Below are 56,531 nucleotides of genomic sequence, written 5' to 3' on the forward strand. Positions count from 1 at the left end.
GGTGTGCGGACCACCGTCGCCCCCGCCGTCGTGTGCGTCGTGCGGGGCAGGCGGGGGCAGGTGTTTCAGGTGAGGTCCTGGGCGACCTCCCACACGTGACCCGCCGGGTCGGCGAAGGCCGCCGTCCGCCGGCCCCACGGGCGGTCCACCGGACCGTTGAGCAACGCGACTCCGCACTCGGCCAGTTGGGCGCAGACCGCGTCCACGTCCGGGACCCGGATGGTCAGCAGCGCCCGCACCCCCACGGCGGGCGCTGCCACCGGGGCGGGCTCCACCAACTCGGGCGCCTGGTCCGCCGCCAGCAGGTTGAGCAGCAGGTTCCGCAGCCGGAGGACGGCCGAGGCCTCGTCCTCGTGGACCACTGGCAGGCCGAAGACCTCCTGGTAGAAGGCCTTCGCGGCGGGGACGTCCGCCACGAAGAGGGTGAGGACTTCCAGTTCGTCCAGATCGGTGTGCACGGGTGCCTCCGGGTGTCGTGGGTGCACGAGGAGGATGGCACGCGGGACCGACGGCGAGGCTTGCGCGGACGGACCGTCAGTTGTCGTTCTGTCCGTACCTCTCCTGGGCGGCGAGGACGGCGTCCGCGTGGGTTTCGGCCCAGACGCCGAGGGCGCGGATCGGGTCGAGCAGGGCGGTGCCCGCACCGGTCAGCGCGTAGTCGACCCGCGGCGGGGCCTCGGCGTAACGGTGGCGCTCCACCGGGCCGTTGTACTCCAGCCGGCGCAGCGTCCCGTTGAGCACCTTCGGGCTGAGTCCGCCGATCCGGTCCAGCAGCGTAGTCGGTGGCGAGGCCCGGCACGTCTTCCCGTCGCCCGCGCTGGCGCCGGGGGCGGTGGACGGCTGACGGGGCCGGCCGGCCGGTGGCGGCTGAGGGGTAACAGCGAACAGACGACAGATAACAGATGACAGCTTTCAACATCTGTTATCTGTTCGCTGTTACCTGTCAGTCGTCAGCCGTGAACTGTCAGCCCCCACCCGCCGGCCGTCACGCCAGGTCCTTGCGGATCTGGTCCAGGATCAGCCCGGCCCCGGTGTAGCCGATGCCGAGCATCCAGAGGCTGTCGTCCACCTGGTACACCCGGCCGTTGCGGACGGCGTCGATGTTCTTCCACAGCGCTCCCTCGGTGATCCGGGCCCGGTCGGACTTCGCCGGGTCCCCGTACACCGAGTAGAAGATGACGTCGGCCGCCGCCTGGTCCACCTGCTCGGGGCTGATCTCCAGTGAGAACCCCGGCTTGCCCTGGTTGGCCGGGCGGCCGAGCCCGAGGTCCTTGAACAGCGAGCCGACGAAGGTGTCGTCGAGGTAGAGCCGGGTGGGCGCGCCGGCCAGGAAGCGGGCCATCTCGACCCGGGTGGCCGCTGCCTTGGCCGGCCCGCCCAGTGCGGTCACGAGGTCCCGCACCTTGGTCCGGTACGCCGCGTCCGCCGCCTCGGCCTCGGCCGCGCGCCCCATCGCCTCGGCGTGCAGCCGGACGTTCTCCTTCCAGGTCGGGCCGGTGGTTCTGGACAGTACGGTCGGAGCGATCCTGGAGAGCTGGTCGTACCGCTTGTCGTCGCGGACCTGGTTGCTGAGGATGAGGTCCGGCCGCAGCGCCGCGATCGCCTCCAGGTTGGGCTGGCCTATCGCGCCGACCGCCTTCGTCCCGGCCAGCCGCTCGGCGGGGAGGTACCCGGGGAAGGGCGCGCCCTCGCTGACGGTGGTGGCGCCGACCGGGCTCAGTCCGAGGGTGACCACCGAGTCGAGGGCGTCGGTGTCCAGGGCCACCACCCGCGCGGCCCGGTCCGGTACGGTGCTCGTGCCGCGCGCGTGCTGGACGGTACGGGTGCCGCCGGAGCCGGTCGGACCGCCGCCCGGCGTGGGGGAGTCGGCCCCGCAGGCGGCGAGCACGAGGCCCGGGGCGAGCCCGGCGGCGAGGCCGAGTGCCGCGCGGCGGCTGAGAGTTCGGCGGTCGGGGGTTCGACGGCCGAGGGTGCGGGGCATCGGCGGCTCCTCAACGGACTGACGGGGCGCGGAAATCCCTGCCCGCCCAGTCGCCCCGCTACGCCTCGGAGCCGTACTCCCGTCGCTGGCGCAGCAGTTCGGCGTACTCGGCACGCACCCGGCGGTCCATCGCGAGGGTGAACTGCGCGTCGGCGACGGTGCGGGCGAGCGGCCGTACCCGCAGGATGCGTTCGGTGAGCCGGGCCGCCTCGCCCGGTGCCAGCGGGTTGTCGGCGGAGAGCACGCTGAGCAGGTGGTCGCTGACCACGTCGATGAAGATCTCGGCGATGGCGTCGACGTGCTCCCGGGTGCGCCGGCTGGCGTCCAGGACGGCCGAGAGCGGTACGCCCTCGGCGACCAGCTCGGTGGTGGCGTCCATCAGCCGGCGGCTGACGTGGGTGATCCCGTCCTCCTCGACCGTGATGTAGCCCTGGGCGATCGATTCGGCGGTGTTCTCCTCGGTGAGCTGGTCCCCGAAAGCGGCCTTGAGCTCCTCCCACTCCAGGCGCACCGGGGTCTCGTCCGACCAGGGGGCGACGATCGCGGCTTCGAGCCCGATCAGCTCGGCGACGTCCCGCCCGCTCTCGCCGGCGCCGATCAGTTCGGCGATCCCGCCCAGGGTGTGGCCGCGGTCGAGCAGTTCGCCGATCATCCGCAGCCGGGTCAGGTGCTCCTCGCCGTACCAGGCGATCCGGCCCTCCTTGCGGGGCGGCGGGAGGAGTTTGCGCTCACGGTAGAAGCGCAGGGTGCGGGTGGTGATCCCGGCCGCTTCGGCCAGTTCCTCCACCCGGTACTCGCGTTTTCTGTCGTCCGCAGCAGCTCTGACCTTGTCCACGGCGATCAGCATAGGTCCGTCACGTCGGCGGTGGGCCCTGCGGGAAGTCCGGGGAATTCCGGTGGATCCGGGCTGTCGTGCTTCTTCCATCCGGTGTCAGCAAGGACTACCCTGCCAACCATGCCAGTGATTACTGGCGCGATTGGCAGGGTTCCGGGGCACGGCCCCGGAGGTTTCCGGGGGCGCCGCCCCCGGAAGAGCGTGAAGACCACCGCCCCACCCTCAGGAGGAGGCCGCATGGCATCCAGCAGCAAGCGCCCCCGCCCCGGCGCGACCCCGGCGCCCGACCCCGGCGCCGCGACGGAGGCCGTACCGCACGTGCGGGTGGCGGTGATCGGCTCCGGCTTCGGCGGCCTCGGCGCGGCCGTCCGACTGCGCCGCGCCGGCATCACCGACTTCGTCGTCCTGGAGCGCGCGGACTCGGTCGGCGGCACCTGGCGCGACAACAGCTACCCCGGCTGCGCCTGCGACGTGCCCTCGCACCTCTACTCCTTCTCCTTCGCGCCCAACCCCGCCTGGCCGCGCAGCTTCTCCGGCCAGCCCGACATCCGCGCCTACCTGGAGAAGGTCGCCACCGTCTTCGGGATCCGCCCCCACCTGCGCTTCAACGCCGAGGTACTGGAGGCCCGTTGGGAGGCCGAGCAGACCCGCTGGCGGATCACCACCGCGGCCGGCCAGTGGACCGCCGACGCCGTCGTCTCCGCCGCCGGACCGCTCGCCGACCCGCAGATCCCCGACCTGCCCGGCCTGAGCACCTTCCCCGGCAAGGTCTTCCACTCCTCCCGCTGGGACCACGACTTCGACCTGACCGGCAAGCGGGTGGCGATGGTCGGCACCGGCGCCTCCGCCGCCCAGATCATCCCGTCGATCCAGCCGAAGGTCGGCAAGCTGACCGTCTTCCAGCGCACCCCCGCCTGGGTCCTGCCGCGCCGCGACCGCGAGATCAGCCAGCTGGAGAAGTGGCTGCACGGTCGGCTGCCGGTCACCGCCAAGATCCGCCGCGGCACCCTGTTCGCGCTCCGCGAGATGCAGGTCGACGCCTTCGTGCGCCGCCCCGGGCTGCTGCGCGTCGTCCAGCAGCTCGCCGAACGCCACATCGCCCAGGGCGTCGCCGACCCGGCGCTGCGCGCCAGGCTCACCCCGGACTACCGGATCGGCTGCAAGCGCATCCTGCTCAGCAACACCTACTACCCGGCGCTCGCCGCGGCCAACACCGAGGTCGTCTCCTCCGGCCTGCGCGAACTGCGCGGCTCCACCCTGGTGGCCGCCGACGGCAGCGAGCACGAGGTCGACGCCATCGTCTTCGGCACCGGCTTCCACGTCACCGACATGCCCGTCGGAGCCCGGGTGTTCGGCGCCAACGGGACCAGCCTGGCCGAGGAGTGGAAGGACGGCATGGAGGCGCTGCGCGGCTCGGCCGTGCACGGCTTCCCGAACCTCTTCTTCGTGATCGGCCCCAACACCGGCCTCGGCAACAGCTCGATGATCCTCATGATCGAGTCCCAACTGAACTACATGATCGACGCGTTGACCACGCTCGACACGGTGGGCGCCGCCGCCATGCAGCCCACCGTCCGGGCCCAGCGGCAGTGGAACCTGGAACTCCAGCACCGGATGGACCGCACCGTCTGGACCACCGGCGGCTGCCGCAGCTGGTACCTGGACCCGAGCGGCAAGAACACCGTGCTCTGGCCCGGTTCCACGACCTCCTTCCGCCGCGCCACCCGCAAGGTCGACCTGGGCGAGTACGAGCTGATCATGCGCACCGGGCCGAGCACCGCCCGTCCCGTCGCTTCCACCGCCGCCCAGGAGGCCACCGCGTGAGCACCGTCCAGCTGCCCGCCGAGTACGTCCCGCCCACGCCCGTCGAGGAGTTGAGCATCCGATCGGCGGACGGCATCCGACTGCACGTCGAGGTGCACGGCCAACCCGGCGCTCCCACCGTGGTGCTGTCCCACGGCTGGACCTGCTCGACCGCATTCTGGGCCCCGGTGATCCGCGAACTCTCCGACCGCTACCGGCTGGTGGCCTACGACCAGCGCGGCCACGGGCAGAGCGAGATCCCGCCCAGTCGGGCCCGCTACTCCACCCGGGCACTCGCCGAGGACCTGGCCGCCGTCCTCGCGCGGACCGTCCCGGCGGGGGAGCGGGCCGTGCTGGCCGGGCACAGCATGGGGGGCATGACCATCATGGCCGCCGGCGGCCGCCCCGAGGTCGCCGAGCGCACCGCCGCGAACGTCCTGATCTCCACCGGCCCGGCCGACCTGGTCGCCGAACTCACCGTCCTGCCGGACGGCCTGCGCGCCCCGCGTCTACGGCGATTCCTGCACCGGCAGCTGCTGCGCTCCCGGATGCCGCTCGGGCCGGTCTCGGGAGTGAGTCGGGCCGCGCTCAAGTACGCGACCATGGGGCCGAGTTCACCCGCCGGGCAGGTCGAGGCGACGGCCCGGATCGTGCACGCCTGCCCGGCCGCGGTCCGCTACCACTGGGCCGGAGTGCTCGACCGGCTGGACGTACGGGCCGGGCTCGGCCGGATCACCGCCCCCACCGCCGTGGTGGCGGGCACCGCGGACCGGCTCACCCCACCGGTGCACGCCCACCGGATGGTCGCCGAACTCGCCGACCCACAGGGGCTGTTGCTGCTTCCCGGAGTCGGTCACATGGCGCCGCTGGAGCGCCCGGTGGAGGTCGCGGCCGAGATCCACCGGATGGCCTCCGCTCACCTGGCGGGTGCACCCACCGAGACCGCTTCCGTCCCCGCCCCCGCTCCTGCCGTTGACCCCGCTCCTGCCGTCGACCCCGCCGTCGATCCCGCCGTTGAGAGGACCACCGTCGCATGAATGCCATCCCGCCGCTGTCCGCGCAGGTCGTGGTGGTCACCGGGGCCGCCCGTGGAGTCGGTGCGTCGCTGGCCCGGAAGCTGGCCCGGCGCGGGGCCAAGGTCGCGCTACTGGGCCTGGAGCCCGAGGAGTTGAAGGCGGTCGCGGCGCAGTGCGGCGCCGCCGCCACGGCGTGGGAGGTGGACGTCACCGATCTGGAGGCGCTCGCTGACACCGCCGAGCGGATCAAGGAGCACTACGGGCGGATCGACACCGTGGTCGCCAACGCCGGGATCGCGATCGGCGGACCGCTCGCCGACAGCGACCACCGGGCGTTCAGCCGGGTGATCGAGGTCAATCTGCTCGGCAGCGTCGCCACCGCGCGGGCCTTCCTGCCGGCTCTCACCGAGAGCCGCGGCTACCTGCTGCAGATCGCCTCGCTCGCCGCACTCACGCCCGCACCGCTGATGAGCGCCTACTGCGCCAGCAAGTCCGGGGTGGAGGCCTTCGCCCACTCGATCCGCGCCGAGGTCGCCTACCAGGGAGTCAAGGTCGGTGTGGGGTACCTGAGTTGGACCGACACCGACATGGTGCGCGGTGCCGACGAGGACGCCGTGCTCAAGCAGATGCGCAGCCGGCTGCCGTGGCCGGCCAACAAGACGTACCCGCTGGAGCCGGCCGTGGACCGGATCGTCGCCGGGATCGCCCGGCGCTCCGCCCATGTGTACGCCCAGGCGTGGTTGCGCGGGATGCAGCCGGTGCGCTGGCTGCTGCCGAGCCTGATCGCCGTGGTCGGCTCCCGCGACGTCGCCAAGCTCGCCCCGCAGCTCGCGGCCACCGCCGCCTCCCGCCTGCGCGCGGTCGGGGCCGGCGGCGCGGCCGACACCGCGGTGCGGAGGGATCGGACGGGGGCGGGGGACTGACAGCAGGTGACGGCTGGCAGCGAACAGCTGACAACTAACAGATGACGGATAACAGATGACGGATAACAACTTTCGAAATCTGTCATCTGTTAGTTGTTGCCCGTCACCCGTCACCCGTCACCCGCCACCCGCGATCCCCGCCAGCACCCCCAGCGCCCACCCCAGCACCGGCAACGGCGGCGAGGCCAGCCCCACCCGCACCGCGGACGGCGTGCTCCGCGGGTCCACCGCGAAGGCGGCGGCGGGCGTGACCGAGATGCCCGCCCGGGCGGCCGCGGCGACGAAGGTCTCCGCCCGCCAGGCCCCCGGCAGCTCCCACCACAGGTAGTACGAGCACGGGTCCGCCCGCAGCCGCTGTCCGGCGAGTACCTCCCGGGCCAGCGTCTGCCGGGCGGTCGCGTCCGCCCGCTTCGCCGCCGCCACTGCGGTCGGCGTCCCGTCCCCGATCCAGCGCACCGCCGCCTCCAGCGCGAAGCCGTTCGGCGTCCACCCGCCGGCCCGCAGCGCCCCCACGACCCGCTCCCGTAGCGCGTCCGGGACGACCGCGACCCCGGTGGTCAGTCCGGGGGCGAGCCGCTTGGAGAGGCTGTCGACCAGCACCGTCCGCTCGGGTGCCAGCGCGGCGAGCGGAGCAGACCCGGGCCGTAGGAAGGACCAGATCGCGTCCTCGACCACCGGCAGGTCCAGTCGGCGCAGCTCCCCGGCCAGGGCCGCCGCCCGCTCGGGCGGCAGGCTGGTGCCGAGCGGGTTGTGCAGCCGGGGCTGGACGTACACCGCGCTGAGCGGCGCCGCGCGGTGGGCCGCCGCCAGGGCGTCGGGCCGCAGCCCGTGCTCGTCGACCGCGAGCGGCACCAGCCGGATGCCCAACTGCCGGGCCACGGCCTTGACCACCGGGTAGGTCAGCGCCTCGACCCCCAGTCGCCGCCCGGGCGGCACCAGTGCGGCGAGCGCCCCCGCGACCGCCTGCCGCCCGTTGCCCGCGAACAGCAGCTCCCCGGGGTCGGCGCCCCAGCCGCCCGCATCCGTCGACAGCAGTTCCGCGAAGGCCCGCCGGGCGGCCGCTGTCCCCGCCGCGCCGACCGGCCGCAGCGCCTCGCCGAGCGCGTCCGCCCGCAGCAGCGGTGCCAGCGCGGCGGCGAGCAGTTCGGACTGTCCGGGTGTGGTGGGGTAGTTGAGCTCCAGGTCGATGGGCGTGTCGGCCGGTTCGGCGAGCGGGATCCGCCCGTCGTCGGCCGCCGTGCCGCGCCCGGCCCGGACGAAGGTGCCCCGCCCGACCTCGCCGACGGTCAGGCCGCGCCGGGCGAGTTCGCGGTAGACCCGGCCGGCGGTCGAGGCGGCGATGCCCCGGCGGCGGGCGAAGGCCCGCTGGGTGGGCAGCTGCCCGCCGGGCCGTAGCCGTCCGGTCATGATGTCGGCGGCGACCTCGTCCGCGATCAGCCGGTAGTCGTCCATCGGTTCCCCACTCCTTCGTGCCCGGGAGGCCTGAGGCTCATTGCACCGAGTGCAAAGCCATCATTGCATCGAGCGGGTTGCGCGCCCTAGCCTCCTCGCATGGACGAGCTGGATGCGTGGGACACGTTGACATCCGCCGTGGACGGCCACGCCGTGCTCGGCATCGCCGCCGTGGCGCTGGGCATGGTGCTGTCGCCGGGGCCGAACATGATCTACCTGGTGTCCCGCTCGATATCCCAGGGCCGCCGGGCCGGACTGGTCTCGCTGACGGGCGTCGCGACCGGCTTCCTGGTCTACCTGGTCGCGGTGACGGCCGGAGTGGCCGCGGTCTTCTCGGTCGTCCCCGCCCTCTACACCGGGATCAAGCTGGCCGGTGCCGGCTATCTGCTCTGGCTGGCCTGGAAGGCGGTCAAGCCCGGCGGCCCGGCGGTCTTCGCCCCGCAGCAGCTGCCGCCGGACCCGCCGCGCCGCCTGTTCGCGATGGGCTTCCTGACCTGCCTGCTCAATCCCAAGATCGCCATCATGTACATCTCGCTGCTGCCCCAGTTCGTGGCGCCCGAGCGCGGCCACGTCGCCCTGCAGAGCCTGGTGCTGGGCCTGGTCCAGATCGTGATCGCGGTCACCGTGAACGGCCTGATCGCACTGACCGCGGGCGGCATCGCGAGCTTCCTGGGCCGCCGCCCGGCCTGGCTGCGCGTCCAGCGGTACGTGATGGGCACGGTGCTCGCCGGTCTGGCGGTGCACATCGCCGCCGACCGGGCCAAGGCGGTGGCCGTCTGACCGGCGCGGCCGTCAAGCCGACTCGGTCGTCAAGCCGACTCGGTCGTCAAGCCGACTCGGTCGTCAAGCCGACTCGGCCGTCCAATCGCCCCGGGCGGCGGCCCGCAGCAGCTCGTAACCCGCCTGTACGAAACGCCCGTTCAGCGCGGGCGCGGTGTTGGCCAGCGCGGCGACGGCGGCCGGTCCCTCCGGCGCGAAGCCGACGAAGGCGGTGAACCCCCGGGTGCCGCCGGAGTGGAAGTACAGGTCCCGCCCGCCCGACTGCCGGTGCATCCAGACCAGGCCGAGCCGGTCGGTCGAGTGCGGCAGCCGCAGCCTCAAGCGCTGGACGTCCCGCGCCGCTGCCCCCAACTCGCCGTCCGCCCCGTCGAGATGGAGCCTCAGATAGCGCATCAGGTCGGCCCCGCTCGCCCGTACCGCGCCCGCGCCCGGGAGGCCGGGGATCCGCCAGGGCGACAGCGCCCGCCCGCGCCGGTGTCCGACCGCCTGCCCCGGTGCGTCCGGTGCGCAGCCCGTGGAGCGCAGCCCCAACGGTCGGCAGATCCGTTCGGCGAGCAGTTCCCCGTACGGCATCGCGGCGGTTTCGGCGAGGGCCCGGCCGAGGAGCGCGACCCCGTAGTTGGAGTACCCGTACCGGCTGCCCGGCCTCCGGCGTACGGTGGTTCGGGCCAGTCCGTCCCTCAACTGCTCGTCGCCGTACGCGGCGTAGGGGTTGCTGGACCAGGCCGGCGCGGCGCTCGCGAGCAGCCCCGGTGGTAGGCGGGGCAGGCCGGAGGTGTGGGTGGCCAGGTGCAGCAGGCGGATCGGCTCGGTGGAACGGACGCGCGCCGGGCGCCAGTGTGGCGGCAGTCGGTTCTCCACCGGGTCGTCCAGGGCGAGTTCACCGCGTACGGCCAGGTCGGCCAGCAGCAGCGCGGTGAAGGTCTTGGTCACCGAGCCGAGTTCGAAGACGGTGTCCGGGGTGCACGGCGGCGCGGTCGGCCGGTGCCCGAGCCGTCCGTGGCACCGGATCTCCTCGTCGCCCCCTCGTGCGACGGCGACGGTGACGGCGGTGGCGTGCGGCCCGGCCGCCCGCACCGCCCGGGCGACCAGTGGGTCGAGTCCGGGGGCCGGGTTCACCCGGCCGCCGTGGTCGCGCCGAGCGCCCGGGCGAGCGTGATGTCCCCGGCGACCACCGCGACGACGGCGGTGTGCTCGTGGTCGCGGAACGCCTGCTCGGGGTCCTCGTCGACGGGGTCGGTGTCGCGGGGGAGCAGTCCGTCCTCGCGTTGGATGGTGGCCAGCGCCTCCCAGCCCTGCCGCCCGGTGGCCGGTTCGCCGATGCACGCGTCGACGACGAGGAGTTCGGCCACCAGGTCCCACTGCCCGATCTCCGCCCAGATGTCGAGCCAGACCGGCAGCCAGTCGCGCAGGTAGTCGCGCATCGGTGCGGGCAGGCCGTCCGGGCGGGCGCCCCAGTCGGTGAGGTGGAACACGGTGTGGGTGACCTGGTAGCCGGTCATCCAGTTGACGGTCCAGGGCTCGGGGGTCGCACCGAGCCAGGTGCCGGCGGCCAGGGCGGACCAGTCCGGCCGGTGGCCGAGTCCGACGATCCGTCGGGCGTTGGCCACGGCGAGCCGTCGGTTGGGCTGGACCTCGGCGGCGTGCACGGACCGCAACCGGCTGAGCGAGTCGAGGAGTTCCTCCAGCGCGGGGTGGCGGTACCCGGCCCGGGCGAAGTGGGCGTAGGTCTCCAGCGGATCGGTCATGGTCAGGTGGCGCAGCTGCCGCTCGTAGAGCAGGTCGCCCTCGCGCAACTGCGCCCAGGCGTGGTCGAGCAGTTCCTGCGCGGCACGGCTGTCGGCGGGCCCGGTGACGCCGTCGCGCAGTACGAGCGAGGCAGCCAGGGCGACTTCGCCCAGCGGCTTGTAGACGTCGTTGGGGTCGGCGAGGTCGATGACGACGTCGTCGGGGATCCGGCCCAGGCCGTTGCGGTGGGAGGTGTGCAGCCAGCCCAGCGCGCGGGAGGCGAGCCGCTGGGCGGTGGCGAGGACGAGGGTGTCGGTCACGGTGCCCGGTTCCCTTCGGCGGTCGGCGGCCGGGAGCGCGGGAGCAGTCGGCGGGCGGCTTCCAGCTCCAGTCCGGTGCGGGCGCTGCCGTCGCCGGCCAGCCGGATCCGCTCCAGGACGGGTTCGAGTTCCAGTCGCGACGGGCGGCCGTCGGCGGTGGCCCGGGCGAGCCAGCGGGTGAGTCGGGCGGCGGTGGTGAGGTCGCGGCGCAGCATGGCGCGGACGGTGCCGCGGGCGAGCGCCGACGTGTTCGTCCGGGCCGCCTCGTGCACCGGACCGTCGAGGCCCGGCAGCGCGAGCGCGGACAGCTGTGCCATCCGCACCGACCAGGCCTGCCAGCCCATGGCGGACGGGTCGGGGAGCGGGGCCGGTTGCGCTCCGGCGGTCCCGTACGGCGTGCGGGCGAGCAGTTGGCCGGCCGCCCAGTCCTGCCACCCGATCACCAGTTCCGCCTCGGGCGAGGTCGGCGCGGGTGCCGGGAAGGCGCGTCGGCCTTCGGACAGGAGGGCCGCGGTGGGGCCGTCCGGTTCGGCTCCGGTGAACAGTTGCGGGGCGAACAGGTCTGCGCCGAGCACGCGTACCGCGGCCAGCAGCGGGCGCGTGGCGGCGGTGTCCGGGTCCACGATCGCGGCAGCGCCGTCGCCGTTGCGGAGGGCGTCGAGGGTCCGGCCCGCCACCTGTTCCACGGCGGCGGCGTAGGTGTCGCGCAGCGGCGTCTCGGCGAACGGCATCGGTGGTGCCTCCCTTGCGGGCGCTGGGTCCCGGTACGGAGTGGGCCGGTCCGCCGTTGCGAACCGGCCCGGCGGTCGGGCCGCCCGGGGCTCACCGGGTCGGCTTCTCCTTGGGCTGCTTCGGCGACAGCAGGATCAGCGCCAGCAGGACACCGGCGGCCTCGGGCGAGTACGTGGGCGCGTCGGACACGACGGCCTCGTCCTCCACCATCAGGCTCGCGAGTGTTTCGGCCTCGGCGAGCGTCGCGCTGCGTGACGCCGAAGCGGTTTCGGTCCGGAACTGAGTAAGCATCAGATGTGCCTCCTCGTCTGGTTTTCATCACCCGGTCGGGCGATGCCCCTGTCCGACACTACGAGCACGATCCGGTGCCTGCATCCGCAGCCCGCTGAGCTGGGACGTTGCCCTGGGTGTGGGCGCGGCTGCGGTGAGTCGGTACGGTCTGGGCATGACCACAGCCTTGATCACCGGCGCGACCGCCGGCATCGGAGCCGCGTTCGCGCGCCGGCTCGCCCGCAGCGGCTACCGCCTCGTCCTGGTGGCCCGCGACACCGAGCGCCTGGAGCGCGCGAGCGCGAACCTGCAGCTCAAGTACGGCGCGGAGACGGAGGTGCTGACCGCCGACCTCGCCACCGACGAGGGCATCGCCGCCGTCGAGGCCCGGCTCGCGGACGCCGCCCGCCCGGTGGACCTCCTGGTCAACAACGCCGGCTTCGGCAACAAGGGCGCCTTCGGGACCGTCCCGCTCCAGGACGAGCTGGACATGCTCAAGGTGCACGTCGAGGCGATCCTGCGGCTGACCACGGCCGCCCTGCCGGGGATGCGCGAGCGCGGCCGGGGCGCGATCGTGAACGTCGCCTCGGTGGCGGCCTTCCTGCCGCGCGGCACGTACGGGGCGAGCAAGGCCTGGGTGGTCAGCTTCACCCAGGGCGTGCTGCGCGACCTCGGCGGGACGGGCGTGCGGATGATGGCGCTCTGCCCGGGCTTCACCCGGACCGAGTTCCACCAGCGGGCGGGCATGGGCACGGGCAACATCCCCGCCTGGTCCTGGCTCTCGGCCGAGCGGGTGGTGGACGAGGCGATGCGTGACCTCGCCCGCGGTCGCTCGGTGTCCGTGCCGGGCAAGCGCTACAAGCTGGCCGTGGCGCTCGCCCGGGTGCTGCCGTCCGGCAAGCTCGGCGGGCTGTCCTCGAAGGCGGCGCGCACGTACCGGACGAACTGACGCGCGCGGCGGCCGGTCGGCCGGACGGGGACAGCTCCAGCGGGAGGGGATCCAGCGCGAGGGAATCCAGCGGGAGGGAATCCAGCGCGAGGGGATCCAGCGCGAGGGAATAGAGCCACCCTCACTATTAGCTTGCCTAACTATGAGCTACTCTCGCTATGCTGGTGTCCGTCCGGCCGCCGCACCCCCGTCCGCGCCCCCACCCCGGCGCGCCCGACCCAGGGAGGCCCGTACTTGAGGCCCGCCATCAACTGGACCCCGCCCGAACGCGCCGAGGGCGACCCCCGCCCGCCGGCCCAGTGGCGCCGCATCATCGCGCTCTTCCGCCCCTACCGGGGCCGGCTCACCACGGTGGGGCTGCTGGTCGCCGCCTCCGCCGTGGTGTCCGTCGTCTCGCCGTTCCTGCTCAAGGCCGTGCTGGACACCGCCATCCCGCAGGGCCGCACCGGGCTGCTCAGCCTGCTCGCGCTCGGGATGATCCTCACCGCCGTGGTGAACAGCGTCTTCAACGTGCTGCAGACGCTGATCTCCACCACCGTCGGCCAGCGCGTCATGCACGACCTGCGCACCTCCGTCTACGGCCACCTGCAACGGCAGTCGCTGGCCTTCTTCACCCGCACCCGCACCGGCGAGGTGCAGTCCCGGATCGCCAACGACATCGGCGGCATGCAGTCCACGGTGACCTCCACCGCGACCAGCCTGGTCTCCAACCTCACCGCCGTGATCGCCTCGATCGTCGCCATGGTCGCCCTCGACTGGCGGCTGACCGTCGTCTCGCTGGTGCTGCTCCCGCTGTTCGTCTGGATCAGCCGCCGGGTCGGCCAGGAGCGCAAGAAGATCACCACCGAGCGGCAGAAGCAGCTGGCCGCGATGAGCTCGGCGGTCCAGGAGTCGCTGTCGGTCAGCGGCATCCTGCTCGGCCGCACCATGGGCCGCTCCGACTCGCTGGCCCGGGAGTTCACCGAGCAGTCCGACCAGCTCGCCGACCTGGAGGTGCGCTCCAGCATGGCCGGGCGCTGGCGGATGAACACCATCATGATCGTGATGGCCGCGATGCCCGCGCTGATCTACTGGGCGGCCGGACTGACCTCCGCCGCCGGTGCGCCGATCGTCTCGGTCGGCACCCTGGTCGCCTTCGTCACCCTCCAGCAGGGCCTGTTCCGCCCGACCGTCAGCCTGCTCTCCACCGGCGTGGACGTGCAGACCTCGCTCGCGCTCTTCCAGCGCATCTTCGAGTACCTCGACCTGCCGGTGGAGATCGCCGAACCGCCGCACCCGGTCACCCTGGCCGACATCCGCGGCGAGGTCCGCTTCGAGGCCGTCGACTTCCGGTACGACCCCGAGCAGGAGCGCCCCACCCTGGACGGCGTCGAGCTCAAGGTCCCGGCCGGGACGTCCCTGGCCGTCGTCGGCGAGACCGGCTCGGGCAAGACCACCCTCAGCTACCTGGTGCCGCGGCTGTACGACGTCACCGGCGGCCGGGTCACCCTGGACGGCGTGGACGTGCGCGAGCTGTCCTTCGACACCCTGGCCCGCGCGGTCGGCGTGGTCTCCCAGGAGACCTACCTCTTCCACGCCTCGGTCGCCGAGAACCTGCGCTTCGCCAAGCCGGGCGCCAGCGACGCCGAACTGGTCGAGGCCGCCCGGGCCGCGCAGATCCACGACACCATCGCCGCCCTCCCGGACGGCTACGACACCCTGGTCGGCGAACGCGGCTACCGCTTCTCCGGCGGCGAGAAGCAGCGCCTCGCGCTCGCCCGCACCATCCTGCGCAACCCGCCCGTGCTGATCCTGGACGAGGCCACCAGCGCGCTCGACAACCGCACCGAACACGCCGTCCAGCAGGCCGTGGACACCCTGGCCGCCGGCCGGACCACCATCACCATCGCGCACCGGCTCTCCACCGTCCGCTCCGCCGACCAGATCGCCGTCCTGGACCGCGGCCGGGTGGTCGAACTCGGCACCCACGAGGAGCTGGTGGAACGGGACGGACGGTACGCGGCGCTGCTGCGCCGGGAGACGCCGGAGGCGGCGTCCCTGTCGGACGCCGCCCTCGGTCACGCGTAGTCGTACCGGCCGCGCGGATCACTGGCCGCGCGCAGTCGTTCCGGTCGCGCGGATCGCCGGCCGCGCCCGGTCGTTCCGGTCGCGCGGATCGCCGGTCACGTGTTCGTACCGGCCGCGCGGATCGTCAGGAGGCCGGAGACGCGGCGCTCAGGCCGCCTTCGGCACCTCGTTGTAGCCGTCCGCGACCTCCTGGCCGGAGAGCCGCTGGATCGCCGCCATCACCTCGTCGGTCACCTGGCGACGGGCCTTCAGCGAACGGGCCTGCCCGTGCAGCTCGTCGAAGTGCAGCGGTTCGCCGAAGCGGACGGTCACCTTCTTGATCCGCGGCAGCCGCTTGCCCACCGGAAGGATCTGCTCCGGGCCCTCCAGGGCCACCGGGACGACCGGGACGCCCGCGGTCAGCGCGAGCCAGGCGACCCCCGTCTTGCCCCGGTAGAGCCGGCCGTCCAGCGACCGGGTGCCCTCCGGGTAGATGCCGAAGGCCTTGCCGTCCTCCAGGATCTCCAGCGCCGACTCCAGCGAGGCCTGGGCGGAGCGGTAGGTGCCGCGCTCGACCGGAACCGCGCCGATCGACTCGAAGAAGCCCTTGGAGAGCCGGCCCTTGAGCCCGGTGCCGGTGAAGTACTCGGCCTTGGCGAGGAAGTGGACCCGGCGCGGGGCGGTGAGCGGGATCACCACGCTGTCGATGAACGACAGGTGGTTGCTGGCCAGGATCACCCCGCCCTTGCGCGGCACGTTCTCGATGCCCTCGATGGCCGGACGCCAGATCCCGCGTGAAACGGGTTTCAGCACCAGCCTGGTGGCGAGGTCGAGCACGGGTTCCCTCCCTGGACGAACGACCGCCCCGGAGGAGTCCGGGTCAGCAATCAGACCCGCAGACTACGACACCCACCCGGGAGCCCGTCCACTCCCGCCGACCGTGGCGAACACCACGGCCGGGTAGGGTACGGCCGTCCGAACCGAGCAAGAGTTTGCAGTACCCAGGAGGAACGATGGAGAGCGTCGCGGCCATCAAGGAGATGTTCGACCGTTTCGACAAGAACGGCGACGGCAAGATCACCCCGGCCGAGTACGCGCTGGCCGCCAACGAGATGGGCGACCACAGCGTCACCATCTCGATGGCCGAGGCGCTGATCCACGCGATGGACACCCGTCACCAGGGCTACCTGGACTTCGAGGAGTTCCTGGCCGCCCGCCAGCGCTGAGCCCGCACGGACGGGGCCGGTCGCCGTACCGGCGGCACCGGCCCCGTCCGCAGGCCCCGTCGTTCGCCCTACCGCGCGTCCTGCTACTCGCCCTACGGCCCGTCCGCCGGAGCCGCCGGAGCCGCCGGGAACACCCGGCGCACCACCCGCTCCGCCGCCCCGCCGTCGTCCCAGACGCAGAACCTCTCCCGGAACCGCTTGCGCGCCCCCGGCTCCGGGTCGCCCGCGCGCAGCGCCCGTGCCAGCCCCGCCGCGTCGACCGTGACCGCGCCCGGCGGCTGCGCGAACAGGTCGAAGTACACGCCGCGTTCGCGCTGGTACTCCTCCCAGTCCGGAGCGAATATGACGACCGGTCGGTCCAGCACCGCGTAGTCGAACATCATCGACGAGTAGTCCGTCACCAGCGCGTCCGCCGCCAGGTAGAGGTCCTCGACCACCGGGTGCGCCGACACGTCCACGATCTCCGCCGCGTCCTCACCGGCCGTCAGGTCGCCCGGTCCGTCGGCGTGGAAGTAGTGGGTGCGCACCAGCAGCGTGAACCGCGGGCCCAGCGCCCGCGCCAGCTCCGCCACGTCCAGCAGCGGCACGTAGCCGCCCTTGCCGCCGCGGTGGGTCGGCGCGTACAGCACCGACGTGGTGCCGGGCCGCAGCCCCAGCCGCTCGCGCATGGCCAGGACCTCCCCCGGGGTGGAGTTGGCCAGCCGGTCGTTGCGCGGGTAGCCGGTGTCCAGCATCTCGTAGCGGCCCGGGAAGGCCCGGGCGAAGTGCTCGCTGGTGTGCGGGTTGGAGGAGACCAGGAAGTCCCAGCGGTCGACGGCCTCCTGGAGCCGGTCGAAGTCCATCCCCTCGGCGGCGGCCTCGGGGCGGCCCCGCAGGTCCATCCCCATCGCCTTGAGCGGGGTGCCGTGCTGGGTCTGGACGTGCACCGTGCCCGGCCGCTTCGCCATCGTGCGCGGGAAGTTGACGTTGTTCACGAAGTACTTCGCGGTCGCCATCGCCTTGAGGTACGCCGGGGTGTTGACGATCACGTACGGGACGCCGGGCGGCATCGCGTCGGCCTGCCGGCGGTTCTCCACCACCCACACGCCGCGGATCTGCGGGGCGAGTTCCTTCGCCTTCTCGTAGATCGCCGCCGGGCTGCACGCGTAACCCCGGTGCCAGTACGCGGCGTAGACCGCCAGGTGCTCGTCCAGCGGCAGGCGGCGGAACGCGTTGTACGCCGTGAACCGGGCGCCGCTGCGCACGCCCTTCTTCACCGCGGGGGCCACCGCCCGTGCCCCGCGCTTGAGTTCGCGCGGCAGCCGGCCGGTACGGCGCAGCTCGGCGTACGCGATCCGGGCGCCGCGCGAGGCCAGCCGGTACTGCACGCCGCGCACCCCGCCGGGGAAGCGGTAGTCGGCCGGGCGGTGGCGCTCGAAGTGCGCGGCGACCCGGTGGAAGTAGTCCCGGCGCCGGTCGACCGGGACCAGCCCGGGGGTGTCGTAGACGTTCAGCGCCTGGCGGACGGTCCGGTCGAAGACCAGGGTGCGCAGCGCCGGCGGGACGGGCCGTCCGGGGCCGTCCGGGCGCTCGCACCGGTCCAGGAAGGCGAAGATGGCGTCGTACTGGGCGAACACGTCGGCGTGCTTGGGGGAGGCGGTGGCGGTGATCGCGCCGTCCCGGCCGCGCCGGTAGTTGTAGCAGGGGCGGTCGAGGTAGCGCAGCCGCCCGGCGGCCAGCAGCGCGGGGTAGGTGACCGAGATGTCCTCGTAGTAGCCGCGGCCGAAGGAGACCCCGAGGCCCTCCAGGAACGCACGGCGGAACACCTTGTTCCACACCGACATCACGGTCTGGAACAGCGCCGGGTGCTCGGCCACCGTGCAGCCCTCGACCAGCGGGGAGCCGACCAGCACGTGCCGCCAGGGGTTGGGCTCGCTCCCGCCGTCCGGGTAGACGTGGGTGAAGTCGGTGAGCAGGACGTCGGCGGGCGCCTCGCGGCGGCGCTCCTGCGTCAGCTCGTCCAGGATCACGCCGACCGTCCGCTCGGGCAGCCAGTCGTCGCTGTCCACGAACCAGACGTACTCGCCGCGCACCTGCGGCAGGGCGGCGGCCCGGGCGCCGCCGAGGCCCTGGTTCTCGGTGAGGTGCATCACGCGCAGCCGGGGGTCGCAGGCGGCGTAGGCGTCCAGGACCGCGCCGGAGCCGTCGGGGGAGAGGTCGTCGACCGCGATGACCTCGAAGCGGGTCTCGGCGGCGGGGGTCTCGCCGAGGATCGAGTCGAGGCAGCGCGGCAGGTACCGCTCCACGCCGTGGACCGGGAGCACGATGCTGAGGAGGAGGGACACGCTGGCCGAGTCTACCGATCCACGCGGTGCGACCTGCGGGGACGTCCGGCCGGGACGGGACGGGGGCGGTGGTCGTGCGGGGCCAGGTGGAGCGGAGGCCGGCGCCGGGGGTCGGAGGGGGGTCGGAGCGGGGGTGATCACCGGTCCGGGACCGCCGGTGCCTGGCCCCGGAACGGGGTGGCACCGGCAGTCTGGTGGCGGCCGGGCCGACCCTCTACGGCCGGCCGCCGGTCCGGGCACCGTACGGGCCTGGTCACCGCAGCGTCGAGGTGACCGGGCAGTGGCCCGCAGGAGCCGGAGTTCGATCGAGTCGCTTCACGACTCGAACACGCACCTGCGTGCGGTGCGGGCACCGGTGCGTGCCTCAGATACTGCTTGGAGGATCGACGCGAGTCAATCCCTCGTATGTGTTCACTTCATGAATCGGCTGGCGTGCGGTCGACCACCCGCCGGTGATCGTTTTGTCGACCTCGCGACTGTCCCCTATATGGGGGCGATTCGTCGACACCGCAGTCGAGGCCGCAGGAGTGCCTGTCGTACGCCACCTCGCACCCGCCTGCGCGCGGCGTGCACCGCGCAGACGGACGCCGGGGCCGTGCCTCCTGGCCCTGGTGACGAATGGCGGGTCGTGCACCATCATTGATGCCTAGTCGTGACCGCCCGAGCTGCCCCTGGTGCATCGTCAGTTGACGCCGCACGGTACGGTGGCACAACACCGAGGACGGTTGCGCGAAGGCCGTCCCTCACGGATAGTCTTCGCCTCACGGCCCTGGCGCCTCGTAGGGGTGGGAAAACTGATGGAACACATGCAAGTGCGGACTCGGCCCCGTGTGCCGGCGGTCCAGTGCGGTGTCGGCGCGACCGGCCGCCGGATCGAGCGACACCTGGCCGTGCTCGGCGCGCCCGCGCTCCCGGCGGTGGACACCGCCGAGGCGCTCGGGTTGATAAGGGAGCTGACGCCGCGCGGCGCCGACACCCCGGCGGCGGCCCGCCGTCGCCACACCCGGGTCTCGCTGCTGGCGCCACTGCGCCGGCTGCGCCGCAGCCTCTTCGGCGGGCGCGGCTGAGATCCTCGAGCAGGCCCGGGGCCTCGGCCCGGGACCGGCTCACGAACGACCCGACGGACCACCGGCCCGTCGGGTCGTCGGCGTATCCGGAGACGGGGCCGCCAGATTGGTCTGAACCTCTCACCCTACGCGAGGCCGCCGCCCCCGCGTGGGCAGTCGGCGAGGCAGTACGCCCGACCGGTCGACCTGGGCCAGGATGGCGCCATGGCGGACAACAACCACTCCACGTCAGCCGGGGCGACCGGGTCCTTCCAGACCACCACCCTGGAGATCACCACCGGCAACCGCGAGGTCGCGCTGGACATCACCGACCGCTGCGCCGCGTTCCTCGACGAGCGGGCCGCCGGGCGGGACGGGCTGCTCAACGTCTTCGTCCCGCACGCCACCGCCGGGATCGCCGTCCTGGAGACCGGCTCGGGCAGCGACGACGACTTCCTCGCCACCCTGCGCGAGCTGCTACCGGCGGACGACCGCTGGCGCCACCGGCACGGCAGCCCCGGCCACGGACGGGACCACGTGGTGCCCGGCCTGGTCGCCCCGCACGCCACCCTCCCGGTGCTCGGCGGCCAACTGGCCCTCGGTGTCTGGCAGTCCGTGGTGCTGATCGACACCAACGGCGACAACCCGCGCCGCACCGTGCGGCTGTCCTTCCTCGGCTGAGTGCCGGGCCGGGCTACGGGCCGGACTACGCGCCGAGCTACGGGCCGGACTACGCGCTGAGCTACGGGCCGGACTACGCGCTGAGCTACGAGTCGAGCCTCGCGACGTGGCCGGCCACGGCCGCGAGGTAGCGCTCGATCGCCAGGTACTGGCAGAGCAGCGCGACCGGCCGGCCCAGCCGGGCGTACCAGGCGGACAGCCGGGAGAACGCGGCCACCTCGAACCACACCTCGCCGTCGGCGTCCATCGACACCAGGAACGACTCCTCCCCGCACTCCGGATGCCCCGGCAGCGTCCCGTACGCGAACCCGATCCGGTCCGGTCCGGTCACCGTCCACACCACCCGGCAGGGGATCACCAGCCTCGGCCACCGGCTGCCCGGCAGGCTCAGCCGCAGCAGCACGGTGGCCCCGTCCCGGACCGGCCCGCCCGGGTACACCGCGAACCCGGTCCCCAACTGGCTGCCCCACCCGAGCACGTACCGCCCGGCCCGCTCCAGTACCTCCGGCCCCCGCCCCAGGTGCACCCGCCGGCGCAGGTGCGCGTACCCCTCCGGCAACGGCCCACCCCGGGTCGCCCCCACCTCCGCGTACGTCGGCCCGCCCGCCCGGGCCTCCCGCAACCGCCGCCGGAGACCCCCGGACCCACGAACCGTGCCGACTGTGCCGCTTGTGCCAACCATGCCGGTCACGCTAGCCCCGGGCCGCGGGCCCGCCTTGCGGCGGGGTGGGGGCGGGGAGTAGGAAGGCGGCATGAGTGAGAGCAGGACGGACGGCGCCGTGGTGGGCGGGGACGCGGCGGTCTGCGGGCCGGTGCCGGTGGGGGCGACGGAGGCGGCGCTGCGGGAGGACCCGGGGGCGGTGGGACCGCGGGCCGACTGCGTGCTGTGCGGTGAGCCGACGGTGCTGCCCGCCGACCAGCCGGGCAGCACCCTGTGCCCGACCTGTGCCTGGCAGCAGGCCCAGCGGATCGCCTGTTCGGGCTGAGCGGCCTGCGCGGGCCGGGTCGGCCGCTCGGGCCGAGCGTGTTGCGCGGGGTGGGCGGGCTGGGGGCGTTGGGCGGGGTGGGCGTCAGGCGTCCTCCCGGCCGGCCAGGGCGAGGGTGGAGCCGTGGCGGCCCTTGCGGACCAGGAGCTGGGCCGGGATGCGGCTGCGCAGGTCGGCGACGTGGCTGACGATGCCGACGGCGCGGTCCCGCTCGCGCAGGCCGTCGAGGACGTCCATCACCTCCTCCAGGGACTGTTCGTCCAAGGTGCCGAAGCCCTCGTCGATGAAGAGGGTGTCCAGCGGCATCCCGCCGGCCTCGTCGGTGACCACGTCGGCCAGGCCGAGGGCGAGGGAGAGCGAGGCGAAGAAGCTCTCGCCGCCGGAAAGGGTTGCGGTGTCCCGCTCGGTGCCCGTCCAGGCGTCGACGACGCGCAGGGCCAGTCCGGAGCGCTTGTTGCCGGTGCCGCGGTCGTCGCTGTGGACCAGGGTGTAGCGGCCGCCGGACATCCGGACCAGCCGGTCGCTGGCCGCCGCCGCGACCTGCTCCAGCCGGGCCGCGAGCACGTACGACTCCAGCCGCATCCGCAGCCGGTTCTCGGTGGAGGTGCCGGCGGCCAGCGCGGCCAGCCGGTTGATCCGCCCGTACCGCTCCAGGGTCGGGGCCAGCTCGGCGGCCAGTTCGCCCAGTCGGTGCCCGATCTCGGCGAGTGCCGCGCAGCGGTCCCGGGCGGCCGACCGGGCGGCGTGCGCCCGGCCGAGGCGGTCGGTGGCGGCGCTCAGCGCGGTCGCGGCGGCGGGCAGGTCGACCGGCGGACGGGCGGCGGCCTCGGCCAGTTCGGGCAGCGCCAACTCGTGCCGGACGGCGGCGGACTCCGCGCGGTGCCGCTCCAGCCGGGCCTCCAGCCGGTCCCGCTCCTCCCGGGGCAGCAGGACGGCGAGCGCGGCCCCGGCATCCGGGAAGCCCGCCGCCGCGGCGGCCTTGCCGAGTTCCTCCTCGGCCGCGTCGAGCCGCTCCCGCGCCTCCGACGCCGCCCGCGCGGACCCGGCCACCGCGGCGACCGCCTCGGCGAGCCGGCCCAGCGTCGCGGCCCGGTCGGCGACCGAGGCGGCCGCGCCGCGCGCGGCCGACACCCTGGCACTCAGCACCCGCTGCTCGTCCGCCAGGGCCTGCAGCCGGTCGGTGAGGACGGCGGCGCGCTCCTTGGCCTCGTTCAGCTCGTCCAGCCGACGGGTGCGGTCCTGCGACAGCCGGGCGATCTCCCGGCCGACCCGGCCGAGCGCCTCCGCCTCGTGCAGCGCGGCGCGGTGCTCCCGCTCCAGTTCGGCGAGCGAGCGCGCGAGCACCTCTGCGGCCTCGGGGCCGGCCGCACCGGTGGCCGTCGCCTCGCGCACCCGCAGCGCGGTCAGCGCCTGGTCGGCCTCGCCCCAGACCCGCTCGGCGGCGGCCTGCGCCCGACCGGCCCGCTCCTCGTCCTCGGCGCTCACCCGGCCGCCGTCGGCGGCCTCGGCGGGCGCCGGGTGCTCGGCCGAGCCGCAGACCCGGCAGGCCTCGCCCGAGCGGAGCTGCTCGGCCAACTCGGCGGCCATGCCGGCCAGTCGGCGGTCCCGCAGGTCCAGGCCGAACTCACGGGCGTCCAGCGCGGCCGTGCGCAGCTCGGCGACCCTCGGCTCGGCCGCCGCGATCTCGACCCGCAGGCCGTCCCGCTCCCGGGCCGCGGCCAGGCGGGTGGTCGACTCGGCGCGCCGGCCGTCCAGTTGCTCGACCCGGGCGCCCGCCGTCCGGGCCCGTTCCTGCTGCTCCTCCAGGCGGCCCAGCTCGCCGTCGAACTCGGCCAGCCAGTCCTCGGCCTCCTCGGCCCGCTCCTCGGCGCCGCGCCGCTCCGCGGCCAGGGCGAGCTGCTCGCGGGCGAACTCGGCGCAACGCTGCTCCTCCGCCCGGGCCGTCTCCAGCCGGACCACCTCGGCGCGCAGCCCCAGCTCCGCGTCGGCCAGCTCGGCGGCACCGGCCCCGGCCCCGGCCGGGACGTGCTCCGCGATCCCGGTACGGGCCAGCGCCTCCCGGCGCCGCTGCTCCGTCTCCCGGGCCCGGCCGAGCGCCTCGGCCGCGCTCTCCCGCAGGCGCAGCGCGGATTCCACGCCGACCGCCTCCTGGGCGGCCGCGAGCCGCTGCCGGTCCCGCGCCGCGGCCGGTTCGAAGGCGGCCAGCCGGTCGGCCTCGGTCAGTGCCTCCCGGTGCCGGCGCTGGCGGGCGGCGAGCTCCTCGGCGCCTTCGCGCCCGTGCTGGGCGGCCCGGTGCGCGGCCTCGGCGCCCGCGAGCGCGGCCTCGGCGACGGTGAGCTGCTCGGCCGCGCCGCCGCGCAGGATCGCGGCCCAGCCGAGCAGCCCGGGGGCGAGGTCGGCGTCGCCGTCCTCGGCCGGCACCCACGCCCCGGCGGGTTCGGCCCCGGGGCCGGCGGCCTGCTCGGCCTTGCTGGCGAGGTCCCGCAGGCGTCGGCGTCCGGCCTGGACGGCCGTCTCCTGGGTGCGGCGCCGGTCGGCGAGCCAGGCCTCGACGTGCCCGTAGCGTTCGGTGTCGAAGAGGCGGCGCAGCAGTTTTCCGCGCTCCTCGGAGTCCCCCTTGAGGAAGCGGGCGAAGTCGCCCTGCGGCAGCAGCACCACCTGGCAGAACTGCTCCCGGCTCATGCCGATCAGCCGGTGGATCTCCTCCCCGGCCTCCTGGTGCGACTTGCTGACCGGCTGCCAGCCGGGGGCGCCGTCGCCCGCGTCGGCGGCCCACGCGCGCAGCAGGGTCTGCGGTCGCTCGACGGTGGTGCCGGTGCCGACCTTCTTCGGCCGGCGCTGCTCGGGCAGCCGGGTGATCCGCAGCCGACGCCCGCCCAGCGTCAGCTCCAGCTCGACCTGGGTCAGCCGTTTGGGGTCGGCGTGGTCGCTGCGCAGCCGGTTGGCCCGGCGGGCGTTGGGCGTCTCGCCGTACAGCGCGAAGCAGACCGCGTCCAGCACGCTGCTCTTGCCCGCGCCCGTCGCCCCGCGCAGCAGGAACAGCCCGCCGGCGGCGAGCGCGTCGAAGTCCACCGTCTCGCTGCCCGCGAACGGGCCGAAGGCGGTGACGGTGAGCCGGTGCAGCCTCATCGGGGCAGGTCCGCCTTCCGGTCGGCGTCCGTGCGGACGTGCTCGAAGCCCTCGCGCAGCCAGCCGAGCTCGTCCGGCTCCGGCTCGGCCCCGGGGCGGACGTGCCGCAGGAAGCCCTCGGCGATCTCCAGGTCCTCCCGGCCGCTGACCCGGGAGGCGTACGACCGGGACGGCTCGGTGCCGCCGTCCTCGGGGTCGAACAGCAGCTGGAGGGTGTGCGGGAAGCGGCGGCGCAGCTGCTCCATCGGCTCGCCCGGGCGGGCGGCGTCGGTGAGCGTGGCCTGCACCCAGGACTGCTCGTCCTCGGTGTACCTCTCGTCCGTGAGCAGCTCGGCGAGGGTGCCGCGCAGGGTGGCGAGGGCGCGCGGCCGGGGGCAGTCGACCCGCTCGGCCGCCACCGCGCCGTCGGCGGCGAGGTCGACCAGCCACATGGTCTTGCGCTGGCGCGCCTCGGAGAAGGAGTAGGCGAGCGGGGAGCCGCTGTACCGCAGGTGGGGGGCGAGGGTCTGGCAGCCGTGGAGGTGGCCGAGCGCGGCGTAGTGCACCCCGTCGAACACCGAGGCGGGGACGGCGGCGACCCCGCCGACGGCGATGTCCCGCTCGCTGTCGCTCGGTGCTCCGCCGGTGACGAAGGCGTGCGCGAGCACCACCGCCCGCGTCCCCTCCGGGCGGGCCGCCAGGTCGGCCCGGACCTGCTCCATCGCCGCGCCGAGCACCGCCGCGTGCCCGCCCTTGGCCAGGCCGAAGCGCTCGCGGACCAGCGTCGGCTCCAGGTAGGGCAGCCCGTACACCGCCACCGGGCCGTGCTCGTCCGCCAGCAGGACGGGCTCGGCGCACGCGCCCGGGTCCGTCCGCAGGTGGATCCCGGCGCGCCCGATCAGGCCGGCGCCGACCCCGAGGCGGCGGGCCGAGTCGTGGTTGCCGCTGATGAAGACCGTCGGGACCCCGAGCTCCGCCAGCCGGTGCAGCACGTCGTCGAACAGCGCGACCGCGTCCAGGCTGGGCAGCGCCCGGTCGTACACGTCCCCGGCGACCAGCACGGCGTCCACGCCCTCGGACCGGACCACCTCCACGAGGTGGTCCAGGAAGGCGCGCTGGGCGTCGTGCAGGCTCTCCCGGTGGAACGAGCGCCCGAGATGCCAGTCGGAGGTATGCAGGAGTCTCACTACAGCGCTCCTACCTGCACGTTTGCCACTTTGATGTCCTCCGGGTCAGCACCGAGTCAGCACGGGTCACGCGGCCAGTGCCTGGTCAGTACCGAGTATCACAGGACCCACCGACAGAGCCTCGTCCATCACGGCCCTCAGCCTCTCACCCGCATCAGGGGAGAGGTGGCCGTAGATGTCGGCGGTGATCCGGATCGTGGAGTGCCCGAGCCAACGGGGGACCTCCAGGAGGGACACCCCACCGGCGACGCACGGTCGGCTCTTCGTTCTCCATGTGCAGGGCCGCATGGGCGACTGCATTTCGATCTCCATCGAGTTCCGCCGATGTCTGGTCCCGTCATGTACACACTGCGTACGCTCGAACCCGACTGCTCGTTGGCACGAGAGCCCGGGGGACACGATGGCTCACGAGGCAAGCCCTGGCCAGCTCATCGGGGGGAAGTACCGGCTGGTCTCCAGCCTGGGGTCAGGTGGCTTCGGACGGGTTTGGAAGGCTCACGACGAGCACCTTGACGTAGACATAGCGATCAAGGAGATCTGGCTCCCACCCGCGCAGTTCGAGGAGGAGTACAACGAGCGCCTCAAGCGCGCCGCGCGTGAGGCCCGAAGTGCCGCCAAGCTCCGCGATCACCCCAACATCGTGACCGTTCACGAAGTCGTCGTGGATGCCGGCCGTCCGTGGATCGTGATGCAACTGGTCAACGGCTGCTCGTTGGACGAATACGTCAGGCAGCGTGGCCCGTTGCCCCGTGACCTGGCGCTCAAGGTTGCCAGGGCACTCCTGGAAGCCCTTGACGCCGCTCACCGCGCCGGTATCTTCCACCGCGACGTCAAGCCTGCCAACGTCATGATGGCCTCCGACGGAAGAATCCTTCTCACCGACTTCGGGATCGCCCGGCACGAGAACGACACGGTGCTGACTGCGTCGGGGACAGTCATTGGCTCCCCGGAGTACATGGCGCCCGAGCGAATCCGGGGACGGGCCGACATGCCGGTCAGCGACCTCTTCTCCCTCGGAGCCACGCTCTTCCAAGCCGTTGAAGGAATCTCCCCGTTCAGGAGGGAGACGTCAATGGCATCCATGTCCGCAGTGCTGATGGATGAGCCTCCACCGCTCGTGAAGGCCCGTGACCCGCTCAGAACGGTCGTCCGTCTGCTACTTGAGAAGAAGCCCGAACAGCGGCTCGGCATTTCAACGGCATTGGTCTTCCTTGCCGAACCTTCTCGCTCGGAGAACCCCGGTGGGCCGCAGACTGAGCACAAGGTCTTGCTGCCGAAGAAGGATAACCAAGCCTACTTGAGAGCAGCCATAGAGCTTGAGCGGAAACAGCAGGTTGAGAGATTACTGCTCAATAGACCGTCACCTGCCACGCCGGTGCCCGCGGTCAACACACGCGAACCACTGGAACAGCGGCATAGCAATTCCGAAGGCCAAGATGGCGCAAGCAATGCAACCGAGCGATTGGGCGGTCTCACAGCAAAGAAGGCCCGCGATGTAGTAGTCGTAGCAATAGGGGCTGCGATTATGGTTGGCGCAATATCCTGGGGCCTTCCGAAATTAGTGAACAACACGGCCTGCGGGTGGATGAAGAGCGCGCTTGTCAAGTATGAGCCGAATGGCTATACTACATATCAAAATCGACAACAGATCATCAATCAGGCGAAAGATGCTCTAGATCTCCCAGATCTTGACTACGACATAAAATCCCGCCTTGAGACATATGAAGACAGCCTATTGAGAAATTGGTATGCCCAAGACGCTGGGGATGGTCAGGCGAGCCGGGCACGGTCGGAGGTTTTGAAGGCATGCGGAGATGAGGGGAACTAGCACGCCGAGAAGGTCCGGGCCCGCATCGAGATGCACGGGGGCAAGGCGAAGTCCTCCGAACTGCTGCCGTATGTCGGCGCCTCGGCCGATGAGGTCAAGGCGCTGCCCAGGGTGAAGGTCACCCTCGACCGTTCCGGCCTGGGCCGCCCTGCCACGGCCTACACCCTGACCGAGGACGAGACCGGTCACTCTCCGCACAGCGGGCCTCGAACCCAGCGGGCCTCGAACCCAGCGTGACGAACGCCCGGCCACGGTCGTCCGCATGGACTCCTAACCGACCGGCCAAGGCCACGCCACCGGCTCCAGTGCCCGATCCCCGGCCTGAGCCGGTTGCCTCTGGGAACCCGTTCCTCGCGCTCCTCTGAACGCTCGAAGCAAAGCCAACCGCCCCGGCCTACTCGGCCGGGGCGGTTCTTTCATTTGCTGGTCCCGGGCATGCGTGATCGTCCGACCGGACGCCTCAAGCACCTTCGCCGTGAGCCCCGCGTTCTTGTCGGGCGCGGTCGACAGCGGGTCGGGGACCATGGCGGCGAAGTGAGCCGGGTGCCAGGTGACTGCCAGCATGGTTCGGGTCTTCCCTCGGCCTGCGATGTACTCCCGCCGGACAAGCTGGTCACCGGGGTCCAGGTTGAAGATGTCCTGGACGTACAGCGGGGGAACCACCAGTTCGGCCGCAGTGACACGACTGGTCTCGCCTTCCATCAGGCCCGACCTCAGTCGCTGCACCATGGTCAGCCGGTCCTCGACGAGTTCGCCAGGAAGGTCGAGAAGGCCGGCGGGTTCGGGTGGGAGGTTCCTCGGACAGGAGGCTCTCCAGGGTCAGCACGAAGTCAGCACGGTGGTCGGAAACGCACGGAAACGGCTCGGAATACTCGGAAGAGTGTCCCGAGCCGTTTCTGCTTTGACCTGCTGTTTTGCGGTTGGATCTGCTGGCGTGCCAAGGGCTGCCGACTGCCGGGCTGAGTCTCTGTGCAGCAGTCGCATGGTCCCCGACCCTAACGCCCGGCACTGACAATCCCGGCCTGCTCGGTGGCCACGGGGGTCGCCCGGTGGGCGAGCCGAGGGCGGGCGATGGGCGAGTGGTGGGCGGACGGTGGGCGGGTGGTCGACGAGTGGTCGACGAGGGGCCCATGTTTGCCCCTTGGCGTGCTGCGGTGGACGACCTTGGGGGCAAATGTTGCTCCTTTGAGGAGCCTCGGACGCCGGTGTTCGATTACTCGGGGTGGATTGTCAGTGGCTCTGTGTATGTTCCGTGGCGTCGGCGGATCCGGGGGTCGGAGGCCGACGGGACAGGAGGAGACCATGACCGTGCGGGAGTCGGTGTACGAGGTGTTGGGCGTCGTGGTGGTGCGGAAGCGGCTGCTGCGGGGGCCGGGGGCGCTGCTGTCCGGCGGGCGGAGGCCGGGGTCCGGGCCCGGAAACGCGTCCGGGCCCGGGAGTGGGCCTGGGAGTGGGCCCGGCCCCGGGTTCGGGCGGCCGTCGGCGGGTGGGCCCGGCGGGCCCGGTGGGGCCGCGCCGCCGGGCGGGGGGCGACCGCCGGGTGCGCGGGCCGTCGGGGCCGGGGGAGCCGGGGCGCGGGGGCGGCGCGACGGCCGAGCCCGAGGGGCGCCTCCCCAGCCGGTGGCGGTGGCGCTGGCCGTCGAGGCGGAGGACTTCGCCGTGCTGGCCGAGTACGGGCTGTTCGGCGCGCTCGGATACCGGGAGTACCTGGTGCGGGCGGAGGAGCAGCTCAGGGGCCTGCACCAGCAGGGGCTGGAGGTGCACCTGCGCGTCCTGGAGGCGGGTGACTTCGAGGACTACTGCGCCGCGCTCGGCCTCGACCCCCGGGCGTCGGCCGCCCGGGTCGCGTACGCGGGGGATCCGGAGCTCGCTGGGGAGCCCTTCGTCTACGCGGGGGAGCCGATGGCCGACCTCCGCCCGGCGCTGCTGGACGACCACCGGGCGCGGGTGCGGATGTCCATCGGCTGTGCGGCGCTGCTCGACGCGCTGGGCGACGACCTGGCCGGGCAGCGGCGGATGGCGGCCGTGATGCGGTACGTGACGTCCGTGTACCTGGCGCTGGCCGAGGGCGCGGGGGAGGGCTGCCACCTGCTGACGCTGCGCTGCCACGGCCCGGAGGACGGCGAGCAGCTCACCTCGGCGGTGGACGTCTGCATCGAGGCGGGGCGGCTGCAACCCGCGGGGCGGGACGTGGAGGCGTTCTGCGTGACGCTCGCGGCGGGCGTGGCCTCGGGCGGTGCGGGGGCGTTGCTGCTGCACGGCGATCCGGCCGCGTCGCCGTACCGGTTGGTGGACCGGGCCCCGGGCTGGGAGGCGGACCGACCGTCGGACCGACCCTCGGAGCGGTCGGCGAGCGCTCCGCCGGGCGGGCTCGCGGACGGGGCGAGGAGCGGTCCGAGGGTGCGGGGCTGGGTGCTGGCCGGTGGGCGGCTGCGGCCGATGACCGCCCACGAGGTGTTCGACGAGCTGGCCGATGACGCGGCGCGCGGGCTGCCCTTCCCGCCCGGTGCGGTCCCGCAGCCGGGGTTCCCGCTGCCGGGCCTCCCGGAGGCCGGGGGCGGGGGTGGGCTGCTGGGGTGATCAGGGCGTTCGCGGCCTCCGCATCCACCATGCGGCGCTGGGGACTGTTCATCGACCGCCTGTTCGGGGAAGATCGGAGAAGATCAACAGCAGGAGTGCGCGGTCCCCCACGCCGCCACTCCGGTCGCTCCGCTCCGTACCGTGCTCCGTAGGGTCCGGCGAGCCCGACACCGAGAGGGGGGACGCGCGGCATGGGCCGGATCGAGTTCACGGCGGAGATCGCCGAGCTGCTCGGGAAGGTGCGCCGGCGTCCCACGGCGGGTTGGCCGTGGCGGCCGGGCGAGCAGGTGCCGGAAGGGCTGCCGATGAAGCAGTCCTGGGGCTGGCTGTTCGCCCCGGACGGCCGGGTGCTGACCCTGGTCAACCCTCGGGACGGGATCTGCTCGCTGCCCGGCGGCTCGCTGGAGCCGGAGGACGACGGCGACCCGGCCGCCGCCCTGGCGCGGGAGGCGGGGGAGGAGGCCCAGGCCGTGATCGGCCGGCCGTACTACCTCGGCTACCTGTACGACCGGGTCGGCTCGGCGAACGGCGGGCACGAGTGCGCCCGGGTCCGGATGGCGGCGGCGCTGCGGGCGGTCGGTCCGAGCGCGGCCGATCCGGCCTCGGGCCGGCACTACCGGCGGCTGCTGGTCGCGCCGGGGCTCGCGGTCGAGCTGCTGGGCTGGGGCGAGCCCGGGCTGCGCCAGGCCCGGGTGGCGGTCGCCACCGCCGTCCACTGGCTCGGTGTGCCGGCCGCCGCGAACGAGGAGATCGAGGAGCTCCCGGTCGAGGGCTGCACGGTCTTCCCCGGCCCGGTGTACCCGGGCGGCGGACGCGTCCCGCGGTACTGAACCGGGCCCCCGGAACGCGGCCGGCGGCGCGCCGTCCCCGGGGCAGGGCTGCGCGGCGGCGGGCGCGGAACTGACGCACCGGCGGCCGCAGCCTGACCTGTGGCTGACGGCGAGCTGACTTCTCGGAAGTTTTTTGTCTACACGCGATGACCGACGCGCGTCGACGTACACCCACACCCACCTGGGCGAACTCACGCTCGGTCGGTGGTAGTTCACGTTTGCGCTATCAGACGGCCCGTCAATGTCCTTGGCATGAGCGCTTCCGCGCCGGGCTACCGCCTGGTATCCCTTCTGTGACCCGCGTCATATCAGGAGGTGCCATGCTCCGCCCTGCTCGTGCCCTGTCCGTCGCCGCGATCGCGGCCGGTCTCACCATGACGACGCTCTTCACGGCGTCAGCCGCCAATGCGGCGGGTGTCAACTACGTCGCCCTCGGGGACTCGTACTCGGCCGGCGTCGGTGCCGGTAGCTACCTGAGCGACAGTGGTAGCTGCAAGCGCAGCACCAATGCGTACGCGTACCTGTGGAAGAACACGAACAAGCCGTCCTCCTTCTCCTTCGTGGCCTGTTCGGGGGCGAGAACCGGCGATGTGCTCAACAGCCAGGTCTCCGCGCTGAACAGCAGCACCACGCTGGTCAGCCTGTCGATCGGCGGCAACGACGCGGGCTTCGCCGACACGATGAAGACCTGTGTGCTGGGCTCGGACAGCGACTGCCTCAACGCCGTCAACACGGCGAAGAGCTACGCGACCAACACCCTGCCCGGCCAGCTGGACCGGGTGTACTCCGCCATCAAGGCCAAGGCTCCGAAGGCCCACGTCGTGGTGATGGGCTACCCGCACCTGTACAAGGTCGGCGGCGACTGCATCTTCGGCATCGGTGACACCAAGCGTGCCGCCATCAACGGTGCGGCCGACACGCTGGACGGCGTGATCGCCAAGCGGGTCGCCAACGCCGGCTTCACCTTCGGCGACGTGCGCAGCGCCTTCGCCGAGCACGAGATCTGCGGCTCGCAGAGCACCTGGCTGCACAGCACCACGCTGCCGATCGACGAGAGCTACCACCCGAACTCGGCTGGCCAGTCCGGGGGTTACCTCCCGGTGTTCAGCCGCTCCTGAGCGAAGCGGCGTCGAGTGCGTCGGTGCCGGGCGGCCACGGCTGGCAGGCACCGGCGCGTTGTTCCGTGCCGGAGCGCGCGTCCACCTGTGCGCGTCCACCTGTGCGCGTCCGCGTGTCCGCAGGTGCTCCGGCGCCCGGGGTGACGTTCGGCGTGAACTGACCTTGCGAGCGCGGCAGTTCACTTCCACGCCAGCAGACTGCCCGTCAATGTCTTTGGCATGAACGCTTCCGTGTTCGATTACCGCTTGGTATCCCTTTCTGTGACCCGCGTCATACCTGGAGGTGCGATGCTCCGCCCTGCCCGTGCCCTGTCCGTCGCCGCGATCGCGGCGGCCCTCACCATGACGACGCTCTTCACGGCGTCAGCCGCCAACGCGGCCGGCGTGAACTACGTCGCCCTCGGCGACTCCTACTCGGCCGGCGTCGGCGCCGGCAACTACCTGGGCGACAGCGGCAGCTGCAAGCGCAGCGCCAATGCGTACGCCGAGCTCTGGACGAACGCGAACTCCCCGGCCTCCTTCGCCTTCGTCGCCTGTTCGGGCGCGAGAACCGGTGACATCCTCAACAGCCAGATCTCCGCACTGAACAGCGGAACCACGCTGGTCAGCCTCTCGGTCGGCGGCAACGACGCGGGCTTCTCCAGCACCATGAAGACCTGCGTGCTGGGCTCCGACAGCGACTGCCTCAACGCCGTCAACACGGCCGAGAACTACGCGACCAACACCCTGCCCGGCCAGCTGGACCAGGTGTACAACGCCATCAGCGCCAAGGCCCCGAACGCCCACGTCGTGGTGATGGGCTACCCGCACCTCTACCAGATCGGCGGCTACTGCCTCTTCGGCATCGGCGACACCAAGCGTGCCGCCATCAACGAGGCCGCCGACACCCTGGACGGCGTGATCGCCAAGGAGGTCGCCAACGCCGGCTTCACCTTCGGCGACGTGCGTGACGTCTTCGCCGGCCACGAGATCTGTGGCTCGCAGGACACCTGGCTGCACAGCACCACGCTGCCGATCGACGAGAGCTACCACCCGAACTCGGCCGGGCAGTCCGGGGGTTACCTCCCGGTGTTCAGCCAGTCCTGAGGCGTCCGCGCTCTGCGGCTCCGCCGTTCTGCCGTCCTACCGCTCCGTCGTCCCGTCGGGTCGCCATTCTGATGGGCTGACGGTGTGACACCGGTGCCGCCGTCCCCTCCCGGGTCCTGGGAAGGGGGCGGCGGCACCGCCACGTCAGCGCCCGGTGCCGGGGCCCGGCCGCACCGGCGGGAAGGGGATTCCGGCGAGAGCGGGCAGCAGCTCCGCCTCCTCGTGAGCGAGGTGCGCCTCCAACTCGGCCGACATCCGGTCCAGTTCGGAGCGGAGCCGATCCGGCTCGGTGACCTCGATCCCGGCCAGCAGTGCCAGCAGCTCCTCCTTGATCCGTCCGATCGCCCGGTGCTGCTCACCGAGCCGCTCCAGCACTCCGGCGAGTTCGGGGTGGCTGCGCGCGAGGGCGGGGAAGATCGCGGAGTCCTCGCCGGTGTGGTGGTGCGTCAGCCCCTCGCAGAACGCCAGGCAGTGCTGGCGCAGTTGCAGCCCGAGCCCGGCCGGGCGGCCGGGGGAGTGGGCGTGGGCCTCGGCCCGGACGTGGCGCAGTTGGGCCCGCAGCCAGCTGTGCGCCTCCAGCAGCTTGTCGGCCAGGCTGCGGACGTCGCGCGGGTGGCCCGGCGGCGCTTCGGGGCGCTCCAGGACGACCACCGGCAACTCCCGCTCGGTGTGGGCCTGGTAGTCGCCGTACCCGGGTGCCCGGCGGACGACGGCGGCGAACAGCCGCTCCCGGCACGGGCCTTCGGCCGGTACCGCGATCGCGTCGAAGGTCTCGGTGCCGAGCTCGACCCCGACCACGGGGTGGGCCAGCAGATTGCGGTACCACTGGGGGTGTTCTGGCGCGCCGGCCGCCGAGGCGATGACCAGCAGCAGCCCCTCGGACCGGACGTACCCGAGCGGTACGGTGTGCGGCCGGCCGGAGTGCGCCCCGGTGGTGGTCAGCAACAGCAGGTCGCCGCCCTCGAACGGACCGCCGACCCGGCCGTCGTTGGCGCGGAACTCCTCGATGACATTCAGGTTGAAGGACATGGGCATGTGTGTGGTGAAGTCTCCTGCGAGTGAGGGGGCGCGGCCACACACGGCATCACGCGACGAACGGGCGGACACCGTGGTGGCCGCCTGGGTCAGATCAGGGCAGCGGAGAAGGTACTCATCGCGCATCGTCCCTTTGCGTGCAAGGTGCTGGCCCGGCTGCCGGCCGGCCCACTTCTCTGTGGCCGACGCCGCGCTGCACGCCCCCATTAGAGGTGGGCCGTGGATGCCGTGTCAATGGGCGTTGATCACCGCGGAGCGTGCGCAGGGAGAGGGGGTGGAGTCGACGACGGCGGCGGCGGGACGACCGCGAACGGATGATGGGTAACAGATGACAGAGAACAGATAACAGCTGACAGATTTCATCATCTGAAATCTGTCAGCTGTCATTTGTCAGCCGTCATCCGTTCGCCGCCCGGGGCGGGCCGGTCAGCGCAGGTAGTCGATCAGCCCGGCCGGCTTGAGGCCTGCGGCGTCGGCGGCGGCGAGGGCGCGGGGCAGGTCGGTGGCGAGGGTGTCGGTCCAGTGCATCAGGATCACGTCGCCCGGCTGGAGCGGGCCCGGGTGCCAGATGTTGGAGGCGCCCCAGCTGTAGTCGGCGTCGGCGGTCAGCACGGTGCGGATGCCGCAGTTCGCGGCGGCCTGCAGGGTGTCGGCGTTCCAGGTGAAGAACGGCGGGCGGAACACCACGGGCGCGGTGCCGAACAGCCGGGTCATCGCGTCGCGCGCGTCGCAGATCTCCACCTGCTGCTGCTCCAGGGGGAGTTTGCTCAGGTCGGAGTGCGAGACGCTGTGGTCCTGTACGGAGGAGCCGGGCACGGCGGTGACCCGCTTGAAGAAGTCCGGGTCGGTGCCGGCCGGCATCGGTAGCGGGAAGGCCGTGATCGGCAGGTGGTGGTCGGCGATGAAGCGTTCCGCCTCGGGGGTGCGCTGCCAGCCGTCGTCCACGGTGAAGAAGACGACCTTGTCGGTGGTCGGGATCGAGCCGGCCGCCACCGCCGGGGCGGGCGCCGGGCCGTCGACCCGTACGTCGTCCACCGAGAACGGGCCCTGCTGGTACCAGCCGTGCACGTACAGCCGGATGCTGTGGGCGTTCGGGCCGGTGGTGAAGCGGGTGGTCAGCTGCTGCCAGCCGCCGGAGGTGGTCTCGGTCCAGGCGGGGGCGACGTCCCGGCCGGTGCCGGTGGCGCCCAGGTAGACGAACTTGCCGCGCACCCAGGCCGAGGCCGTGTAGGTGGTGCCGGGCTGGACGGCGACGGTCTGCGCGCACTCGCCGGTGGAGTCGTCGTTCGCCGGGGTGACGGTGAGCGCCGAGGTGCCGGAGTGCGCGCCGGTGGTGGTGACGGCCGCCTCGGCCGGGCCGCCGGTGCAGCTCCAGCCGGGGATGCTGCCCCAGTCGGCGAGGGCGGGGGAGGGCAGTTCGAAGCCGGGGTTGGTGGCCAGGTTGACGGTCGTGGCGCCCGCGCCGCCGGCGGGGGGTGCGGGGGAGCTCGTGGGGGAGGTCGCCGGGGACGCGGAGGCCGCCGGGACGGCGAAGGCGGTGAGCAGCGCGACGGAGGCGGCCAGCGCGGACAGGCGCGTGGACATCGACACGTGAGGACTCCAGCAGGTGGGGGCACGCCCGTGGGGAGGGCGCGGAACGGGAATCTGGACCGTGGAACCGGGGCGCTCCCGGAGGGGCGGGAGCGGGTGGTGCAGGTGCGCCGCACTCGGACCGAAGAGCAACAATGGACTGGACCAATCCACCCGTCAAGGGAACGGCAGGTGAACCGCAGTGCGAACGATCCCTCCCGAAAAGGGACAAGACGGTACGTCAGAAGACGTGTCCGGCGGCCTGGTTCGGGCGGAGGTCAGGCCCGGCTCAGGAGAGGTACAGCTCCTCGATGTCCGTCGAGTAGTACTCCGCGATCGCCGTCCGCCGCAGCTTGAGCGAGGGGGTCAGCAGTCCCTGCTCCAGGCTGAACTCCCGTGGCAGCAGGCGGAACGCGCGGATCGACTCGGCCCGCGATACGGCGGTGTTCGCCGCCGCCACCGCGCGCTGGACCTCGACGTGCAGCTGCTCGTCCGCCAGCACCGCCCAGGCGTCCAGTTGCTCCCGTCCGTGGGTCTTGAGCCAGTGCGCCAGCGCGGCCGGGTCGAGGGTGATCAGCGCCGCCACGTACGGGCGGTCGTCGCCGACCACCAGGCACTGGGAGACCAGCGGGTGCGCCTCGACCCGTTCCTCCAGTGCCGTCGGGGCGAGGTTCTTGCCGCTGCTGGTGACGATCAGGTCCTTCTTGCGGCCGGTGATGGTGAGGTAGCCGTCCTCGTCCAGCCGGCCCAGGTCGCCCGTCCCGAACCAGCCGTCGACCAGTGATTCCGCCGTGCACTGCGGGTGGTTGAGGTAGCCGCCGAAGACCGAGCCGCCGCGCACCCACACCTCGCCGTCGTCCGCGATGGCCACCGAGGCGCCCGGCACCGGCTGTCCGACGGTGCCGAGCTTCTGCCGGCCGGCCGGGTTGGCGGTGATCGCCGCGCTGGTCTCGGTGAGGCCGTAGCCCTCGTAGAACTGGAGCCCGGCGCCGGTGAAGAAGAGGCCCAGGTCCCGCCGCAGCGAGGAGCCTCCGCACATCACGGTGCGCACCCGCCCGCCGAGTACGGCGCGCAGCTTCGGGTAGACGGTCCGCTCGTAGGCCAGGTGGCGCAGCCGCAGGGCCGTACCGGGGCCGGGTCCGCGGCCGAAGGCCTTCTGCTCCCGGGCGGCCGCCCAGTCGACGGCCACCTGCCGGGCCTGCTCGAAGAGTTCGCCGCGCCCGGCCTCCTCGGCGGCGCGCCTGGCCCGCTGGAAGATCTTCTCGAAGACGTACGGGACGGCGTGCAGGAAGGTCGGCCGGAAGCTCGCCAGGGCGGGCAGCAGCGCGTCGGTGGAGACCTCGGGGACGTGCCCGATCCGGAGGCCGCCGCGGATCGCCGCGATCTGCACCGCCCGTCCGTAGACGTGCGCCAGCGGCAGGAAGAGCAGGGTGGCGGGCTGGCCGCCACCGCCGGTGTCGCGCAGCACCTCGCCCCAGCCGGCGAGCAGCGAGTCGGCCTCGGCGGCCAGGTTGGCGTGGCTGATCAGGCAGCCCTTGGGGCGTCCGGTGGTGCCCGAGGTGTAGACCACGGTGGCGATGTTGGTCGCGGTGACGCCGAGCCGCTGGCGGTGCACCAGGGCGTCGGGGACGCCCAGGCCGTCCTCGGTGATCGCGGCGACGCAGTCGCGGTCCAGCTGCCAGATCCCGGTCAGGTCGGGCAGGGCGTCGCAGACCGCGCCGACGGTCATCGCGGCGTCCTCGTCCTCGACCAGGCAGGCCACCGCCTGGGTCTCGGCGAGGATCCAGCGCACCTGCTCGGGGGCGGCGGTGGGGTAGACGGGGACGGTTATCGCACCGATCGACCAGAGTGCGTAGTCGAACAGCGTCCACTCGTACCGCGTGCGGGACATCAGGGCGACCCGGTCGCCGTAGCGCACGCCGCGGGTCAGCAGGCCCTTGGCGAGGGCGAGGACGTCGTCCCGGAACTCCCGTGCGGTGACGTCCTGCCAACGTCCGTCGCCGGTCCGCCGGGACAGTTGCACCAGGTCGGGGCGGCGTTCGGCGGTGTCGTACAAGGAGTCGGCGAGTCCTCCGGTGGCCTCGGGCCCGGCCGGGGCGGGGGTGGTGAACTCGCGCACAGTCCTCCCCAGTTCGCGTCTCGCGGCGCTGTCCGTCGGCCCCGGCGCACGGGCACCGGGGTGGCGGCGCCCGGTCGTGCGGGGTGGTGCGAAACTATCGGATCGGCCTGTCACTGCCCAGGGTTGTGACGGTGACGCGACGAGATCGACACCGGTCCGCACGGATGGTGTCGCAGTTGGGGAGGAGTCGCGGAGGCGCCGGCGGGTGTCCCGGGGGTGTCCCGGGAGTCGCCCGCGAGTGGTCCGGAGGTGCGCCGCGAGTGGTCCGGAGGTGATCCGGGAGTCGAGCGGGAGTCGTCCGGGAGCCGTCGGTGACGGCACGGTGACGGGCCGGGGAGGAGGGGCCGGGTCCGGCGCGGGGTGGAGCGGGGTGGATCGCGGCCGTCCTCTGACGTGTCCGGGGCAAGGCGAAGAAGCGGAACGGTTCGACCCTCGAACGTGTGGTCAGGGCGTAGTAGAGTCTCGCAGACCCGTGACCGGGAGCCCCCGCAGCTCCCTGTCCAGGACTCCCCGAGTACCGCCCCGCCCGCCGTCCAGCCTGCCGTCCCACCAGTACCCCGGAAGCCCTCCGAACCGCTCCCCGTCCGCGCCTGGCACTTCCCCGACCGAGGACTCCATGCGTCTGCGCAGCAGCTCGATCCGCGCGAAGATCATCGCGCTGCTCCTGGTGCCCATCGTCGCGCTCGTCGCCCTGTGGGCGTATGCGACGCTCGCCGCCACCGGGGACGCCTGGAGCCAGCTGTCGATCAGCAGTGCGTACAAGGACTACGGGGCGGCGGTGGACCAGTACACCGGCGACCTGCAGAACGAGCGCCGCGCCGCCGTCCAGCACCTGGCCGACCCGAACTCGCCGGTCGCCCGGGACGGCTTCGAGCACGCGAGGACGGCCACCGACCACAGCCTCGCGGTGCTGCGGCAGAAGAAGGACGCCGCCGGCGACCGGCTCTCCACCGGCCAGCGGGCCCGCCTGCTGCAGATCATCGCCGCGGCCGACCAGCTCGGCCCGCTCCGCGCCCAGGTCGGCCGACTGGCGCTCAACTGGGAGTTCGCCCTCGGACAGTACAGCGACCTGATCCGCCCGGTGTTCGGCTTCCGGTCCGCGTACGTCGCCCGGCAGAGCGGCCAACTCCCGCGCCAGGGCACCATCCTGATCGAGCTGGTGCGCGCTCGTGAGTACCTCTCCCAGGAGGACGCGGCGATGGAGGGCCTGCGCACCGGCGCGGCCCGGCCCACCGCCGAGCAGTACCAGTCCGCACTGGACGCCCTGCACAACCAGCAGGCCCTGTTCACCGTCTACATCGCCGAGCTGGAACCCGCCGACCAGGCCGACTACATCGCGCTGCGCGGCGGCGAGGCCTGGGGCGCGCTGGCCCGGGCCGAGGCGGACTTCGTCGGCGCCGGCGGCCCCGACCGGGTGGTCCAGGCCCTCAACGGCGACAACTGGCGGGAGACCGCCGACCGCTCGCTCGGCGACCTCTCCTCGATCAACTCCCGGATCACCGCCGGGATGGACGAGCGCGGGCGCTCGGCCGCGATCGCGGCGCTGTGGCGCGGCGGCATCGCCGGCGCGATCGGCCTGGTCGCCGTCGTGCTGTCGGTGATGATCTCCTTCCGGATCGGGCGCGGCCTGGCCCGCGAGCTGATCAACCTGCGCAACGCGGCCAATGAGCTCGCCAGTACCCGACTGCCGTCCGTCATGCTCCGGCTGCGCCGCGGCGAGCCGGTGGACGTCGCCGTCGAGGCGCCCGAACTGCGCTTCGGCCAGGCCGAGATCGGACAGGTCGGCCAGGCCATCAACGCGGTCCAGCGGGCCGCCGTGGAGGCCGCCGTCGAGCAGGCCGAACTGCGCCGCGGCGTCGCGGCGGTGTTCGTCAACCTGGCCCGGCGCAGCCAGGTGCTGCTGCACCGGCAGCTCACCCTGCTCGACACCATGGAGCGCCGCACCGAGGACCCGGCGGAGCTGGAGGACCTCTTCAAGGTCGACCACCTCACCACCCGCATGCGACGCCACGCCGAGGGCCTGATCATCCTGGCCGGCGGCTCGCCCGGACGCGCCTGGCGCAAGCCGGTTCGGATGGTGGACGTGGTCCGCGCGGCGGTCGGTGAGGTCGAGGACTACGCCCGGGTGACCGTCCGGCCGTTCCCCGGCACCGGCCTGCTCGGCAGCGCCGTCGCCGACGTCACCCACCTGATCGCCGAACTGGTGGAGAACGCAGCGGTGTTCTCCCCGCCGACCACCCAAGTCACCGTTCAGGGTGAGGTGGTGGCGCACGGCTTCGCGCTGGAGATCGACGACCGCGGACTCGGGCTGAGCGAGCAGCTGCTCGCCGAGATCAACGAACGCATCACCGAGGAGCAGGAGTTCGACCTCGCCGACACCGACCGGCTGGGGCTGTTCGTGGTCAGCCGGCTCGCCCGGCGGCACGGCATCCGGGTGCACCTGCGGCCGTCCCCGTACGGGGGGACGACGGCGGTGGTGCTGATCCCGCGCGAGCTGCTGGCGGAGGCACCGGACGGATTGCCGGAGCCGCCCGCGGCCGGGGGCGGTGTCGGCGGTGTCGCGGGTGGAGGACGACGGCCGGCGGGCCGGGCGGCCGGGCGTACGGCCGGGCGGCGTGACCTGGTCGCGGTGCCCGACCCGGCCGCCGGCAGCGCCGTGGCCGCGTCTCCGTTCGCGGATTCGTCCCCGTCCATGTCCACGTCGCCGTCCACGGATCCGTACCCGGGCGGGTCTGCCGGTTCGGTGCCCGCCGGGGGAACGGGCGGGCGGCACCGGGGGACCGGCGGACCGCGGCCGTCCGTGCCCGAGACCGGGCTTACGGCCAACGGGTTGCCGCGCCGGGCGGCGCGGACCAAGGGCGGTCCGGTGCTGGTGCCCGCGCCGTCCTCGGATGTCGGGAGCGGGACGGGCACGGGACGGCACCGGCGAGACGCGGCGCAAGCTGCGGTCGCTGCGGTGCCCGCCCTGGTGGACGCCGCGCCCGTGGACACCGCGCCGGTGGCTGCCGTGCCGGTGGCCGTCGTGCCCGAGGACGTCGCGCCGGGGGACGCCGTGTTCGGGGGCGCTGCCCCCGTCGCCGCGGCTGGGGCCGACGCCGCGCCCCGGACGCCCGGCGGGCTGCCCCGTCGGGTCCGGCAGGCAAACCTCGCTCCGCAGCTCAAGGAACTGGCGAAGGACCGCCTCCGCGGGGAGCCCGGAGCCGGGGGCCGGGCCGGGGGCCGGGCCGGTGGACCGTCGGCGGAGGCCGCCGACATGCGGGAGGCCGACCGGGCCGCGGAGGTCAGGGAACGCTCGCCGGAGGAGGCCAGGGCCACCTTCGCCTCGTTCCAGCGCGGCTTCACCCGTGGCCGCGGCACCACCACCCCGGCGGACCGTACGGCCGCGTCGGGTGCCCGGCCCGTCGCCGTACCGCGCTGGCAGCCGCCGGACACCTCCCGGCTGGCGATCAGCCCGGCGCCCGCCCCGGCGGCGCTGCCCGCACCCCCGCCCGGGGACGCCGCCCAGGCGCCGCTCGCCCGTCGGATCCCGCCGGGCCAGCCGGTGCGGCGGAACCCTGCGGCCGTCCCGGCCGTACCACCAGTGACACCCTCAGTGCCCGTAGCACCGGCAGTGCCCGCCACACCGGCAGGACCCGTAGCACCGGCAGGAACCGTCGTACCCGCAGGACCCGTAGCGCCGGCAGTGCCCGCTACGGCCGCAGGACCCGCTGCACCCTCAGGATCCGCAGGATCCGCAGCCCTCGTAGTACCCGCACCACCCGCTCCAGCGGAAGGAACTGATTCATGACCACTTCGACGCAGCCGTCCGGGGACCTCAACTGGCTCCTGGACGACCTGGTGGGCCGGGTCGCGGCCCTGCGCTACGCAGTGATCCTCTCCAGCGACGGGCTGGCCACCGGCGCCTCGCGCGACCTCGACCGCGAGGACGCCGAGCACCTCGCCGCGGTCGCGGCCGGGTTCCACAGCCTGGCCAAGGGGGCCGGCGGGCACTTCAAGGTCGGCGGGGTCCGGCAGACCATGGTGGAGCTGGACGAGGCGTTCCTGTTCATCACGGCCGCGGGCGACGGCAGTTGTCTGGCCGTGCTGAGCGAGGCCGAGGCGGACATCGGCCAGATCGCCTACGAGATGGCCCTGCTGGTCAAGCGGGTCGGCGAGCACATGGCCGCCGAGCCGCGCACCGAAACCGCCGCGCCGAGGGGCTGAGCGGTCCGATGGCGGATCCGATGGCGGACGGCTCGGTGACCCCGGAGGGCGCGGAGCCGGCGGGCACGGCCCCGGAAGGCACGGGGCCGTCCGGCCCGGCCTCCGACGGTGCGGGGCCGGAGCAGGACACCCCGGGCGGACCCGAGGTCGACCTGTTCCGGCCCCGCACCCCGGTCGACGACCGGTGGTTCGACGACGAGGCCGGACCGGTGGTGCGGCTCTACTCGATGACCAGGGGCCGTACCCGGCCGGTCGAGGAGGGACTGTTCGACCTGATCTCGCTGGTCACCGCCAAGGAGCCCGGGCCGGACGCGGGGGCCGTGCCCGCGCACGCCCTCGACCCGGAGCACCAGACCCTGCTGGCCTGGTGCCGCCACGAGCCGCTGTCCGTCGCCGAGCTCGGCTCCTACACCGACCTGCCGGTCAGCGTCGTGCGCGTCCTGCTCGGCGACCTCTACGACGCCGACCTGATCAGCGTCACCCGACCCGTTCCGCTCGCCGAGCTGCCGGACGAGCGCCTGCTGCGAGACGTGATCAATGGACTCCGTGCGCTCTGACCCCACCCCGCCGAGCACCGCCGCGAAGCCCGCCGGGAGCGCCGACGACCCGCGCTGGCGCGGCGGTCCGGCCGCCGCGGTGAAGATCCTGGTGGCGGGCGGGTTCGGCGCGGGCAAGACCACCCTGGTCGGGTCGGTCAGCGAGATCCGGCCGCTGCGCACCGAGGAGGAGCTCAGCGAACTGGGCCGCCCGGTGGACGACACCTCGGGCGTGGAGGCCAAGCGGACCACCACGGTGGCGATGGACTTCGGCCGGATCGACCTGCGGCCCGGCCTCGCGCTCTACCTGTTCGGGACGCCCGGGCAGGACCGGTTCTGGTTCGTCTGGGACGAGCTGGCGCGCGGCGCGCTCGGCGCGGTGGTGCTCGCGGACACCCGGCGGCTGGCCGACTGCTTCCCCTCGGTCGACTTCTTCGAGCAGCGCGGCATCCCGTTCCTGGTCGCGGTCAACTGCTTCGACGGCACCGAGCGGTTTGCCCCGGAGGAGGTCCGGGACGCGCTGGACCTCGACCCGGGCATTCCGGTGGTCCTGTGCGACGCCCGGCTCCGGGAGGACGGCAAGGGGCTGCTCGTGGCGCTGGTCGAGCACGCCGCCGAGCTCCGTCGGCGGGCTGCGGCCCGGACCTGAGGCTCCGTGGGATCGGCCCTGGTCAGGGGCGCTTCGTGCACCCGACGTCTCATTCGGTGGTCCACATGTCGGACGAACGGTGCGCGGAAGGTTGCCTAGACAGGCTCGGGCGTGGAAGGCTCTGTGGACGTAAGCCGTCCCGGCGCGCACCGGATCATGGGTGTGTCGCCGCGTGGGCAACGAAGCGCAACGAAGCGCAAGCGCGTGGAGCGCGACGAGGCAGGACGAAGGGGGAGGGCAGCAGGGATGACCGTCGGCAAGCGACGCATCACCGCCGTGCCCGGCCCCGTCATGCCGGTGCTCACCGTCCGCCGCTACATCGACCACGCGCTGATCTGCAGCGCCTGTTGTCGCTGACCGGCCTCCTCCACCCCGGTACGTCCCCGGCACCCCAGGCCTGCACCCGGCCGCCGCCCGACGCACCACCGACCCCGTCGACCAGGCCGTAGCGGACCGCACGTCAGGAGCGCCCGCGGCCGACCGATCCGGCCCCGCCCCGCGGAGAGACCACCAGTGAACACCGTTCGCCCCAGCAACTCCCTCGAACCGTTCTGGCCGTCCCGGCAGCCACACCTGTTCGATCAGACGTGTCCGGGTTCGCCCAGCGCGTCCCGGCCCTCCGCCCGCTGAACCCGGTCCCCCCGGTCCAGCTCCGGCAGTACGCCCGGTCGACGCGCAGACGACTCCACCCCGTCCGTCACGCGCGAAATGAGCGGCACACCATGTCTTCCTCCTCCACGGCCACCCTGCCCCTGCCCGTCGCGACCCCGCACCTGCGCGCGGTCCGCTCCGTTCCCCCGGTCTCCGTCCCTCCCGTCTCCGCCGTTCCCTCCGTTGTTCCCTCCGGCGTTCCCTCCGGCCCGTCGGTCTCGCCCCAGTCCGGGGCGGTCGCACCGCCGGCGCCCGCGTCGCTGCTCGCCGCACTGCCGGAGGGCGCGGCCGTCGTCGCCGCCCTGCCGCAGGGCGTGCTGCCGCAGGGCCTGCTCGCCCAGTACGGCGCGCAGACCGGCGCGCCCGCCGGTCACCCGATGGTCGGCTACCTGGTGCTGGTACCGGCCGAGAGCCCGGCGGCCGGTCCGCTCGGCCTGGCCGGGCACGCCGCGCCGGGCACGCTGCCGGGTGGCGCCGGGGCGGGCCTTGCGGGTTCGGGCGTTGCGGGTTCGGGCCTTGCGGGGACGGGCGCCGCACAGACCGCCGTCCGTCCGGTCCGGCCCGCCGGACGCGGCATCGCCGTCGACGCCGAGCGGCGCAACGCCTACGTCGACGGGCGGCTGCTCGACCTCACCTACCTGGAGTTCGAGCTGCTGGCCCACCTCACCGAGCACCCGCAGCGGGTGCATACCCGGGACCACCTGGTCTCGGCGGTCTGGGGCTACGGCCACGTCGGGGACGGTCGCACGGTCGACGTGCACGTCGCCCGGCTGCGCCGCAAGCTCGGCCCCGCCTACCGGGACTCGATCGTGACGGTGCGCCGGGTCGGGTACAAGTACACGCCGGTCAACTGAGCTGCTGCTCCGCACTGTTCGGCCGTTGGTCCGCCGTCTTCGGCCCACCGTCCGTGGCTCACCGTCTTCGGCCCACCGTCTGTGGTCGACCGCCTTTGGCGTGAGGCCGCCCTGCGTCACAGCGGACCGTCCGTTCCTTCCGTGAACGGGCGGTCCGCTGCGGTGTGTTGGTGCTGCGGGTGGGCGGGTGCGGTGCAAGTCGGATGGGCCAGCTGTGCGGTCTTCCCGGTCAGGCCCGTTGGTCGGGTGGCAGCAGAAGGACGGAGAGGGCTTCGGCACAGGTCCGGACGTGGGTCAGAAACCGTTCCAGCCGGTCGTCGGTGAGGTGCGCCGGGGTCGAGCGGACCGCGAGCGCGAACCGGGCCTGCCCGGCGGCGTCCAGTACGGGAACCGCGAGCGTCCGTACCCCGGCGGCGGACTCGCCGTCGTTGAGCGCGTGACCGGTCGCCCGCACCCGAGCCAACTCCTCTTCCAGGAGCGCCGGTTCGGTGATCGTACGGTCGGTGAAGGACGGTAGCGGGCCGAGTGCGGACACCGCCGCCTCGCCCGCGCGCGGCCAGGCGAGCAGGACCTTGCCGAGCGCGGTGGAGTGCAGCGGGCGGCGCAGGCCGAGTCCGGTGTCCGGCCGGACCGAGCCGCCGACCAGGATGACTGCGTGCGGGCCACTGCGGATCGCCAGGTCGGCGGTCGTTCCGGTGCGTCGGGAGAGCAGCTCCAGCTCGGGGCCGGCCAGGTGCAGTCCGCGCTGGTGGAAGGTGAGTTGGCCGAGTTCGGCGACCGCCGGGCCCAGCCGGTAGCGGGCCGTCTGATCGTCCTGCTCCAGGAACCCGGCGCTGACCAGCGTGCGGGCGAGCCGGTGTGCGGTGGAGACCGAGAGGTCCATCCGGCGGGCCAGGTCCGAGGCGCTGAGGTCGGGGCCGTTGTCGTGGAAGCAGTGCAGCAGTCCGAGTGCGCGCTGGACGGCCTGGGCGCCGGCCGGGGGGCTCTGGACGGCGGTGGCGGCCTCGGCCATGGCACCTCGCGTTCGGTTCGTGGCTCCGGGCGGCGCGCCGGAGGGAGTCTCAGCGTAGGGCAGCGAGTGCTGCGGAGATGTGTCAACGACGTTGCAATGGAATGGCGTTGATGAACAACTGATCCCACCATGTGGCAAAGGCTTGCTTCCGGCTCGGCCGGCGTGGAACGCTCCTCGCATCGCGCCGCCCGGCTCCTCGGTACGGACGGCGCGTCATCGCCATCGCCATCGTCAACGCCGCCCCACCTCGCCCGCGCTGGATGCACCCGTGTGCCGCGACGTGTGGATCCCCGTGCGCAGGAACCGGAAGGAGAAGCGCCGTGACGTCCCACCGGTGTGTTCCCTCCTGTCCCTGTTGTCGCTGACGCTCCTCGTTCCGCTGCTCCTGCTCCTGTTCCTGCGCCTTCGTACGCCGTGCGGTGCGCGCTCTGCGCTCTGCTTCCCGCTCGCCGCCGCGCGCCGTGCCGTGCGGCGGCGGCGCACCCGAACTCCGATGCCTCCGACCGCCGTCGGATCCCCGAAGAGGACCACGCCCCGTGCCCAGTAGTTCGCCGAGCTCCTCCGCCGTTCCCGAAACCCTCTGGTTCACCCGCTGCCCGGTGCCCACCGCGACCGGTATCGCCGCCGACCAGGGCTGGCTGGCACGGGAGTTCGCCGCGGACGGGATCGCCGTCCGCTCGCTCCAGGACGCCCCGCCGGAGGTGGCCGCCGACCACCACTACACCCACGCGCTCACCGGGCTCTTCCGCGAGGGCGGCAACGTCCCCGCGCTGTGGGCCCGTTCGCGCGGTGAGGCGACCAGGCTGATCGGGTTGACCTGGATCGAGGAGCGACAGGTCGTCCTGGTTCGGGCGGGGAGCGGCATCAGTGAGCCCGGGCAGCTGCGCGGGCTGAGGCTGGCGGTTCCACATCATGGGATCGGCATCGACTTCTGGCGTGCCATGGCCCTGGCCGGCTTCCGGGGCGCCCTGGCGCTCGCGGGTCTCGGACTGGAGGACGCCGAGCTGGTCGACGTGCCGGCCGTCCCGGGCGGCGGACAGTGGTCCGCCGAGCTGTCCGCATTGCGAGACGGCCTGGTGGACGCCGTGTACGTGAAGGGGGCGCTGGCCGTCGAGGCGGCCCGCCGGATCGGCGCGGAGGTGGCGGTGGAGCTGGACGCGGCTCCGGACCGCCGGGCCCGGGTCAACAACGGCACGCCCCGGCCGGTCACCGTCCACCAGCGGCTGCTGGACGAGCACCCGGAGCTGGTCGCCCGCTTCCTGGCGGTCCTGCTGGAGGCCGCCGACTGGGCCGCCGAGCGTCCGGTGGAGGTGGCCAGGATCCTCCAGGCCGAGACCGGCGCGGGTGCGGAGGGCGTCGAGGGCGCCTATGCGGCGGGCAGTCATCGCACGCTGCACCTGGACCTCTCGGAGGAGCGGCTGGGGCTGCTGGCCCAGCAGGAACGTTTCCTCGCCGGGCAGGGCTTCCTCGCCTCACCGGTCGACATCCGTGCCTGGGCCGACCCGGAGCCGCTCCGCGCCGCGCGCGACCTGCTGCGCGGTCGGCGGGCTGCGGGCGGTGGGCAAGTGGCGAGCGTGTCCGGCTGACCGTCCGCTCGTTCGTCCGGCCAGCCGGCAGTGTCAGTCGACTGCGCCAGTCAGCCTTGCCGGTCGGTGGCGTCGGTTGGTGCTGCCCGACGCCGCCCGTTGCCGTCCGAGGCCGCTCGGCGGAGTTCGGCGGAGTTCGGCGAACAACTTTCAGCGAACAGATTTCAGATAACAGAGTTCAGCGAACAACTTTCGAAAGTTGTCAGTTGTCATCTGTCACCCGTTTTGGAGACCCCGTGAACACCGCCCGCCTCGCCCTCGCCGCCACCGCGCTGCTCGCCACCGCCGTCCTGGCCGCCTGCGGCTCGTCCGCCGACGGGGGCAGCGCCACCGCCGCAGGCGGGGCCGGCGGCAAGGCCGACGCCGTGCTCCGCCTGCCCGACCCCGGGAACAACGGGTTCCTCGCCCGTGGCAAGAAGGACGGCTCGCTGGACCGGGCCCTGGCGGCCGTCCACGCCAAGGTGGCCTGGACCGGCAGTGCGGGCCCCTTCGCCCCCGCCGCGCAGGCCCTGTCCGCCGACCAGCTCGACGTCGCCCAGGGGTCGATCACCTCGGCCGTCGCCGCGCTCGCCCAGAAGCCCGGCTTCAAGCTGTTCGCCCAGACCGCCCCCGACGGCGTCGGCGAGGGCATCCTGGTCAAGAACGACTCGCCCATCAAGACCGTGCAGGATCTCGTCGGCAAGAAGGTCGCCGTCTCCCAGGGCGGCACCAGCGAGTACCTCCTGCTCAAGGCGCTGGAGAAGAACGGCGTCCCGGCCGACCAGGTCCAGCGGGTCTACCTGCGCGCCGACCAGACCTCGGGAGTCTTCAACTCCGGCCAGGTGGACGCCTGGGCCACCTGGAACACCTTCTCCACGCCCACCATCGCCAACGCCGGCGCGCACTTCCTGGTCGACGGCAAGGCGATCGGGTCCGACAACTACGCGGTCTGGGCGGTGCGCAACGGCTTCGCCGACAAGCACCCTGACGTGGTCAAGACCTTCTACGCCTACCTGCGCGACAACGGCGCCAAGGAGAAGGCCGATCCGGCCGCCTACCTCAACGTCTTCACCGATTCCGGCCCGACCGCCGTCACCCCGGCCGAGAAGGACGTCGCGGTGAACGTCAGCCGGCAGGCCACCCCGGCCGATGCCATCTCGGTGGCCGACACCGCCCGCTTCGGCACCGTCGCCCAGTTCTTCGCCGACCAGAAGGTGACCAAGCAACTGGTCGACGTCAAGCCGTACCTGATCGACATCGACACCTTCGGCGGTGGTACCAAGTGACCGTGCTCGCAAGGGAACAGGATTCCGAGGGCACCCGGGCCGCCCGGGCCGCAGGCCTGGTCACGCCGCGTGCCCAGCTCCGACGGCCCCGCCCGCGCGCCCTCGCCGTGCTGCTGCGTACGCTCGGTCCGCTGGCGCTGCTCGGCGGCTGGGCGCTCGCCTCCGCCACCGGCGCGCTCACCCAGGACGTGCTCGCCTCACCGGCCCAGGTCGCCGAAGCGGTCGGCGAGTTGTGGGGCAACGGTCAGCTGATCGACGCCCTCACCGTGTCGCTCACCCGGGCCGGACTCGGACTGCTGCTCGGTTCCACCACGGGACTGGTGCTCGGTGTGGTGACCGGATTCACCCGCCTCGGCGAGGAACTGCTCGACTCCGCGATCCAAGTCCTGCGCACCGTACCGTTCCTGGCGCTCGTCCCGCTCTTCATGGTGTGGTTCGGCATCACCGAGACCGCGAAGATCGCCCTGATCGGGGTGGCCACCAGCTTCCCGATGTACGTCTCCGCCTCGGGCGGGGTCCGCAACACCGACCGCAAGCTGGTGGAGGCGATGCGCAGCTTCGGCCTGGGCCGCTGGGCGATCGTACGGACGGTCGTGCTGCCCGGGGCGCTACCCTCCCTGCTGTCCGGCCTGCGGCTCTCCATGACGCTCAGCGTGATCGCCCTGATCGCCGCCGAGGAGATCAACTCCACCGAGGGCATCGGCTACTTGATGGCCCAGGCCCAGAACTACTCGCGCACCGACGTGCTCGCCGTCTGCATCCTGATCTACGGTCTGCTCGGCCTCGCCGCCGACGGCATCGTCCGGATCCTGGAACGGCTGCTGATGCCGTGGCGCCGCGCCGTCCGAGGAGCCGCCCGATGACCGCCCCCACCGACTCGGCCTCCGCCCCGGCATCGACCGTGAGCACCGCCGTGAGCACCGCCGCGAGCGCCACGGAAGCCGCCGCCGTGACTGTCGTCGCGACGACCGAAGACACGGCCTCCGCCGTCCATCTGCGCGGCCTGCGCCGGGTGTTCGGCACCAGGGCCGTACTCGACGGCGTCGACCTGTCCATCGCCCGGGGTGAGTTCGTCGCCCTGCTCGGCGCCAGCGGTACCGGGAAGACCACCCTGCTGCGGATCCTCGGCGCGCTGGACCAGGCCGACGGGGGCACCGTGCTGGTGCCGCCGGTCCGCACGGTGGTATTCCAAGAGCCCCGACTCGTCCCCTCCAAGCGGGTGTTGGCCAATGTCACGGTCGGTCTGCCGCGCGGCGCGGCGACCCGGGAGACCGGATTGAAGGCACTCGCCGAGGTGGGCCTGGAGCGGCACGCCGAGGACTGGCCGGCCACCCTCTCGGGCGGCGAGGCACAGCGCGTCGCACTGGCCAGGGCGCTCGTGCGCGAACCGCAACTCCTGCTCCTGGATGAACCGTTCGCGGCACTGGACGCCCTGACCAGGCTGCGGATGCAGGACCTGGTCGGCGACCTCGTCCGCCGCCACCGCCCCGCCGTGCTGCTGGTCACCCATGACGTGGACGAGGCCGTCCGGCTCGCCGACCGCGTCGCCGTACTGCGTGACGGTCTGCTGGTCCGGGACGAGACCGTCGGTGTCGAACGCCCCCGGGACCCGGCCGACCCCGCCTTCGCCGACCTGCGCCGCCGACTGCTCGCCGACCTCGGCGTCCACTGAACCGGCGCTCCGCCACGCCGCCACCGCTCCACCACTCCACCGCTCCACCGCTCGACCACTCCACCGCTCGACCGCTCAACCCTTCCCGCAACACCACCGCACGTCTCCCGCACGAGCCCTTACGCACCACCGGAGTTGACCAGATGACCGTCACCCTCGGCGTCCACGCCAGCAATCCCACGCTCTACTACCTCGCCCGGTTGCCCTACCTGGACGAGGAGTTGGCCCCGCTCGGGGAGAGCGGCGCGTTCCACCACTACACCGACGGGACTCGTACCGGCGAGCTGCTCGCCGACGGCACCATCGACTTCGGCGGCACCGGCTCGACCCCGCCGATCACCGCCCAGGCGGCCGGCCACGACCTGGTGTACGCGGTGGTCTCCGCGCCCCGCCCCGACCACGGCGCACTGCTCGTCCTGGACGGTGGACCGGTCCGTACGGTCGCCGACCTCAAGGGCGGCACCGTCGTACTGGGCGTCGGCTCCTGGCAGACCCACCTGCTTGCCAAGGCCCTGGACGCGCACGGGCTTTCGTACGGTGGGGACGTTATACCGGCGCGGCCGGTGGCGGGGGAGGACCAGGCCCGGAGGCTGCGTGAGGGCGAGATCGCGGGCTGGATCGCCCAGGGCGCCGAGCTCGCCGCGGCCCGTCGCAGTGGCGAGTTCCGCGCGCTGGTCCGCACCGGGGACGTCATCACCGACCGCTCGGTCTTCTTCACCCGCCGGGACTTCGCCACCGACCGGCCCGAGGTGGTCGCCGCGATCACGACCGCGCTGCGCCGGGCGGACGCCTGGGTGGCCGCCCATCCGGCCGAGGCGGCCGCGATCGCGGCCCGGGAGCTGGGCGGAACGGCCGCCGACTGGCGTGCCGCGCTCGTCGCACTGCCCTGGCAACTGGAGCCGGCCACCGACGCGTTCGTGGCCGAGCAGCAGGAGGCGGCGGACATCTTCCACCGGGTCGGCTTCATCGACCGCGCGCTGACCGTCGCCGACGCCCAACTGTCCGCTCTGGAGGCCCCGGTGGCCGCCGCACTCGGGAAGGACCGCTGAGCCGTGGCCTCCGAAGTCCTCTGGTACATCATCCCGCGCGAAGGGCACTACCCCTGGGAGCCGTCCGGCCGACGCCCGGTCGACCTGCGGTACCTGCAGCAACTCGCCGGCAGTGTCGAGCGATTGGGCTACACCGGCGCGCTGCTCGCCACCGACCTGTACGACGTCTGGACGCTCGGCAGCGCGCTCGCCGCGGCCACCGGGCCGGCCTTCAAGCCGCTGCTGGCGGTCCACCCCGGACTGGTCTCGCCCACCCTGCTCGCCAAGATGGCGCTCAGTTTCGACCACCTGCACGGCGGGCGGCTGCGCTTCAACGTGGTCAACGGCTCCACCGCGCAGCTGCGCGAGTACGGCCTGGACGTCGAGCACGACGACCGCTACCGCCTCAGTGCCGAGTACTGGTCGATCGTCAAGCGCCTCACTGCCGGCGAAGTCTTCGACCACGAGGGCGAGTTCTACCGGTTGAAGAACGCGGGTGCGAGCCTGCGCGAGCTCACCCCGAAGCAGCCCGGTGGCATCCCGCTCTGGTTCGGCGGCAGCTCGCCGGCCGGCATCGAGATGGCCGCCCAGCACGTGGACGTCTACCTGACCTGGGGTGAGCCGCCGCACCTGCTCAAGGAGAAGCTCGACCTGGTCCGCGAACGCGCCGCCGCGCACGGACGGAGCCTGCGGATCGGGCTGCGGCTGCACCTGATCGTCCGGGACACCGAGGAGGAGGCCTGGGCCGCCGCCGACCGGTTGCTGGACGTGACGAGCGAGGCGACGTATGCCCGGCAGCTGGGATCCGCCGAGGGGGAGGACGGCGTCGGGTGGCAGCGCCAGTTCCGCCAGCACGGCGGAAGGGTCCCGGCGCGTGCCCGGGAGCTGGAGGCCTACCCCAATCTCTGGCCGGGCATGAGCCTGTTCCGGCCCGGTCCGGGGACGGCGGTGGTCGGCTCGACGGCCCAGGTGGTCGAGCGGTTGAAGGAGTTCGAGGCGCTGGGCGTCGACACCTTCATCCTCTCCGGGAACCCGCTGCTGGAGGAGGCCCACCGGGTAGCGGAAACGGTTCTTCCGGCCTTGGGCATCCGCCGCTGACAGTCGACAGGTGACAGCCGACGGGTGGCGGATGACAGATGTCGACGAACAGATAACAGCTGACAGATTTCGAAATCTGTCAGCTGTTATCCGTCACCCGTCACCGTCACCCGTCACCCGTCACCCGTCACCCGTCACCCGTCACCCGTCGCTGTGCCCCGTCACCCCAACCCCGTTCCCGTCACGCGCTCAGTTGGTCGATCTCGGCCAGCTGCTCCTCCGTCAGCGGCCCGCCGGCCAGTGCGTCGAGGTTCTGGTCCAGCTGGTCCACGCTGCTCGCACCGATGATCACCGACACCACCCGGGGGTCCCGCAGCACCCAGCACAGGGCGAGCTGGGCCAGCGTCTGTCCGCGCTCCTCGGCGACCTTGTTCAGTGCCCGCAGCTGGTCCAGCTTCGACTCGGTCAGCACCTCCTCGGTCAGGAACTTCCCCACCGACATGCGCGAGCCGGCCGGGACCCGGCCCGAGAGGTACCGGTCCGTCAGCAGTCCCTGGGCGAGCGGCGAATAGGCGATCAGGCTGGTCCGGGTGTCGCCCACCGCCTCCAGCACACCGCCCTCCTCCACGTTCCGGTTGAGGATCGAGTACGCCGACTGGTTCAGCAGCACCGGCGTCCCGAGCTCACGCAGGATCGCCACGGCCTCCCGGTGCTGCTCCGCCGGGTAGTTGGAGATCGCCGCGTACAGGGCCTTGCCCGAGCGCACCGCGCTGTCCAGCGCCCCCATCGTCTCCTCGATCGGGGTGTCCGGGTCGTAGCGGTGCGAGTAGAAGACGTCGACGTAGTCCAGCCCCATCCGGCCCAGCGACTGGTCCAGGCTGGCCAGCAGGTACTTGCGGCTGCCGCCGTTCCCGTACGGGCCGGGCCACATGTCCCAGCCCGCCTTGGTGGCGATGAACAGCTCGTCGCGGTACGGCCGGAAGTCCTGCGCGAACAGGTAGCCGAAGTTGCGCTCCGCACTGCCGTACGGCGGCCCGTAGTTGTTCGCCAGGTCGAAGTGGGTGACGCCCCGGTCGAAGGCCCGGCGCAGCACCGCCCGCTGCACCTCCAGCGGCTGGGCGTCACCGAAGTTGTGCCAGAGCCCCAGTGAGACGGCGGGCAGCTGAACTCCGCTGCGGCCGGCCTTCCGGTAGGTCATCGAGGCATAGCGGTCATCCGCGGCGAGGTAGCTCATGCCGGACATCTTGCCAGTCGGCCCCGCCCGATCAAGCCCCTGGGAGTGTCTTGCCCCGCCTCCCTCCGCTGCTTATCCTCGCGGAGGACCAGGTGGGACGGCGCGGGGCCGGGTGCGGCCGCGCGCGGACGAGGCGGAGGGGGAGCGTGATGGCAGTCCGGACCGTAGCGGCCGAGGCCACCGTGACCGTCGTGCCCCGCTGTTGTCGCCGTCACCGCCTCAGCACCGTGCGCTGACGCCGCCCGCGGGCCGCCAGGCCCGCCCCGGTCCACCTCCGGTGCTGCCCGTCCGAGCGCAGCGCCGCCGTACCGCGCCTCCGCCGGTGCCACGCCCACCCTGTCGCGGACTCCCCGTCACGGGATCCCCACTGCGGGCTCCTCACCCCGCGCGTCCCGCACCCGCAGCGCCCCGGACGGCCCAGCGCCGTTCCGTCGTCCGACCACCGAGCGCCCCTAGGAGATCGCCGTGCGGTTCACCGTCTCGTCCCTCGTCGCCAATGCCCCCGATCCCGTCACCGGCATCCACCGCACCCCGCAGCAGAAGCTGTGGAACGTGGTCGACCAGGCCGTCCTCGCCGAGCAACTCGGCTACGACGGCTACGGGGTGGGGGAGCGGCACGGCGAGCCGTTCCTCTCCCCGGCGCCTCCCGTGCTGCTGAGTGCGATCGCCGCCCGCACCAGCACCATCCGGCTGTTCACCACGGTGACGGTGCTCAGCATCCTGGACCCGGTCCGGGTCGCCGAGGACTACGCGATGCTCGACCAACTCTCCGGGGGTCGGATCGAGTTGATCATCGGCAAGGGCAACGACCCGCGCCACTTCGGACTGTTCGGCCTCCCCGAGGAGCGTCAGTGGGAGGCGCTCGCCGAGAACTACGGTCTGCTGCACCGGCTCTGGCGGGAGGAGAAGGTGACGTGGCGGGGCTCGACCCGTCCGCCGCTCACGGAGGCCACGGTGTCGCCGCGCCCGCTCCAGGATCCGATCCCGGTCTGGCACGGCAGTGCGACCAGTACCCGTTCGACCGACCTCGCCGCCCGCTACGGGGATCCGCTGTTCTCCGCCAACTCCTTCCATCCGCTGGCCAAGTACCGGGCCCTGGTGGAGGACTACCGCGAGCGCTGGGAGCACTACGGCCGCGATCCGAAGGAGGCCCGGGTGGGCGCGGGCTTCGGCGGACTGTACGTCGCCAAGCGTTCGCAGGACGCGGTGGAGGGCTACCGGCCGTACTGGGAGGCCATGGTCAACTCGGCCGCGGGCAAGCACAACAACTCGCCGTTCCGTTCACTGGAGGACGCGCTGGAGGAGGGTTCGGCCTTGGTCGGCAGCCCGCAACAGGTGGTCGAGAAGATCCACCGCTACCACGAGGCCTTCGGCAACGAGGTGGTCGGGATCGGGGTCGATGCGCTCACCGAGGAGGTGCAACGGGAGCAACTGGAGTTGTTCGCGGCCGAGGTGGCACCGGTGATCCGGCGCGAACTGCCCTGAGCGCCCGCCCGCGCAGGGCGCCGCGCACTCCCTACGCGGCGTGACGCCCGACACCGTGCGTAACGTGACGCGCGCCACCGGGTCGGGCCGAATGGCGGTGGCCGGCGCGGGGGATGACGAACGGTCGAGGGGCCGTGGCCGCCGGGGGGCGGCGCACGGCCCTCGGTCTTTCCCTCCTCCTCCGCCGGAGACGTCCGAACTCCGCCGGAGACGCCCGAAGGCGCCCAAAGGCGCCCGAAAGGCGCCCGAAGCCGGCCCCGCCCCTGGCGGCACCGCGCCCACCCCTGGTCCCACTCCCCGTGCCGGAGAAACCCCTTCCCTCTGTACCTACTGGTATGTACAGTGGAGTCATGACCACCCAGGACCGCCTCATCGAGAGCACCCAGGCCCTCCTCTGGGAGCGCGGCTACGTCGGCACCAGTCCGAAGGCCATCCAGCAGCGCTCCGGAGTCGGCCAGGGCAGCATGTACCACCACTTCGACGGCAAGCCCGACCTGGCCGCCGCCGCCCTGCGCCGCAGCGCCGAGCAGCTGCGGGGCATCGCCGAGGCCGACCTCGCCGCCCCGGGCACCGCGTACGACCGGATCGCCGCCTACCTGCACCGCGACCGCGAGGTGCTGCGCGGCTGCCGGATCGGCCGGATGGCCCAGGATCCTGACGTGGTCGCGGACCCGCAGCTGCGGGCCCCCGTCGAGGAGACCTTCGACTGGCTGCGCGGCCGGATCGCCGAGCTGGTCGCCGAGGGCCAGGCGCACGGCGAGTTCGCCGCCGGCCTCGACCCGGCGGACACCGCCGCGGCCGTGGTCGCCGTCGTCCAGGGCGGCTACGTCCTGGCCCGCGCCGCGGACAGCGCCGCCCCCTTCGAACAGGCCGTCCGCGGCGCCCTCGGCCTGCTGGGCGCCCACCGTCGGGCCTGACCGGAGACGGCGACTCGGCGACCGACACCCGCCCCCCGACCCAGGGAGCCCACCGTGCACGCCATGCAGTACGAGATCACCCTCCCCGCCGACTACGACATGTCCGTCATCCGTCGGCGCGTGGCCGACAAGGGCCACCTGCTGGACACCCACCCCGGCCTCGGCCTCAAGGCGTACCTGGTCCGCGAACGCGGCCAGGACGGCTCGCCGGTCAACCAGTACGCGCCGTTCTACCTCTGGCGCACCGCCGAAGGCATGAACCGGTTCCTCTGGGGCCCGGGCTTCCGTGGCCTGAGCGCCGACTTCGGCCGCCCGGTCGTCCGCCACTGGCTCGGCGCGGGCCTGGCCGAAGGCGACCGGACGGAGGCCCCGAGCACCGCCACGCGTACGGTCGTCCGGCTCCCGGAGAGCGCCGACCCGGCCGAGGCCGTCGAGCGGGCCCTCGCCGAGCTCCCGGCACACCCGTCGAACCCCGCCCTGCACACCGCGGCCGTCGCCGTGGACCCGAGCCGCTGGGAACTGCTCAGCCTCGCCCTGTGGTCCGGCCCCGCCCCGGACGACGCGCCCGGCACCCGCTTCCGGGTGCTGCACCTGTCCCGCCCCGAACTCGACCGGCTGCCGGCCGGCCGCCACTGGTGAAAGGTCCCCTCACCGCGATGCCCGCCACGATCCCCACCACCGCCACCACCGCGCCCAGCGCTAACGCCCCCACAGCCCCCACCGCCCCCAGCGCCATCGCCCCCGCCGACCTCACACCGGCGCCGCTCGACCGCGAAGCCGGCTACGCCCTGCTCGCCGAGCTCGCCGGTCCGGCCGCCGCAGGCACCCTCGGCGGCCTGGACG

The 56,531-nt window shown here is 73.0% G+C and carries 49 protein-coding genes (1 of these 49 running past the window's edge); 30 read left to right on the forward strand and 19 right to left on the reverse strand.

Annotation, left to right across the window (positions count from 1 at the left end):
• Nucleotides 1–65 precede the first annotated feature (65 nt).
• From ACFV8H_RS25555 to ACFV8H_RS25570, 4 genes are all read right to left on the reverse strand, one after another.
• Nucleotides 66–458, reverse strand: a complete 393-nt coding sequence (locus ACFV8H_RS25555) for a VOC family protein (protein WP_380404052.1) — start codon at nt 456–458, stop codon at nt 66–68.
• Nucleotides 459–534: 76 nt separating this feature from the next.
• Nucleotides 535–741 (reverse strand): winged helix-turn-helix transcriptional regulator, encoded by a 207-nt coding sequence (locus tag ACFV8H_RS25560; protein ID WP_380404054.1) that lies wholly within the window; start codon nt 739–741, stop codon nt 535–537.
• 244 nt (nt 742–985) lie between these two features.
• A complete protein-coding gene (locus ACFV8H_RS25565) occupies nt 986–1,981 on the reverse strand; it encodes an ABC transporter substrate-binding protein (protein ID WP_380404057.1) in 996 nt (331 codons plus the stop codon).
• A gap of 58 nt (nt 1,982–2,039) precedes the next feature.
• A complete protein-coding gene (locus ACFV8H_RS25570) occupies nt 2,040–2,816 on the reverse strand; it encodes a MerR family transcriptional regulator (protein WP_380404060.1) in 777 nt (258 codons plus the stop codon).
• A 237-nt stretch (nt 2,817–3,053) separates the two neighbouring features.
• On the opposite strand from ACFV8H_RS25570, the gene ACFV8H_RS25575 reads away from it, so the two are divergent.
• The 3 genes from ACFV8H_RS25575 to ACFV8H_RS25585 are packed head-to-tail and all read left to right on the forward strand — an operon-like array spanning nt 3,054 to nt 6,558.
• Nucleotides 3,054–4,640, forward strand: coding sequence for a flavin-containing monooxygenase (locus ACFV8H_RS25575; protein ID WP_380404063.1), 1,587 nt, complete (start codon nt 3,054–3,056; stop codon nt 4,638–4,640).
• Nucleotides 4,637–5,656: an alpha/beta fold hydrolase gene (locus tag ACFV8H_RS25580; protein ID WP_380404066.1), complete on the forward strand. Its 1,020-nt coding sequence runs from the start codon at nt 4,637–4,639 to the stop codon at nt 5,654–5,656. The genes ACFV8H_RS25575 and ACFV8H_RS25580 overlap by 4 nt, the downstream gene beginning before the upstream one ends.
• Nucleotides 5,653–6,558: an SDR family oxidoreductase gene (locus ACFV8H_RS25585; protein ID WP_380404069.1), complete on the forward strand. Its 906-nt coding sequence runs from the start codon at nt 5,653–5,655 to the stop codon at nt 6,556–6,558. Before ACFV8H_RS25580 ends, ACFV8H_RS25585 begins: the two co-directional genes overlap by 4 nt.
• 117 nt (nt 6,559–6,675) lie before the next feature.
• Here ACFV8H_RS25585 and ACFV8H_RS25590 read toward each other — a convergent pair whose 3' ends face one another.
• Nucleotides 6,676–8,010, reverse strand: coding sequence for a PLP-dependent aminotransferase family protein (locus ACFV8H_RS25590; RefSeq protein WP_380404072.1), 1,335 nt, complete (start codon nt 8,008–8,010; stop codon nt 6,676–6,678).
• A gap of 99 nt (nt 8,011–8,109) precedes the next feature.
• On the opposite strand from ACFV8H_RS25590, the gene ACFV8H_RS25595 reads away from it, so the two are divergent.
• On the forward strand, nt 8,110–8,790 hold the full coding sequence (locus ACFV8H_RS25595; protein WP_380404074.1) for a LysE family translocator: 681 nt from the start codon (nt 8,110–8,112) through the stop codon (nt 8,788–8,790).
• Nucleotides 8,791–8,853: 63 nt separating this feature from the next.
• On the opposite strand, the gene ACFV8H_RS25600 is transcribed toward ACFV8H_RS25595, so the two are convergent.
• The 4 genes from ACFV8H_RS25600 to ACFV8H_RS25615 all read right to left on the reverse strand — a co-directional run bounded on the left by ACFV8H_RS25600 (nt 8,854) and on the right by ACFV8H_RS25615 (nt 11,861).
• Nucleotides 8,854–9,909 (reverse strand): serine hydrolase domain-containing protein, encoded by a 1,056-nt coding sequence (locus ACFV8H_RS25600; RefSeq protein ID WP_380404077.1) that lies wholly within the window; start codon nt 9,907–9,909, stop codon nt 8,854–8,856.
• A complete protein-coding gene (locus tag ACFV8H_RS25605; protein ID WP_380404079.1) occupies nt 9,906–10,838 on the reverse strand; it encodes a DUF6895 family protein in 933 nt (310 codons plus the stop codon). Before ACFV8H_RS25605 ends, ACFV8H_RS25600 begins: the two co-directional genes overlap by 4 nt.
• Nucleotides 10,835–11,569 (reverse strand): hypothetical protein, encoded by a 735-nt coding sequence (locus tag ACFV8H_RS25610; protein WP_380404082.1) that lies wholly within the window; start codon nt 11,567–11,569, stop codon nt 10,835–10,837. The genes ACFV8H_RS25605 and ACFV8H_RS25610 overlap by 4 nt, the downstream gene beginning before the upstream one ends.
• Nucleotides 11,570–11,660: 91 nt before the next feature.
• Nucleotides 11,661–11,861 carry a hypothetical protein gene (locus ACFV8H_RS25615; protein ID WP_375891366.1) on the reverse strand — a complete coding sequence of 67 codons (201 nt, stop codon included), beginning with the start codon at nt 11,859–11,861 and terminating at the stop codon, nt 11,661–11,663.
• 154 nt (nt 11,862–12,015) lie between these two features.
• Between ACFV8H_RS25615 and ACFV8H_RS25620 the strand changes: the two genes are divergently transcribed.
• Nucleotides 12,016–12,789 (forward strand): SDR family NAD(P)-dependent oxidoreductase, encoded by a 774-nt coding sequence (locus tag ACFV8H_RS25620; protein WP_380404085.1) that lies wholly within the window; start codon nt 12,016–12,018, stop codon nt 12,787–12,789.
• 234 nt (nt 12,790–13,023) lie between these two features.
• A complete protein-coding gene (locus tag ACFV8H_RS25625) occupies nt 13,024–14,856 on the forward strand; it encodes an ABC transporter ATP-binding protein (protein ID WP_380404088.1) in 1,833 nt (610 codons plus the stop codon).
• A 147-nt stretch (nt 14,857–15,003) separates the two neighbouring features.
• Here ACFV8H_RS25625 and ACFV8H_RS25630 read toward each other — a convergent pair whose 3' ends face one another.
• Nucleotides 15,004–15,672 carry a lysophospholipid acyltransferase family protein gene (locus ACFV8H_RS25630; RefSeq protein WP_375891371.1) on the reverse strand — a complete coding sequence of 223 codons (669 nt, stop codon included), beginning with the start codon at nt 15,670–15,672 and terminating at the stop codon, nt 15,004–15,006.
• Nucleotides 15,673–15,848: 176 nt separating this feature from the next.
• On the opposite strand from ACFV8H_RS25630, the gene ACFV8H_RS25635 reads away from it, so the two are divergent.
• A complete protein-coding gene (locus ACFV8H_RS25635) occupies nt 15,849–16,061 on the forward strand; it encodes an EF-hand domain-containing protein (RefSeq protein WP_375891373.1) in 213 nt (70 codons plus the stop codon).
• Between the two features lie 92 nt (nt 16,062–16,153).
• On the opposite strand, the gene ACFV8H_RS25640 is transcribed toward ACFV8H_RS25635, so the two are convergent.
• The gene (locus ACFV8H_RS25640; protein ID WP_380404092.1) at nt 16,154–18,385 is read right to left on the reverse strand and encodes a CDP-glycerol glycerophosphotransferase family protein; all 2,232 of its coding nucleotides are present in this window, start codon (nt 18,383–18,385) and stop codon (nt 16,154–16,156) included.
• Between the two features lie 797 nt (nt 18,386–19,182).
• On the opposite strand from ACFV8H_RS25640, the gene ACFV8H_RS25645 reads away from it, so the two are divergent.
• Together ACFV8H_RS25645 and ACFV8H_RS25650 are read left to right on the forward strand one after the other, a co-directional pair.
• The gene (locus ACFV8H_RS25645) at nt 19,183–19,452 is read left to right on the forward strand and encodes a hypothetical protein (protein ID WP_375891376.1); all 270 of its coding nucleotides are present in this window, start codon (nt 19,183–19,185) and stop codon (nt 19,450–19,452) included.
• 204 nt (nt 19,453–19,656) lie between these two features.
• A complete protein-coding gene (locus ACFV8H_RS25650) occupies nt 19,657–20,112 on the forward strand; it encodes a YjbQ family protein (RefSeq protein ID WP_375891378.1) in 456 nt (151 codons plus the stop codon).
• A gap of 85 nt (nt 20,113–20,197) precedes the next feature.
• Here the strand turns inward: ACFV8H_RS25650 and ACFV8H_RS25655 are convergent, their stop codons facing one another.
• The gene (locus tag ACFV8H_RS25655; RefSeq protein ID WP_380404095.1) at nt 20,198–20,695 is read right to left on the reverse strand and encodes a DUF1990 family protein; all 498 of its coding nucleotides are present in this window, start codon (nt 20,693–20,695) and stop codon (nt 20,198–20,200) included.
• Nucleotides 20,696–20,864: 169 nt separating this feature from the next.
• Here ACFV8H_RS25655 and ACFV8H_RS25660 point away from each other — a divergent pair, with 169 nt between their 5' ends.
• Nucleotides 20,865–21,098 (forward strand): hypothetical protein, encoded by a 234-nt coding sequence (locus ACFV8H_RS25660; protein ID WP_380404098.1) that lies wholly within the window; start codon nt 20,865–20,867, stop codon nt 21,096–21,098.
• An 84-nt stretch (nt 21,099–21,182) separates the two neighbouring features.
• Here ACFV8H_RS25660 and ACFV8H_RS25665 read toward each other — a convergent pair whose 3' ends face one another.
• Nucleotides 21,183–24,227, reverse strand: a complete 3,045-nt coding sequence (locus ACFV8H_RS25665) for an AAA family ATPase (RefSeq protein ID WP_380404101.1) — start codon at nt 24,225–24,227, stop codon at nt 21,183–21,185.
• Nucleotides 24,224–25,393, reverse strand: a complete 1,170-nt coding sequence (locus ACFV8H_RS25670; RefSeq protein WP_380404104.1) for an exonuclease SbcCD subunit D — start codon at nt 25,391–25,393, stop codon at nt 24,224–24,226. The genes ACFV8H_RS25665 and ACFV8H_RS25670 overlap by 4 nt, the downstream gene beginning before the upstream one ends.
• Before the next feature lie 400 nt (nt 25,394–25,793).
• Here ACFV8H_RS25670 and ACFV8H_RS25675 point away from each other — a divergent pair, with 400 nt between their 5' ends.
• From ACFV8H_RS25675 to ACFV8H_RS25695, 5 genes are all read left to right on the forward strand, one after another.
• Entirely contained in the window at nt 25,794–27,221 is a 1,428-nt protein-coding gene (locus tag ACFV8H_RS25675) for a serine/threonine-protein kinase (RefSeq protein ID WP_380404107.1), read from the forward strand.
• 1,620 nt (nt 27,222–28,841) lie between these two features.
• Entirely contained in the window at nt 28,842–29,801 is a 960-nt protein-coding gene (locus ACFV8H_RS25680) for a hypothetical protein (protein WP_380404110.1), read from the forward strand.
• 191 nt (nt 29,802–29,992) lie between these two features.
• Nucleotides 29,993–30,631, forward strand: a complete 639-nt coding sequence (locus ACFV8H_RS25685) for a hypothetical protein (protein ID WP_380404113.1) — start codon at nt 29,993–29,995, stop codon at nt 30,629–30,631.
• Between the two features lie 320 nt (nt 30,632–30,951).
• Entirely contained in the window at nt 30,952–31,749 is a 798-nt protein-coding gene (locus ACFV8H_RS25690; RefSeq protein WP_380404116.1) for an SGNH/GDSL hydrolase family protein, read from the forward strand.
• A 288-nt stretch (nt 31,750–32,037) separates the two neighbouring features.
• Complete coding sequence (locus ACFV8H_RS25695) at nt 32,038–32,835, forward strand: SGNH/GDSL hydrolase family protein (protein ID WP_380404119.1); 798 nt, start codon at nt 32,038–32,040, stop codon at nt 32,833–32,835.
• Nucleotides 32,836–32,979: 144 nt separating this feature from the next.
• Here the strand turns inward: ACFV8H_RS25695 and ACFV8H_RS25700 are convergent, their stop codons facing one another.
• The 3 genes from ACFV8H_RS25700 to ACFV8H_RS25710 form a co-directional block, all read right to left on the reverse strand.
• The gene (locus ACFV8H_RS25700) at nt 32,980–33,870 is read right to left on the reverse strand and encodes a nitroreductase/quinone reductase family protein (RefSeq protein ID WP_380404122.1); all 891 of its coding nucleotides are present in this window, start codon (nt 33,868–33,870) and stop codon (nt 32,980–32,982) included.
• Between the two features lie 426 nt (nt 33,871–34,296).
• On the reverse strand, nt 34,297–35,454 hold the full coding sequence (locus tag ACFV8H_RS25705; protein WP_380404195.1) for a polysaccharide deacetylase family protein: 1,158 nt from the start codon (nt 35,452–35,454) through the stop codon (nt 34,297–34,299).
• A gap of 274 nt (nt 35,455–35,728) precedes the next feature.
• The gene (locus tag ACFV8H_RS25710; protein ID WP_380404125.1) at nt 35,729–37,558 is read right to left on the reverse strand and encodes an AMP-dependent synthetase/ligase; all 1,830 of its coding nucleotides are present in this window, start codon (nt 37,556–37,558) and stop codon (nt 35,729–35,731) included.
• A 616-nt stretch (nt 37,559–38,174) separates the two neighbouring features.
• On the opposite strand from ACFV8H_RS25710, the gene ACFV8H_RS25715 reads away from it, so the two are divergent.
• From ACFV8H_RS25715 to ACFV8H_RS25735, 5 genes are all read left to right on the forward strand, one after another.
• On the forward strand, nt 38,175–41,345 hold the full coding sequence (locus ACFV8H_RS25715) for a nitrate- and nitrite sensing domain-containing protein (protein WP_380404127.1): 3,171 nt from the start codon (nt 38,175–38,177) through the stop codon (nt 41,343–41,345).
• Nucleotides 41,342–41,761: a roadblock/LC7 domain-containing protein gene (locus tag ACFV8H_RS25720; RefSeq protein WP_375891400.1), complete on the forward strand. Its 420-nt coding sequence runs from the start codon at nt 41,342–41,344 to the stop codon at nt 41,759–41,761. Before ACFV8H_RS25715 ends, ACFV8H_RS25720 begins: the two co-directional genes overlap by 4 nt.
• Nucleotides 41,762–41,913: 152 nt before the next feature.
• Nucleotides 41,914–42,318, forward strand: a complete 405-nt coding sequence (locus ACFV8H_RS25725; protein ID WP_380404198.1) for a DUF742 domain-containing protein — start codon at nt 41,914–41,916, stop codon at nt 42,316–42,318.
• The gene (locus ACFV8H_RS25730) at nt 42,299–42,946 is read left to right on the forward strand and encodes an ATP/GTP-binding protein (protein ID WP_380404130.1); all 648 of its coding nucleotides are present in this window, start codon (nt 42,299–42,301) and stop codon (nt 42,944–42,946) included. The genes ACFV8H_RS25725 and ACFV8H_RS25730 overlap by 20 nt, the downstream gene beginning before the upstream one ends.
• Before the next feature lie 722 nt (nt 42,947–43,668).
• A complete protein-coding gene (locus ACFV8H_RS25735) occupies nt 43,669–44,451 on the forward strand; it encodes a winged helix-turn-helix domain-containing protein (protein WP_380404133.1) in 783 nt (260 codons plus the stop codon).
• Nucleotides 44,452–44,680: 229 nt separating this feature from the next.
• Here the strand turns inward: ACFV8H_RS25735 and ACFV8H_RS25740 are convergent, their stop codons facing one another.
• Nucleotides 44,681–45,463, reverse strand: a complete 783-nt coding sequence (locus tag ACFV8H_RS25740) for an IclR family transcriptional regulator (protein ID WP_380404135.1) — start codon at nt 45,461–45,463, stop codon at nt 44,681–44,683.
• Nucleotides 45,464–45,999: 536 nt separating this feature from the next.
• Here ACFV8H_RS25740 and ACFV8H_RS25745 point away from each other — a divergent pair.
• The 6 genes from ACFV8H_RS25745 (at nt 46,000) to ACFV8H_RS25770 (ending at nt 52,112) form a co-directional block, all read left to right on the forward strand.
• On the forward strand, nt 46,000–47,049 hold the full coding sequence (locus ACFV8H_RS25745; protein ID WP_380404138.1) for an ABC transporter substrate-binding protein: 1,050 nt from the start codon (nt 46,000–46,002) through the stop codon (nt 47,047–47,049).
• Between the two features lie 236 nt (nt 47,050–47,285).
• Nucleotides 47,286–48,314, forward strand: coding sequence for an ABC transporter substrate-binding protein (locus ACFV8H_RS25750; RefSeq protein WP_380404140.1), 1,029 nt, complete (start codon nt 47,286–47,288; stop codon nt 48,312–48,314).
• 2 nt (nt 48,315–48,316) lie between these two features.
• Nucleotides 48,317–49,177, forward strand: a complete 861-nt coding sequence (locus ACFV8H_RS25755) for an ABC transporter permease (RefSeq protein ID WP_380404141.1) — start codon at nt 48,317–48,319, stop codon at nt 49,175–49,177.
• Nucleotides 49,174–49,986 (forward strand): ABC transporter ATP-binding protein, encoded by an 813-nt coding sequence (locus ACFV8H_RS25760; RefSeq protein WP_380404144.1) that lies wholly within the window; start codon nt 49,174–49,176, stop codon nt 49,984–49,986. Before ACFV8H_RS25755 ends, ACFV8H_RS25760 begins: the two co-directional genes overlap by 4 nt.
• Nucleotides 49,987–50,129: 143 nt before the next feature.
• Nucleotides 50,130–51,035 carry an ABC transporter substrate-binding protein gene (locus ACFV8H_RS25765; RefSeq protein WP_380404147.1) on the forward strand — a complete coding sequence of 302 codons (906 nt, stop codon included), beginning with the start codon at nt 50,130–50,132 and terminating at the stop codon, nt 51,033–51,035.
• A 3-nt stretch (nt 51,036–51,038) separates the two neighbouring features.
• Entirely contained in the window at nt 51,039–52,112 is a 1,074-nt protein-coding gene (locus ACFV8H_RS25770) for an LLM class flavin-dependent oxidoreductase (protein WP_380404150.1), read from the forward strand.
• A gap of 181 nt (nt 52,113–52,293) precedes the next feature.
• Here ACFV8H_RS25770 and ACFV8H_RS25775 read toward each other — a convergent pair whose 3' ends face one another.
• Nucleotides 52,294–53,286, reverse strand: a complete 993-nt coding sequence (locus ACFV8H_RS25775) for an aldo/keto reductase (protein WP_380404153.1) — start codon at nt 53,284–53,286, stop codon at nt 52,294–52,296.
• A 465-nt stretch (nt 53,287–53,751) separates the two neighbouring features.
• Here ACFV8H_RS25775 and ACFV8H_RS25780 point away from each other — a divergent pair, with 465 nt between their 5' ends.
• From ACFV8H_RS25780 to ACFV8H_RS25795, 4 genes are all read left to right on the forward strand, one after another.
• The gene (locus ACFV8H_RS25780) at nt 53,752–54,771 is read left to right on the forward strand and encodes an LLM class flavin-dependent oxidoreductase (protein WP_380404156.1); all 1,020 of its coding nucleotides are present in this window, start codon (nt 53,752–53,754) and stop codon (nt 54,769–54,771) included.
• 350 nt (nt 54,772–55,121) lie between these two features.
• On the forward strand, nt 55,122–55,688 hold the full coding sequence (locus ACFV8H_RS25785) for a TetR/AcrR family transcriptional regulator (RefSeq protein ID WP_380404159.1): 567 nt from the start codon (nt 55,122–55,124) through the stop codon (nt 55,686–55,688).
• 54 nt (nt 55,689–55,742) lie between these two features.
• Nucleotides 55,743–56,327: a DUF4865 family protein gene (locus ACFV8H_RS25790; RefSeq protein WP_380404162.1), complete on the forward strand. Its 585-nt coding sequence runs from the start codon at nt 55,743–55,745 to the stop codon at nt 56,325–56,327.
• Nucleotides 56,328–56,344: 17 nt separating this feature from the next.
• On the forward strand, nt 56,345–56,531 hold the start of the coding sequence (locus tag ACFV8H_RS25795; protein WP_380404165.1) for a carboxymuconolactone decarboxylase family protein. The gene runs 410 nt beyond the window's last position; only the first 187 of its 597 coding nucleotides appear in the window; the start codon lies at nt 56,345–56,347; its stop codon lies beyond the right edge, outside the window.

Source organism: Kitasatospora sp. NPDC059827, assembly GCF_042731675.1.
Lineage (GTDB): Bacteria > Actinomycetota > Actinomycetes > Streptomycetales > Streptomycetaceae > Kitasatospora.

Excerpts from the sequence above, each read along its gene's own strand:
- ACFV8H_RS25595 (WP_380404074.1), top strand. The coding sequence starts at position 8,110 with ATGGACGAGCTGGATGCGTGGGACACGTTGACATCCGCCGTGGACGGC.
- ACFV8H_RS25615 (WP_375891366.1), bottom strand. The coding sequence starts at position 11,861 with ATGCTTACTCAGTTCCGGACCGAAACCGCTTCGGCGTCACGCAGCGCG.
- ACFV8H_RS25635 (WP_375891373.1), top strand. The coding sequence starts at position 15,849 with ATGGAGAGCGTCGCGGCCATCAAGGAGATGTTCGACCGTTTCGACAAG.
- ACFV8H_RS25705 (WP_380404195.1), bottom strand. The coding sequence starts at position 35,454 with ATGTCCACGCGCCTGTCCGCGCTGGCCGCCTCCGTCGCGCTGCTCACC.
- ACFV8H_RS25565 (WP_380404057.1), bottom strand. The coding sequence starts at position 1,981 with ATGCCCCGCACCCTCGGCCGTCGAACCCCCGACCGCCGAACTCTCAGC.
- ACFV8H_RS25785 (WP_380404159.1), top strand. The coding sequence starts at position 55,122 with ATGACCACCCAGGACCGCCTCATCGAGAGCACCCAGGCCCTCCTCTGG.
- ACFV8H_RS25775 (WP_380404153.1), bottom strand. The coding sequence starts at position 53,286 with ATGAGCTACCTCGCCGCGGATGACCGCTATGCCTCGATGACCTACCGG.
- ACFV8H_RS25590 (WP_380404072.1), bottom strand. The coding sequence starts at position 8,010 with ATGGACGACTACCGGCTGATCGCGGACGAGGTCGCCGCCGACATCATG.
- ACFV8H_RS25610 (WP_380404082.1), bottom strand. The coding sequence starts at position 11,569 with ATGCCGTTCGCCGAGACGCCGCTGCGCGACACCTACGCCGCCGCCGTG.
- ACFV8H_RS25735 (WP_380404133.1), top strand. The coding sequence starts at position 43,669 with ATGTCTTCCTCCTCCACGGCCACCCTGCCCCTGCCCGTCGCGACCCCG.
- ACFV8H_RS25645 (WP_375891376.1), top strand. The coding sequence starts at position 19,183 with ATGGAACACATGCAAGTGCGGACTCGGCCCCGTGTGCCGGCGGTCCAG.
- ACFV8H_RS25665 (WP_380404101.1), bottom strand. The coding sequence starts at position 24,227 with ATGAGGCTGCACCGGCTCACCGTCACCGCCTTCGGCCCGTTCGCGGGC.
- ACFV8H_RS25675 (WP_380404107.1), top strand. The coding sequence starts at position 25,794 with ATGGCTCACGAGGCAAGCCCTGGCCAGCTCATCGGGGGGAAGTACCGG.
- ACFV8H_RS25760 (WP_380404144.1), top strand. The coding sequence starts at position 49,174 with ATGACCGCCCCCACCGACTCGGCCTCCGCCCCGGCATCGACCGTGAGC.
- ACFV8H_RS25715 (WP_380404127.1), top strand. The coding sequence starts at position 38,175 with ATGCGTCTGCGCAGCAGCTCGATCCGCGCGAAGATCATCGCGCTGCTC.
- ACFV8H_RS25685 (WP_380404113.1), top strand. The coding sequence starts at position 29,993 with ATGGGCCGGATCGAGTTCACGGCGGAGATCGCCGAGCTGCTCGGGAAG.
- ACFV8H_RS25620 (WP_380404085.1), top strand. The coding sequence starts at position 12,016 with ATGACCACAGCCTTGATCACCGGCGCGACCGCCGGCATCGGAGCCGCG.
- ACFV8H_RS25660 (WP_380404098.1), top strand. The coding sequence starts at position 20,865 with ATGAGTGAGAGCAGGACGGACGGCGCCGTGGTGGGCGGGGACGCGGCG.
- ACFV8H_RS25695 (WP_380404119.1), top strand. The coding sequence starts at position 32,038 with ATGCTCCGCCCTGCCCGTGCCCTGTCCGTCGCCGCGATCGCGGCGGCC.
- ACFV8H_RS25575 (WP_380404063.1), top strand. The coding sequence starts at position 3,054 with ATGGCATCCAGCAGCAAGCGCCCCCGCCCCGGCGCGACCCCGGCGCCC.
- ACFV8H_RS25720 (WP_375891400.1), top strand. The coding sequence starts at position 41,342 with ATGACCACTTCGACGCAGCCGTCCGGGGACCTCAACTGGCTCCTGGAC.
- ACFV8H_RS25650 (WP_375891378.1), top strand. The coding sequence starts at position 19,657 with ATGGCGGACAACAACCACTCCACGTCAGCCGGGGCGACCGGGTCCTTC.
- ACFV8H_RS25730 (WP_380404130.1), top strand. The coding sequence starts at position 42,299 with ATGGACTCCGTGCGCTCTGACCCCACCCCGCCGAGCACCGCCGCGAAG.
- ACFV8H_RS25700 (WP_380404122.1), bottom strand. The coding sequence starts at position 33,870 with ATGCCCATGTCCTTCAACCTGAATGTCATCGAGGAGTTCCGCGCCAAC.
- ACFV8H_RS25585 (WP_380404069.1), top strand. The coding sequence starts at position 5,653 with ATGAATGCCATCCCGCCGCTGTCCGCGCAGGTCGTGGTGGTCACCGGG.
- ACFV8H_RS25690 (WP_380404116.1), top strand. The coding sequence starts at position 30,952 with ATGCTCCGCCCTGCTCGTGCCCTGTCCGTCGCCGCGATCGCGGCCGGT.
- ACFV8H_RS25740 (WP_380404135.1), bottom strand. The coding sequence starts at position 45,463 with ATGGCCGAGGCCGCCACCGCCGTCCAGAGCCCCCCGGCCGGCGCCCAG.
- ACFV8H_RS25765 (WP_380404147.1), top strand. The coding sequence starts at position 50,130 with ATGACCGTCACCCTCGGCGTCCACGCCAGCAATCCCACGCTCTACTAC.